Here is a 57,671-nt window from a genome sequence, read left to right on the forward strand (position 1 = left end):
CACTTGTATAGTTACTAATGCATCTATAATTGATGAAGAGGGAAAAGAAAAAGGACAGCTATTTTTCAAAAAAAAGCCAAGTTTTGGACTTATAAAGAATATTGTAAAGAATAATTTCATAGGCTGTACAATGGCTTTTGTTAATAATAAAATTCCTATACTTCCTTTTCCTAAAAACTTACCTATGCATGATTGGTTTATAGGGTTACGACATATTATAAAAGGAAAAGTTAAATATATAAACGAGCCTTTAATATACTACAGAAGGCATTCTCAAAATGTCACTAAAGAAAAAAGCTCAAATATTATAAATATTATCAAATGGAGATTTAATATCATTATTTCATTATTATTTTTCAAAAAATGAAACTTTCAGCATCCATAGTTCTATATAACACAAAAACAGAAGACCTTAAAAGGGTTATAAATAGCTATTTTTCTTACAAAGGAGAAAAACAACTTTTCTTAATAGATAATTCTCCTACTGATAGGCTTAAAGAAATAGTAAAAGTGTATCCTAATAATAATATCTATTACATTTTTAATAATGAAAATATGGGATATGGCAAGGCTCATAATATTGCTATAAAAAAAAGTATAGAGCAGAATTTACCTTATCATATTATTTTAAATCCTGATATTATTATTGAGAAAGATGTATTAGAAAAGCTTGCTAATTATATGGAACTACATCCAGAAGTAGGAAATATAATGCCTAAGATTATTTATCCTGATGGGGAGCTACAATATTTGTGTAAACTTCTTCCCTCTCCTATTGATCTTATATTTAGACGTTTTATCCCTATTAAAAAATGGAAAGATGCTATAAACAGAAAGTATGAACTACACTCTTTCGGGTATGATAAAATAATGAATATTCCTAATCTTTCTGGCTGTTTTATGTTTTTACGTACTGAAGCACTTAAAAAAGTAGGGCTCTTTGATGAAAATATTTTTATGTATTTAGAAGATATTGATTTAAACAGAAGGATTTTTTCAAAATATAAAACAATCTATTATCCTGATGCTACTGTTATCCATGAACATCAGAAAGAATCCTATAAAAATAAAAAACTCTTAAAAGTCCATATACAATCTGCTATTTATTATTTTAATAAATATGGTTGGTTTTTTGATAAAGAGAGAACTAACATTAATAGAAATGTTTTAAGAGAACTAGAAAAACTAAAATAAATTTCGTACCTTTGCACAAACAAATCACTAATGGCAAAAAAAGCACTCATTACAGGAATTACAGGACAGGATGGTGCCTATCTCGCTGAATACCTACTAAAAAAAGGTTATGAAGTACATGGTATGAAGCGCCGTTCATCCCTATTTAACACAGATCGCATTGACCATCTGTATCAAGATCCGCATTTGGAAAACCGCAATCTTATCTTGCACTATGGCGACCTTACCGATAGTATGAATATTACGCGCCTTATCCAAGAGGTACAACCTGATGAAATTTACAACTTAGCCGCTATGAGCCACGTTCATGTGAGCTTCCAGACCCCTGAGTATGTAGGTAATGCCGATGGTTTGGGTACCTTGCGTATATTAGAAGCAGTACGCTTACTAGGGCTCACTGAGAAAACACGTATCTATCAGGCTTCAACCTCCGAGTTATATGGATTGGTTCAAGAAGTACCTCAGAGTGAAAAAACTCCTTTCTATCCTCGTTCACCCTATGCAGTAGCTAAACTTTATGCTTATTGGATTACGGTAAATTATCGCGAGGCTTATAAAATGCACGCTTCTAATGGTATCCTATTCAACCACGAATCGCCTATCCGTGGGGAAACTTTCGTAACACGTAAGGTAACCCGCGCCCTAAGCCGTGTGGCCTTGGGGATGCAGGAACGTTTCTATATGGGAAATTTAAGCTCTCAGCGTGACTGGGGGCATGCCAAGGATTACATCAAGGCCATGTACCTTATCTTACAACAAGACACTCCTTCAGACTATGTAATTGCTACAGGTATCACTACCGCTATCCGCGATTTTATTGCTTTGGCAGGAAAGGAAATAGGCCTTACCATAGAGTTCAAAGGAGAGGGCACTGAGGAAAAAGGATACATCACCGCGGTAGACAAAGCAACATTCTCTGAAAAAGTAGGTGAAAAATACCTTCCTCATATAGAAGAAAAAATAGCCAAAAACGAAGCTGTAGTATTGGTGGATCCTCAGTATTTCCGCCCTACTGAAGTGGATTTGCTTATAGGTAATCCTACTAAATCACAAACAGTTTTAGGTTGGAAGCCTGAGTATGATCTCAAAGCATTAGTAGAAGATATGATGCGTTCCGATATTAAGCTCTTCAAACGAGATGCTTATCTCAAAGAAGGAGGTTTTACAATTATGAATTATTTCGAATAAATAATAACTACATGGAACTCACACAAAAGCTCAAGCAAATTTTTATAAGTGATTTGGAAAAATACTCCCCCTATATGGAGAGGGATTTGACAAAATTGCTTATGAATATCTCTATCCCTTATCTTAATAATAAGGGGGTGGAGGATGTTGTTGCCTTTTGTTTTGAGTATGACCATGAGGATCTGATAACTTCCTTTTGGGCACTAGGGGAAAAGGATGAAATTATCTCTGAGATACTCCAGCTTCCTACAGAAAGGGATGAAAAGCACTTCCCCTCAGATAAGTTTGTTGTAGAGGAGGAAGACCTAGAAGACCTTCTGTACGAAACAGAGTTGGAGGAAAACGAGATTGAGGATCTACTTATCGAATACAGACAGGAAAAGCAGGCTATCTTTACCAACTGGTTTATAGCACGTTGGAAAAATGTTACAGAACAGCTTAATATTACTATTGATGCCTATTTTTCAAAACTCAACGCTTTCTATAAGACAGACCTCAACACCTTAGAACCTATCAGCTGGGAGGAAATTCAAGAAAAATATGCAAATCCAGACAATGAAATATAATAACTTATCATTGATGAAAACATTTACTCACATCATTTGTTTAGGTTGGCTTGCACTTTGTGGTTCTTTTTCAGTAAATGCACAAACAAAAGGGCATTTTTCTGATAAAAGACTACAAGCTGACACCTCTAAAGCTGGTTGTGATGGACCTTATATCTTTTATGAAAAAGAAAAAGCTATCATAAAGCAAGTTATTGAGAAGAATGGGCAACCTACAAATATAAGTGAAGAACTAGCATACCCCATTGCTGGCAAAAAACTTAAATGTTATGTGAATGACAAAGAGTCTTTTACTTTCAAGGTTCAGGAACTATTACAAAACCAGCCTTCTGTATATGCAATGCCTGAGAAACTTATTGCTATTTCAGATATAGAAGGATGCTTTAAGGAATTTAAAGACTTTCTGATTGCCAATAAGGTAATGGACAAACACTACAAATGGACTTTCGGTAAAGGTCATTTGGTTACTGTTGGTGATTTCTTTGACCGTGGTTTGCAAGTAACCCAAACGCTTTGGCTCATTTATTCCTTAGAAGAACAAGCTAAGAAAGCAGGAGGAAAGGTGCATTTTATCCTTGGAAACCATGATCTTATGAATATGAATAATGACTTCCGATATGTTCGTAAGAAGTACCTTGAGAATGCAAAACTTATCGGACAAGAATATTTTGATTTCTACAAACCTAATACCGAATTGGGGCGATGGTTAGCTACTAAAAATATTTTAGAGAAAATAGGAGACTATATCTTTGTTCATGCAGGTATTTCCAAAGAGGTGAGTGATCTGAATATGGGGGTTGAGGGTATCAATATGTATGCTAGAGGGTACTATTTCCATAACAGAGAGGCGGCATTGGGAGCTGATCCCGTAGGAAAAACAATCTATATGTTTGGTAAAAGTCCCATGTGGTATCGTGGTTACGGAAAGGAAACCACTGATAAAGCAGAATTTGCAGCTATTGCCCAAAATATGAAGGCTAAGAAATTTGTTATCGGACATACAGTTCATGAATCCGTCACTTATCTTATGGATAGGCAAGTTATTGACCTTGATGTACTCCATGCCAAAGGAATTACCCAGTGGCTGCTTATAGAAAATGGACAGGAATATATGATAGATATTCATGGACAGAAGTCAGCTATCAAGGATCAAGCCAAAGAAGTTGATGATTAATTGTTTAATAATCTATTACTCTGAACTATAAAGATCAATTTGGAATACTATTTTGGTTATTCTAAGTTGATTTTTTCAATAATATTACATTACTATGAACAAAAATGCAAAAATTTATGTAGCTGGACACCGAGGCTTAGTAGGGTCAGCTATATGGAAAAACCTTAAAAGCAAGGGCTATACCAACCTTATTGGATGTACTCATACTGAATTGGACTTGCGCAATACCGAAGCTGTTAAAGCTTTCTTTAAAAAAGAAAAACCCGAATATGTATTCCTAGCAGCTGCTAAAGTGGGGGGTATCATGGCCAATAATACCTACCGCGCAGATTTCATTTATGAGAATCTCATGATTCAGAATAATGTGATCCATGCCGCCTATGAAAATGGAGTAAAGAAGCTCCTTTTCTTGGGTAGTACTTGCATCTACCCAAAGGAAGCTCCTCAGCCTATGCCTGAAGATTGCCTACTTACCTCACCTCTAGAATATACAAATGAGCCTTATGCCATTGCAAAGATTGCAGGTATCAAGATGTGTGAGAGCTATAACTTACAGTATGGTACTAATTTTATCTCAGTAATGCCTACCAATCTCTATGGACCTAATGATAATTTTGATTTAGAGCGCTCTCACGTACTTCCTGCTATGATTCGAAAGATACATTTAGCCAAGGCACTCCTCGAAGATGATTGGCTGAGTATTAAAGAAGACCTCAACAAACGTCCTATCGAGGGATATATCACAGGAGAGAACAAACAGGAGGATATTATCAATATACTTGCCAAATATGGAGTATCAAAAGATAAAGTAGTACTCTGGGGTACTGGTACGCCACTTAGGGAATTCCTATGGAGTGAGGACATGGCCGATGCTTGTGTATTTATTATGGAACGTATCAACTTTAAGGATACCTATATTGCTGATAACAAGGAAGTACGTAACACTCATATTAATATAGGAACAGGCATTGATCTAAGTATCAAAGCCCTTTCCGAACTGATTCGTGAAACTATTGGTTACAATGGAACAATAGAATTCGACAGCTCCAAACCCGATGGCACCATGAAAAAGCTCACCGACCCTACCAAGCTACACAATTTGGGTTGGAAACATACCGTTTCCTTAGAAAAGGGCGTTAAGATGATGTACGAACATTACCTCAAATGAAATTCCAATTAGTATCCGATTTTAAACCTATGGGCGACCAGCCTACTGCTATTGCCTCTTTGGTCAATGGTATCAATGATCAAGAGAAATACCAAACACTCTTAGGGGTTACCGGCTCTGGGAAGACCTTTACCATTGCCAATGTGGTGGAGCAGGTACAGGTACCTACCTTGGTCTTGGCGCATAACAAAACGCTTGCCGCTCAGCTTTATAGTGAGTTTAAGGCTTTCTTCCCGAACAATGCTGTGGAGTACTTCGTATCCTATTATGACTACTACCAGCCTGAAGCGTATATCCCTGTTACTGGGGTGTATATAGAGAAGGATTTGTCTATCAATGAGGATATTGAGCGAATGCGTCTCAGTACTACCTCTGCCCTACTCTCTGGCCGCCGTGATGTGCTCGTGGTGGCTTCTGTGTCCTGCCTGTATGGTATCGGAAACCCCTTGGAGTTTCAGAAGAATGTCATTTCTATAGAAGAGGGGCAAACGCTCACCCGTACCAAGTTTATGCATCAACTCGTACAAAGCCTATACGCACGCACTACGGCTGACTTCCTTCATGGGAATTTCAGAGTAAAGGGGGATGTTATCGATGTCTTCCCTGGATATAGCGAAACACCTATTCGGGTACATTTCTTCGGGAATGAAATCGAACTAATAGAATCCTTTGATCGTGAGACGAATAAGACCATAGAACGCTTGGAGAAGCTCAATATTTACCCAGCCAATATGTTCGTCACCTCTCCTGATGTGTTGCAGGCCGCTATTCGTGATATCCAAGATGACTTGGTCAAGCAAATAGAGTTCTTTCAATCGGTAGGGAAAACCTTGGAAGCAAAGCGTTTGGAAGAACGTACTAATTTTGACTTAGAGATGATACGTGAGCTCGGCTACTGCTCTGGGATAGAAAACTATTCGCGCTACTTGGACAGGCGACCCGCTGGAAGTCGCCCCTTCTGCCTGATAGATTATTTCCCTAAGGACTTTCTTATGGTGATAGATGAGAGCCACGCTACCGTTCCCCAAGTACGCGCTATGTATGGGGGCGACAGGAGCAGAAAAGAGAACTTGGTAGAGTATGGTTTCCGACTTCCTGCAGCGATGGACAACCGTCCGCTTAAGTTTGAAGAGTTCGAAGCACTACAAAATCAGGTGATCTATGTGAGTGCTACCCCCGCAGACTACGAATTGCAGAAGTGCGGAGGCGTATATGTGGAACAGGTCATTCGCCCTACTGGTTTGCTCGACCCTAAGATAGAGGTACGCCCTAGCAAAAACCAAATAGATGACCTCTTGGAAGAGATACAAAAGTGTGTAGAAGAAGACCAACGTGTACTGGTAACCACCCTTACCAAGCGTATGGCGGAGGAGCTAACCAAGTACCTAACAAAGATGGAGGTACGTTGCCGCTATGTGCATAGTGACGTGGATACGCTGGAGCGTATTGAGATTATGCAAGACCTTAGAAAAGGGCTTTTTGATGTACTTATAGGAGTGAACCTACTCAGGGAAGGATTAGACCTCCCAGAAGTATCCTTGGTAGCTATCTTGGATGCTGATAAGGAGGGCTTTTTGCGCTCGGCTCGTTCTATGACACAAACGGTAGGACGCGCTGCCCGTAATATAGACGGACGTGCGATTATGTATGCTGACAAAATCACCGACAGTATGCGCGTAACCATTGACGAAACTGCCTACCGAAGGGAAAAGCAGATGAACTATAACCTCACCTACGGCATCACTCCTCAGCCTCTCCATAAAAAGATAGAGAATCCACTCAGCAAAAGCCCTATTACGGAATTTCATTACGAGAATACCCCGAAAAAGAAAGAACACTCCCCTACCAAACCTATGAGCAGAGGAGAACTCGAGAAAGAAATACAACAAACTCGCAAACTGATGGAAGCCGCTTCCAAAGAATTGGACTTCATTCAAGCAGCACACTATCGAGACCTACTCAAGGAGCTTCAGGAAAAGCTTCAAGAAAGCTCCTTATAGGCATTGTGTATCAGCAAATAATCAGCAAGCACCAAGGCAGACATCGCCTCTACGATGGGTACCGCACGAGGTACTACACAGGGGTCGTGTCTGCCTTTTCCTTGGAACTGCACCACCTCCCCTGCCCTATTGATCGTCTCTTGCTCCTGCATAAGGGTTGCCACTGGCTTGAAGGCTACACGGAAATAAATATCCATTCCATTGGAAATGCCCCCTTGTATGCCCCCTGAGTAGTTGGTACGAGTCGTGCCATCAGGTAGGAATATATCATTATTTTGGCTACCTCTTTTTCTAGTAGAGGCGAATCCCCCTCCGTACTCAAATCCCTTTACGGCATTAATAGAGAGCATTGCTTTTCCTAACTCAGCGTGCAGGCGATCGAAAACGGGTTCGCCCAGTCCCACAGGTACACCTTGTATGACACAAGAAACAATCCCTCCTACGGTATCTCCGTCCTTGCGTACCTCTTTTATATAGGCTTCCATTTGCGCTGCTAATACGGGATCTGGACAGCGCACAGGATTCTTTTCTATTTGGGAAAAATCAAGCTGACTATAATCCTCTTCAGGTAATGATAACTCTCCTACGGCTGATACATAGGCCGTAATTTTTATGCCTTTCAGAAACTGCTTGGCAATGGCTCCCGCTACTACGCGAACGGCTGTTTCCCGTGCAGAACTACGTCCGCCCCCACGATGGTCGCGCAAGCCATATTTCTGCTCATATACATAATCCGCATGAGAGGGACGATATAGCTCCCTCAAGTGGTCATAGTCCTGAGAATGTTGTTGGGTATTCGCTATGATAAACCCAATAGGTACTCCTGTGGTTTTTCCCTCAAAGATACCCGAAAGAAACTGCACCTTATCAGCTTCCTTTCGTTGGGTTACGATAGCCGATTGCCCAGGCCGACGCCTATCAAGCTCTCTTTGTATTTCTTCGAAGTCCAATGCGATTCCCGCAGGGCAACCATCAATCACGCCACCTATAGCCTCTCCGTGCGATTCACCAAAAGTAGTGAGCCTAAAAAGATGCCCAAATGTATTTCCTGCCATAATACTGTTTTTATTCAGATAGTTTTTTGTCCATGTAGGCAATGTACAAAGATACGTCTTTCCTACAAAATAGTCAATAGAAAAACACTATTTTCTTTACAAAATAAGGTTCAGTTAAAAAAGAGCCTTATCAATATGCTTTGCAATAAATTGCTTTTCTTCCTCAATCATAGGATCCAACTTTTCAATAGGATAAGCTTCTGAGCCGCCTCTAATTTTCATATATTTAAGTATATTATATTGGAGGTAATGATGATGAATCTCTGCCTTAATATCATTGCGTTTTATTGCATTTTCTATTTCTTCCGTATGTAATAGAGATCCATTTAGCACCCTATCCAATATTCTCTTAGATTTACGTTGTTGAGCTTCATCTCCTCTTTCAAATACTAGAGTCATTTTGTCCATAAGGGCTTTAGCTTTTTGAAATTCTTTCCTCTCTTGATATATGAAGTATTCCAATATCAGAACATCTCTCACTTTTTCCCAGATAAGCATATCCCCTGTAAACTCTATTTTATCAATTATACTAGAGGTTTGTAAAGCTAATTCTGCATTTCCCAATACTTCTAATAATATTGCCAATGTTTTTATACTCTGTATGGTATCTACATTCTCTAAATTAGCATTCGTCTTTCTTATAAATTCAATATTTTTTGTAAATACGTCCTGAGGATAAGATTGTAATATCCTATTTAAAATATCTTCTAGTTGTGTGTCCATTCTTTTATCATTTAATTTCTTATTAGTAAGCTTATTTTTTATTTTCAAAATAGGGCTTTAAGTATGCAAAAGTATGATTACACATTGTACACACCACATTTACAGTTACAATTATGCAAACAATTCAGAAAAATCTAACTGAGAGGCATCATCTGTGTTAGGGAGGGTTGCTACTTTTTCCAATTGCAAAAGAAAAGCGTATCCCTCTCGGAATTTTTCTTCCTTTTCTACTTCTTTTTTCCTCAGACCTATTATATTTACTTTGTATTTCCCATTAGCAATAGGATACTTAGCTGCCTTATAAGCTATCTGTTTTTCTCCCTCATAGGTGAGATAATAATAGGTTTCTATGGCAGTACATCCCTCCAAGTCCTTGTAATTCCACGCTTCCAATTGCTCAAAGCTAACTACCCAAAGCGCCCCATCCTTTATTTCCAAACAAAATGTCTCTTTAGTAGGAATAAAATCCCATTCCTCAAGAGTTTGCCTATTATCACCTATTGTAAAGAAAACTTGGTAATAGTACGAATGAATATGAGAGATAGGAATAAAAGCCCCTTTTGCTGCAAATTCATAAAAGAGAGGAGGGTTCTTATCGAAATAAGAGAGCATTTTTTTAGAACGAATCTTATGCTCCTTGCATTGTTCGTGGAATAGTTGCGCCGAAATAATAGCTATACCATATCCGCTGGAGCTTATGGGCTTATCTGTCTGTATCATTGGCTTTATTATTCTTATATTAAAAAGTTAAGAGCTACTTTGTATTTGCTAAAATATAATCTCCTATACTACCAAACACTTTTAAACCCTCTTTCTACAAATTTTTTCTTTAGCTCCCTTGTCATCAGCTTCTTTTTATCAGGAGTTTTACAATCTGAAAGTTCGAGATTGACCAAGTTCGGGAGCTCTAAAATCGCCTCTGCGTTAGTTACATTCTTACCATACATTAGCGTAATTTCCTTTATCTGAGGAACCTCCAAGAAGGCACTACAATCCGTATCACAATAGGTTGAGTTGATCCAAATAGTTTGTAACCTTTTTAATATGCCAATACCCTTAAAAGTAAAAGAATCTTTTGTACACCATAGATTTAGGCTTTCTAAAGTATTACTAAAAGGAGCTAAAGATTCAAAAAGAGGTACTTTTACAGGACCCAATTTTAAATGCTTTATAGTAGAAAATGTCTGTAACTGCTTCAAGAAATAACCTTTATCATCATTGTGAAACTCTACAAATTCTAAATTAGGAAATTGCTCTGGTGAGAGCTGAATATACTCTTCTATAGATTTGGCACTTGATAGGTGAAGTATCCTTAAAAAAAGTAGATTTTCTAACTTCAAATCCTTTAGGAGTTTCTCTTTTTGAAAAATCTTTTTATTTCTTTTAAAAAAGTCATTAAACGCACTTTCATTTATAATCTTCAAACTTCTCAAAGACTTTGGAAATGGCAACAATTGAACCTTTTCCATATAAATAGCAGGAAGCGATAGTGTATGCAGGGAGGTCATTCTTCCTAACTCCCTTTGTAATGCCTCAAAACTACGCCCTTCAGAATAACTTACTTTTAAATAATGTATTTTGCTCAGCACCTCAAGAGGAATCGGCTTATCTATATCTATGAGTTGATAATAATTTTTATGCCCCTCTTCATAGTACTCTTGCTGTGTTTCTAAGCAATAAACATTCTCTATGTCAAAATCACTCGGAATTGACTTATACTTTTTTGTAATTTTACTTATTATAAGCATATCTATGTAATTCTCTTGTTTGTATTATACTAAGTTCTCTTTATATAAAAAAGGAAATTCTTTACTAACTTTATCCCTCTATCGGTATGATAGTAACTTCATAAAGCTGCTCAAAAAGCCGTTCTACATAGCTGGCTTCAGCCTTGCGTACCTCTATAAGGAGCGTACAGTTCAGTTCTAAGGTCTGGGAAAGAACAGTCAGGTTTCTATCCTTGATGATTTTCATCACCTTATTCATATCCTTATAATCAAAGACAATCTGGTAAGTAAGGTCAATGGTGCGTTCCTCTATCTCAGCTTCTTGTAGGGTGAGCTGAGCGGTAGTTTTGTAGGCAGTAATAAGTCCACTCACCCCCAACTTGATCCCACCAAAGTAGCGCACTACAATCAGTAGAACATTAGTTACCTCAAAGGATTGTATCTGCCTGTAAATAGGCAGCCCTGCCGTGCCGCTGGGTTCGCCATCGTCATTCGCTCTATAGGTAAATTGCTCTTTGCCCAACTGATAGGCATAGCACCAATGCCGCGCAGAAAAGTGTTCTTTCTTAACCGCCTCCAAGTGCATTTTTACTTCCTCTTCGGTAGTAATAGGGTACAAATAACCTATAAACTTACTGCTTTTATCCTTATAGATAATATCGGTAACGGGTTGAGTGATGGTTTTATAGGTGTCTGTCATGGGAAGTGAAGAATGATTAGTGAGAATAAAGTGCAAAGATATAAAAAACAACCCCTATATTACTATAGGGGCTCCTTTAGATGTTTTCACAACGGAATAATCCTTATTGTGAGTTGCTTTCAAATATGGGACAAAGGTACAATATTTTCTCTAAATAACAAATTAAAATATGGATTTTTTTATTAATTTTGTAGCATATTTAAATACCATAAAAGATGAAAAAGAGAAAACATATTTTAGGATTAGACTTGGGTACCACTTCTATTGGTTTTTCCCATATTATAGAAGATGAAGACCGAGAAAAATCAACTATTGAGGATATTGGAGTCCGTATTATTCCTCTAAGTGCAGATGAGTTATCTAATTTTGAAAGAGGAAAAACTATTAGTACTAATGCCGATAGAACACTCAAACATGGAGCAAGAATAAACCTTGACCGCTATCAACTAAGGAGAAGGTATCTTATTGAATTATCACTTCAAGCAGGTCTTATTAATTCTTCTACGATCTTAGCTGAAGATGGGAAAAACACCACCCACTCTACTTGGCAATTGAGAGCTAAAGCTGCTGTTGAACGCATCGAAAAAGATGAATTAGCAAGAGTTTTCCTTGCTATTAATAAAAAGCGAGGTTATAAAAGCAGTAGAAAAGTTAAAAATAAAGAAGACGGACAGATAATAGATGGAATGGATATTGCCAAACGTCTATATGATGAAGACTTAACACCTGGTCAATTGGCATTACAGTTGTTCAAGGAAGGGAAGAAACAGCTTCCCGACTTCTATCATTCAGACTTACAAAAGGAATTTGAACGTATTTGGAATTTTCAAAAGGAATTCTTTCCTGATATCTTAACAGAAGATCTTTACAAGGCTTTGCAAGGAAAGAACAAAAAGGATTCCTCAAGTATTTTTTATAACTATTATCATTTTAATACTGCTGAAAATAGAGGTACTAAGGAAAAAACTCGCTTGCAAGCAGATCGCTGGAGAGCAGATGCGCTTTCCAAGAAGCTCTCAAAAGAGGAAGTTGCCTATGTATTAGCCGAAATCAATAACAATTTGAACAATGCAAATAACTATCTAGGGAATATTTCAGATAGAAGTAAGGAACTCTATTTCAATAAGCAAACAATAGGACAATTTTTATATGCAAAACTGAAAGAAAATAAACATTATAGCCTTAAAAACCAAGTATTTTACCGACAAGACTATTTAGACGAATTTGAACGTATTTGGGAAACACAAGCTCGTTTCCACAAAGAACTTACAGAGGATTTGAAAAAACAGATCCGAGATACTATAATTTTCTATCAACGCAGACTTAAATCACAAAAGGGATTGATCTCTCTTTGTGAATTTGAAAATAAAGAGATTACTATTGAAAAAGAAGGAAAAACTGTCACTAAGCAGATTGGAGTTCGCGTCATTCCCAAATCATCTCCCCTATTTCAAGAATTCAAAATTTGGCAAATCCTCAATAATGTTGTTTGTAAAAAGAAAGGAACTCGAAAAAAGAAAGCTGTTACACCTGCTCCTTTGCTTTTTGAATTATTCGGCACACCCTCTGAAACATTCTTTAGCTTAGATATGGAGTGTAAGCAACTTCTTTTTGAGGAACTTAACCTAAAAGGCAACCTAAAAGCAGATAAAGTAATCCGTTTATTAGGTTATATTCCTCAAGAATGGGAAATCAATTACAATCAGTTAGAAGGAAATAGAACTCAAAAATCACTTTATGAGGCTTATTTGAAGATTATTGAGATAGAGGGGTATGATATAAAGACCTTTTTGAGAATAAAATCAGATAAAGAGGATTGGTATTTAGAAGAATCTCCTCTTTCTGCAAAGGAAATAAGAGAAAATATACAACATATTTTTGAAACATTAGGTATCAGTACAGCAATACTATATTTTGATGCTACTCTACCTATTAAAGACTTTGAAAAACAGGCTTCTTATCAACTTTGGCATTTACTCTATTCTTATGAAAGTGATAATTCTCCCTCTGGTAATGAAACACTTTACAAATTATTACAAGATAAATTCGGTTTCAAAAGAGAACATGCTGTGTTTCTTTCAAACATATCATTTCAAGATGATTATGGTAGTCTCTCGGCGAAAGCCATTCGTAAAATATATCCTTATATAAAGGAGAACCAATATAGTACTGCTTGTGAATTAGCAGGATATAGGCACTCCAAACTTTCTTTAACAAAAGAAGAACTGAATAATAGGCCACTAAAAGACCTAATTTCTCCACTAAAGAAGAATAGTTTAAGAAATCCTGTTGTAGAAAAAGGTCTCAACCAAATGATTAATGTCGTAAATGCATTAATAGAAAAAAATAGTGAGAAGGATGCTGAAGGAAACATCATTAAGTACTTCCATTTTGATGAAATTCGTATAGAATTAGCCCGTGAACTAAAGAAAAATGCACAAGAACGAGCTGAAATGACCCTAAATATAAAGAATGCTACCATAGAACAAGAAAAGGTTAAGAGTATACTTATCTCAGATTTTGGCATCAAAAATCCTACTAAAAATGATATCACTCGTTATCGATTATATCAAGAGTTAGCTCATAATGGCTATAAGGATCTATATACCAATACCTATATTCCTAAAGAACTATTGTTTAGTAAGAATATTGATATTGAACATATCATTCCTAAAGCAAGAGTGTTTGATGATAGTTTCTCAAATAAGACATTAGCTTACAGAGATTTCAATCTCAAAAAAGGAGAAAATACAGCTTTTGATTTTATAGATTCTTCTTTAGGTGAAGAAGAACTTAACCAATATATTGCAAGAGTAGAAAATGCCTTTAAAACTAAAAACATTTCAGCTACCAAGTATAGAAATTTACTAAAAAAAGCAACCGAAATTAACGACGGCTTTATCAACAGAGACTTGAGAGAAACTCAATATATAGCCAAAAAGGCGAAGGAGCTACTTTTCCAAATAACTAGAAGTGTTGTTAGCACATCAGGAAGTATTACTGATAGGTTACGTGAAGATTGGGGGCTAATAGATATCATGAAAGAACTAAACATGCCTAAATACAGGGATTTAGGACTTACTGAAATAATAGAGCGTAGAGATGGTAGAAAAGTAGAAGTGATAAAAGAGTGGACAAAGCGTAATGACCATCGTCATCATGCTATGGATGCGCTTACTGTTGCCTTTACCAAACCCTCTTATATACAATATCTCAATCATCTGAATGCTCGAAAAGATGAAAACAATAAACTATATGCTGATATTTTAGGTATAGAAAGAAAAGAAACTACTAAAATACACGATGAAAATGGTAATGAAAAAAGGGTTTTCATAGAACCAATACCAGGTTTTAGACAAATAGCTAAAAAACATTTAGAAGAAATACTCATTTCTCATAAAACAAAGAATAAAGTAGTTACCAAAAGTATAAATAAGATAGTTGGTACAAATAAAAAACAAGAAACACTTACACCACGAGGGCAACTACATAAAGAAACTATATATGGCAAATATCATTATTATAGTAATAAAGAAGAAAAGATAGGCTCAAAATTTGATAAAGAAACTATTTCAAAAGTATCTAATCCTATTTATCGATATGCGTTACAAAAAAGATTAGAAGCAAATGAAAATAATCCTAAAAAGGCATTTACAGGAAAGAATGCTCTTTCTAAGAATCCTATCTATTTGGATGATGCTAAAACTAAAATTTTACCTGAGAAAGTAAATCTTACTTATTTAGAAGAAGACTATAGCATTCGCAAAAACATTTCTCCTGATAATTTCAAAGATTTGATATCTATTGAAAAAATAGTAGATGAAGGTATAAAGCGTATCCTTAAAGAAAGACTTAAAACCTATAACAATGACCCTAAAAAAGCCTTTGCTGATTTAGATAAGAATCCTATTTGGCTCAACAAAGAGAAAGGAATTTCAATCAAGCGAGTTACTATCAGTGGTGTAAAGAATGCTCAAGCCTTACATAGTAAGAAAGATCACCTAGGAAAACCTATCTTAGACAAAGAAGGGCAAGAGATCCCTGTAGATTTTGTAAGTACAGGTAATAACCACCATGTTGCCATTTATCGTGATCAAAAAGGAAATTTGCAAGAACAAATCGTCTCCTTCTTTGAAGCTGTTGTGCGTGCTCAGCAAGGACTTCCTATCATAGATAAAACTTACAAACAAGAAGAAGGTTGGCAATTCTTATTCACCATGAAACAGAATGAGATGTTTGTATTCCCTAACGAAATAACTGGATTTAACCCTTCTGAAATAGACCTATTAGACCCAAAAAATAAGAAATTAATAAGTCCAAACTTGTTTAGAGTACAAAAAATATCTATTAAGGATTATTTCTTCAGACATCATTTGGAAACAAATGTGGAGACTAATAATATTTTGAAAGATATCACTTGGAAGCGAGGAGGATTATCTCTTTTAAAAGGTATTATAAAAGTTCGTATTAATCATTTAGGAAATATAGTAAGTATTGGAGAATACTAAATATTGAACATTAAACAATTGAATCATATAAGCTATGTTATACCGTTCTATTTATATAGGTAACCCAGCTTATTTGAAGCTGAAAGACAAACAATTAAAGGTTACTGACCCTGAAAGTAAAGAAGAAAAAGGTAGTATTCCTATAGAAGATATAGGACTACTGATGCTTGACCATTACCAAATCACTCTCTCCCACCAGCTGATACAGGAACTGATGAAAAACAATGTAATCCTTATCAGCTGTGATGAGCGGCACCTCCCCTTGGCAAGGAGAATGCCGAGGTACATATCAAGTGTGTCAAGCAATGGTTACCTCCTTACAGGAAAGTAGCCATACTGACTATTACTGACAAGTAATTTGGAGGAATAGAGATCTTCTATTGTCAGACGAAGAAAGATCCACCTAAAGATTGTATTCAGCTCACTCTTTTTTAAATTTTAGAAAGCGAAAAACCTTCCTTTTTATTCCTAAGATAGAATAAAAGAGAAGGTTTTTTCTTTTTGAACTTTTGCGATAACCAACAGACAATCAATTTCTTTTAAAGATTGAGATTGTTTGAGATCACAAAGTTACGAATTTGAAAGCAACTCACAATTAAAGTCTCCTCCGTGAAGAGTGGTAATGTGTTGTTTGAGATCACAAAGTCACGAATTTGAAAGCAACTCACAACAGCTTTTGGTTTTTAAGGTACAAGTACGGAGTTGTTTGAGATCACAAAGTTACTACAAAAAAGTGAAATGCGGAAAGATATAGTGATAGAATTGAGTTACAAGGGTTTCAGTTGTGCTTCCGATTATTCGTGAAGCCATCGCAATCACCCCTAAAGCCAAATCAGGACGCCGCTACGTTACTTGTCCGTAACCATGCCCGAAAAGGCGACAAACGGACACGGATAACGAAACAAGGCGTTAAGGATTAGTGAGTTATTGACAACCCACGCAACAAATCCGGTTACGGAAAAAGATTGCGCCGTTCCTCCCCGTTTTGCGTACCGGCGACGGACTCTTCACCGACTAATTTTGAACCTAAAAAAATTAAGGACGATGAAGAGTACATTTTCAGTAATCTACTACCTCAAACGTCAGGTAGTGAAAAAGGACGGGACAGTACCCGTCATGGGACGCATCACGGTGGACGGCAGCCAGACGCAGTTCAGTTGCAAACTGACCGTCGATCCCAAGCTGTGGGACACCAAAGGGGGACGTGTCACGGGCAGAAGCACGGCGGCACTCGAAACGAACCGCATGCTCGACAAGATGCGTGTGCGCATCAACAGACATTATCAGGAAATCATGGAGCGTGACAATTTCGTCACGGCGGAGAAGGTCAAGAACGCCTTTCTCGGACTGGAACACCGCTACCACACGCTGATGCAGGTGTTCCGCCAGCACAACGAGGACTACGAGAAACAGGTGGAGGCTGGCATGAAAGCCAAAGGCACGCTCCTGAAGTACAAGACCGTTTACAAGCACCTGCAAGAATTCCTCACCATCCGCTACCGCGTGAAGGACATCGCGCTGAAAGAGCTTACGCCCGCTTTCATCTCCGACTTCGAGATGTTCCTACGCACGGACAAGCACTGCTGCACCAATACCGTGTGGCTGTATGTCTGCCCCTTGCGGACGATGGTGTTCATCGCCATCAACAACGAGTGGCTCACACGCGACCCGTTCCGGGAGTATGAAATCAAGAAGGAGGAAACGACACGCAGTTTCCTGACGAAAGAGGAAATCCGGCTGCTGATGGAGGGCAGGCTGAAAAACGCCAAGCAGGAGCTTTACCGCGACCTCTACCTGTTCTGCGCCTTCACGGGCTTGTCGTTCGCCGACATGCGCAACCTGACGGAAGAGAACATCCATACCTACTTCGACGAACACGAGTGGATAAACATCAACCGCCAGAAGACGGGCGTGGTGTCCAATATCCGCCTGCTCGACATCGCAAAGCGCATCATCGACAAATACCGGGGTCTGTGCGGGAACGGCAGGATTTTCCCCGTTCCCCACTACAACACGTGCCTTGCCGGAATCCGTTCCGTCGCCAAGCGTTGCGGTATCACCAAGCATATCACGTGGCATCAGAGCCGCCACACGGCAGCCACGACGGTGTTCCTCTCCAACGGCGTACCCATCGAAACGGTGAGTTCCATGCTGGGACACAAGAGCATAAAGACGACGCAGATATACGCGAAAATCACCAAAGAGAAGCTCAACCAAGACATGGAGAACCTTGCCGCAAGGTTGAACGGCATCGAGGAATTTTCATGTTGCACCATCTAAAAACAGAGAAGCCATGACACGAGGAACCATCATCATAGAGGACAACACGGTCAGCGTAACCGGTAACGAGATATGGATGACCGCCACAGAAATCGCCGGACTGTTCCACACGGGCGTCCCGGCTGTGAACGCCGCCATCAGAGCCGTCCGCAAGCCGGACGTGCTGAACGACTACGAGGTGTGCCGCTACATGCGGCTTGAAAACGGGCTGCACGCGGATGTTTACTCGCTTGAAATCATCATCCCCGTTGCCTTCCGGCTGAACACCTACCATGCACACGTGTTCCGCACGTGGCTGGTAGAGAAAGCACTCTCGAAGGAAAAGCGGCAGGCATACGTGATGTTCATACAGAACGGAAAAGCCGGGTATTGCTGAAAACGCAGAAGACATATAATAATAAGAATAAAAAGGAAACGGACAGCCCCGTGAAGGAGTTGCCCGTTTCCTTTTTTTTCATGCAGCCGCCTTATTCCATCGGCTTGCGGTAGTTCGCCTCCAGCAGCTCACGCAACCCCGATTCGGGGTAAAGCACCTTCCCTCCCAAAAGGATAAAGGGCAGCACCCTGTTGTTGCGGTACTCCTGCAAGGTGCGGCGGCTGACACGGAGCAGTTCCGCCACCTCCCTGTCCGTCAGGTAACGTTCCCCGTCCAACGGCGGGCGGTAACTTTCCAGAAAGGCGGAGAGCCATTTCGAGCCTTTGCGCATGTTCTGCACGACGGAGGCAAGCGGCTCGTCCTCCATTGTAAACACTTCATTGTTCTCGTTCATCATCATTTCGGATTCAGTGGGTTGTGAATAATAAAAATCAAATCATTTCCCGCAGGGATAGAGCGTGCCGACAAGCGGAATGAGCTTTTTGACCTCCTCCGGCTTGTAATAGAACCTGCGGTTAATCTGCGAGTAGCCGATAAGCCGCCTGTCACGCAAGGTCTGCAACGTGCGCGGGCTGATCCTCAACTGCCCGCAGACCTCCTCGCCCGTGAGCCACCTTTCCATCCGCCCGCCGTCGCTCCTGCGCCTCAGGGCGGCTACCTTCTCCGCGAGGGCGTTGAAGGACGCCACCATCATCTCGAAGGTCTTTTTCTCGATAGATACTATTTCCATAAGCAAAACATTTCAGAGTTTGCCGCAAAGGTAACGAAGCCGCCTTGAACACGTGCCGTTTCCCACTAAAAGGCAGCTTGTTGCGTCGTCTGTCCGGGTTACGGAGCCATTATCCGTAAAAATCTTACGTGAGCCACGTAGTGAGCTGTTAAAGCCCCTTTGGTTTATTGCCGAATTTTGTCGCAGAAACATAGCGCAAGCCGAGCGCAGCACGTCAAGCTCGCTTGAACGGTATGCCGAGGCGCAGCCTATGTTCATGCAAATAAACCAAAAGAAAGGACTGAATATGAAAGTGATAACGATGGAAAGTTCCGCCTTCACCGCATTGACGGAACAGATAGCCGAGATAGCGGCACACGTGCGTGCCGTTTCCGGCGGTAGGAAGGAAGAATCCCCCGACAGGCTGCTCACCACCCGCGAGGCGGCGCACCTGCTGAACGTGAGTTGCCGCACCCTCCAGCGCATGCGCAGCGAACAGCGCATCGCCTATGTCGTGCTGCGCGGCAAGTGCCGCTACCGGCAGTCTGAAATAGACCGCCTGCTCGAAGACAGCACCGTCACGGGCGAAGCCGCGACACCGGAACAGCTGAAACGCAACCACACGCTGCGCACGGGCGGCAGACCCAAAGGAAGGAGGACGTAGGACATGGAACTGCTTACCCGCAACAATTTCGAGAACTGGATGCAGAAGGTGATGGAACGGCTCGACCGTCAGGACGAGATGCTGCTCTCCATGCAGCCGTCCGGCAAAGCCCCGAACCCGATGAACGGGATCAGGCTTTTCGACAACCAAGACCTGTGCATGCTGCTCCAAATCAGCAAGCGCACCCTGCAACGCTACCGCAGCATCGGCGCGCTGCCTTACAAGACGCTCGGCAAAAAGACCTATTACAGCGAGGCGGACGTGCTGACGTTCCTCTCCGAACATGTAAAGGACTTCCGCAAGGAAGATATAGCCTTCTACAAGGCCCGTATCCATAATTTCTTTCAAAAATAACCATTAAAACATTTTTCAGATGGCAAAGAAAAAAGACGAAAAGGACGTGCTGGTTGTCCGTGACGAGAAGACGGGCGAAATCAGCGTGGTAGCCGGGCTGAACGCCGACGGCTCCCCCAAGCGCATCCCCGCGAAAGCGGAGAACGCGCAGAGTTTCCTGCAATTCGACCGGCACGGCGACGTGCTGGACAACTTCTTCAAGAACTTCTTCCGGCAGTGCAAGGAACCCAGCCGCTTCGGTTTCTACCGTGTCGCGGCGGACCAAGCCGACAAGCTGCTGGAGGTTATCAAGGACTTGCTGAAAGACCCCGACGGCAACAAGGAACTGCTTGCGCCCCACAAGGTGGACACCTCCGGCTACGAAAAGAAAGTACAGGAGGAGCAGTCCGCCGAAAAGCAGGAACAACCGGAACAGAAACAAGATGACGAACCTAAAAAACAGGAAGAGATGGAACAGAAAAACGAACAGAATCAGGAAAGCCCGCAGCAGACGCAGGGCAACCGGGGCTACCAGCCCATCGACGAGAGCAAGATCAACTGGCAGGAGTTGGAGGAGAAATGGGGCGTGAAGCGCGACGACCTTGAAAAGTCGGGCGACCTTAACAGAATGCTCAACTACGGCAAGTCCGACTTGGTGAGGGTGTCGCCCAATTTCGGCGGAGAGGCTTTCGAGCTGGACGCCCGCCTCTCCTTCAAGAAGGACGGCGAGGGCAATGTCAGCCTTGTGCCGCACTTCATCCGCAAGGAGCAGAAGCTCGACGAGTACAAGGAACACAAGTTCTCCGACGACGACCGGAAGAACCTGCGCGAAACAGGCAACCTCGGCAGGGTCGTGGACCTCGTGGACAGGGAAACGGGCGAGATCATCCCCTCGTTCGTCAGTATTGACCGCAAGACGAACGAAATCACGGATGTCCCGACGAACAAGGTGCGCATACCGGAACGCATCGGCAAGACGGAAATCACCAAGCAGGAGCAGGACATGCTGCGTGCCGGGCTGCCCGTGCGCGACAAGCTCATCGAGCGCAAGGACGGCAGGAAGTTCGTCACCACCCTGCAAGTGAACGTGGAGCAGCGCGGCGTGGAGTTCGTGCCGGGAACCGGCAGGTCGCCCCGTACCGCCCGGACGCAGGAAACGAAGAACACCCCCGCACAGGGACAGGCGCAGGGTACGGAGAATGCCGGAGGCACGAACAAGGAGCAACGCCGCAACACGTGGACGAACGCCGACGGCAGCATCCGCCCCATCAGCAAATGGAGCGGCGTGGACTTCACCGAACAGCAGAAAGCCGACTACGTGGCTGGCAAAGCCGTGAAATTAGAGAACGTGACCGACAAGCAGGGCTTCCACGCCACGATGTACATCAAGTTCAACCCGGAGAAGGGACGCCCGTACCGCTACGACACCAACCCCGACAACGCGCAGAAGGTCGCCCCTTCCAACGAGAGCCGCACGCAGGTGGCGGTGAACAGCGAGGGCAAGACCAACGAGGCTACCAAGAACCTGAAAGAGCCGTTGCGGAAGGGACAGACCGCCCCGAAGGACACCGCACAGCAACAGCAGCAGAAAAGAAACAACAAGGGCATGAAGATGTAATCCCGTGTCCGCCACTAAATCCGAAGTAACATTTGTAAAATTCAAAACGACAGAAGAATATGAAGACAATCATTGCAGAAAAGCCGTCTGTGGCACGTGAGATCGCCCGTATCGTGGGCGCGACAAAGAGAGAGGAAGGATATTTCGAGGGAGGCGGCTACGCCGTGACTTGGGCGTTCGGACACCTTGTGCAGCTTGCCATGCCCGACGGCTACGGCATACGCGGTTTCGTCCGTGACAATCTGCCCGTCATTCCCGACACCTTCACGCTCGTCCCCCGTCAGGTAAAGACGGAGAAGGGCTACAAGCCCGACAGCGGCGTGGTGGCGCAGATCAAGACCGTTGCCCGGCTATTCAAGGAAAGCGAACAGATCATCGTGGCGACCGATGCAGGGCGCGAGGGTGAGCTTATCTTCCGCTACCTCTACCATTATACCGGATGCACCACCCCGTTCGTCCGCCTCTGGATAAGCTCGCTTACCGACAAGGCTATCCGCGAGGGACTGCGCAACCTCGAAGCGGGCGGCAAATACGACAACCTCTATCTTGCCGCCAAAGCGCGGAGCGAATCAGACTGGCTCGTGGGCATCAACGGCACGCAGGCACTCTCCATCGCCGCCGGACACGGCACGTACTCCATCGGGCGGGTGCAGACACCCACGTTGGCGATGGTGTGCGCACGCTATTGGGAGAACCGCCGCTTCACGCCCGAAGCCTTCTGGCAGCTCCATATCGCAACGGACGGCTGCGATGAAGGAACGGTGAAGTTTTCCTCTTCCGAAAAGTGGAAAGAGAAAGAGCCTGCGACGGAACTATATAATAAGGTGAAGTCGGCAGGCACAGCCACCGTCACGAAAGCCGAACGCAAGGAGAAGACGGAGGAAACACCGCTGCTGTACGACCTGACGACGCTCCAGAAGGAAGCCAACGCCAAGCACGGCTTCACGGCGGAACAGACGCTTGAAATCGCGCAGAAGCTTTACGAGAAGAAGCTCATCACCTATCCGCGAACCGGAAGCCGCTACATACCCGAAGACGTGTTCGCCGAAATCCCCAAGCTGCTCGCCTTCATCGGGGCTTTGCCCGAATGGAAAGGCAAGGTGCAGCCGAAATGCGTCCCGACACGCAGAAGCGTGGACGGCGGCAAGGTGACGGACCACCACGCCCTGCTCGTCACGGGCGAGAAGCCACTATTCCTCTCCAAAGAGGACAGCACCGTCTATCAGATGGTTGCCGGACGCATGATCGAGGCTTTCTCCGAAAAATGCGTCAAGGACACCGCCACCGTCACGGCGGAGTGTGCCGGAGTGGAGTTCACGGTGAAAGGCAGCGTCATCAGGCAAGCCGGATGGCGTGCCGTCTATAGCGTGGAGGACAAGGAAGAAACCTCCATCCCCGATTGGCGGGAAGGCGACACGCTGACGCTGAAAGGCTGCTCCATCACGGAGGGAAAGACCAAACCCAAGCCGCTGCATACAGAAGCGACACTGTTGTCGGCAATGGAAACGGCGGGCAAGGACATAGAGGACGATGCACTCCGTCAGGCGTTGAAGGACTGCGGCATCGGCACGCCCGCCACCCGTGCGGCGATTATCGAAACGCTCTTCAAGCGCGGCTACATGGAACGCTGCAAGAAATCGCTTGTGCCGACTGAAAAAGGGCTTGCCCTCTATTCGGTCGTGAAGACGATGCGCATCGCCGACGTAACCATGACGGGCGAATGGGAGAAGAATCTGGCACGCATCGAGCGCGGGGAAATGCCCGCCGAAACCTTCCGCAGGGAGATAGAGGCGTACACACGCGAAATCACCTCCGAACTGCTCTCGTGCGACAAACTGTTCGCCCGCAGGGATTCCGGCTGCAAGTGTCCCAAGTGCGGGACGGGCAGCATGCAGTTCTACGGCAAGGTGGTACGCTGCGACAACGCGGAGTGCGGGCTGCCCGTGTTCCGCCTGAAAGCGAACCGCACCCTTTCCGATGACGAGATCAAAGACCTGCTCACCGACGGGCATACGAAGCTGCTCAAAGGCTTCAAGAGCAAGCAGGGCAAGAGCTTCGACGCCATAGTCGCCTTTGACGGGGACTATAACACGACTTTCGTGTTCCCCGAAAGGAACACGAGCAGGAAATTTTCAGGACGGAAGAAATAGTATTAACTTTTGAGAAAGTAGGCTGCACCTCAACAATAGAAATAAACGGGTTTATTTCGTATTGTCTTCGATTTGCACTACCTTTGCCACTTGTTCAGAGTAATGAATTGTTCTTCGATACCGGATTACACTCATACTTTGGATTTAGTGGTGGCACTCGGAGGGATACCGAGTGCCTTTTCTTTCTCCTTTTCAGACGACTATCCCCGTCATTATCAATCCACTAAATTCCAAAGTAATGAACAACAAGAAGAAAAACGAGGGTCAGACCGACTTTTCCTATTACGGTCTGTACCTGCTGGACTACCTCCGCACGAACAGGTTTGAACAGGCTTCCGACGATGCCTTCATCCGGGAGCGTGCCGACCGTGCCGCCGAAACGTATGAGCGTGCGCGGCTCGAAGGCTATCCGCCCGAAGGGGCGCAGGAGTTGGCGATGGACACGCTCCTGCGGGGGCTTCGCTATTCCAAGTACGCCATCCTCCGCGAAGTCGTGGAAAACGAGTTTGCCGACGAAGTGCCGGGAAAGAAACGCGAAGCCTTCATCCGAAAGTTGCTGCCGCCGGTCGGCAACGTATTCTCCGCCTATGACCTTTCGGACGACAATTTCGCCCTGTCGCCCGAATACGACCTGCTCTACACGGAGCTGACGGGAGCCGCCGTCCTTTATATCGGGGAATATGGCGTTTAACCGCAAACAACGGCTGCGGGACAACATCGAGGCGATACGGACGGCATTCATCCTTGACAGGGAACGGAGGACGGCAACCGCCGAGGAACAAGCCATACTTCGGAAGTATTGCGGTTTCGGCGGGTTGAAGTGCATACTGAATCCTGCAAAGGAACTGACGGATGCCGTGCATTGGGCGAAATCGGACCTCGAACTGTTTACCCCTACGGTAGAACTGCACAGGCTGGTGCGTGAAAACAGCAAGGACGATACGGAGTACAAGCGGTACGTGGATGCCATGAAGCAGTCCGTGCTGACCGCTTTCTACACCCCGCCGGAGATAACCGGCACGATTGCGGAGGCTCTGCATGAACACGGCATACGTCCCGACCGTGTGCTGGAGCCGTCGGCGGGCGTGGGCGCATTCGTGGATGCCGTGCTGGAAAACAAGCCGGACGCGGACATCATGGCTTTCGAGAAAGACCTGATGACGGGCAAGATATTGGGACACCTGCATCCCGACCAAAAGGTAAGGGTGCAGGGATTCGAGAAGATAGAGAAGCCCTTCACGGACTATTTCGACCTTGCCATCTCGAACATCCCGTTCGGCGACGTGGCTGTGTTCGACCCGGAATTTACAGGAAGCCAAGACCCGGCAAGGCGTTCCGCACCGAAGGCAATACACAACTACTTCTTCCTGAAAAGCCTTGACGCGGTGCGTGAGGGCGGCATCGTGGCGTTCATCACCTCTCAAGGGGTACTGGACGCACCGTCCAACGCGCCCATACGCGAGTATATGATGCGTAATGCCAATCTGGTGGGAGTCGCACGCCTGCCGAACAACCTCTTCACGGACAACGCGGGTACGGAAGTGGGCAGCGACCTGATTATCCTGCAAAAGAACAGCGGCAAGAAACGGGAGCTGTACGATTATGAAGAGTTGTTCGTGCAGACGGAAAAGACACCGATAGGCAGTTTCCAGAACGGGTATGTCGGCAGCATCGGCATGATTCCCCACTCGGATCTGATAAGCGGCACAGACCCTTACGGGAAACCAGCCTATAAAGTCATGCACCGGGACGGCATCGGGCAAATGGCGGAGGATTTGCGGGAACATATGGATATTGAGCTGTATAAGTTGGACAAAAAGCTGTATGAAATGCACAGCCTGCATCCGGCACAGGGGAAAAGCACGGTAACAGAAACCATTTCCACACCGGTTGTCACTCCTGAGATACAGCCACGTCATGAAATGGCAGCGAAGCCCGAAGCGGCAACACCGCAGCCGGAGGAAGAAAAGTCGGAGATAGAGCCGCGCCGCCCCGATTATTCGGAGGGCGTGCAGCTCTCCCTGCTCGACCTCTGGGGCATGACCGAGGAAGTACGCAAGCAGGAAGCCCCCGCCAAGAAGAAAAAGACGGCGAAAAAGGAAAGCCCGGCAAGGCGTATGCCTCCCAAACCGCAGGCGCAGGTTACGCCGAAGGTTACGACTGCACCGCCACAGCCGTCTGTTGCACCACTGACGGAGAAGAGGGACAGCCATGAAACAAAGCCGGTGAGTTTCGCAGCCAAAGGCGATCTGGATGATATTTACGCCTCTTTGGATTGGGACACCAATCCGCCCATCAACGGTTTCTATGAAATGATGATGGACCTCACGCCGGAGCGACGCAAGGAACTTCGCAGGCTGGCGGCACAGCATCAGGAGAAGCAACGGGTGGACGGGACGGCGGTGAAAGCCGCTCCCGCCATTGACATGCCGGAAAAGGAAGCGACAAAACGCCCCGAAGCACAGACGGAAGTCGCAACCGTTCCCGTTACGGACAATAACGCAAGTGAGACAACAACTTCCCTTTTCCCTGAATTTGAAACGGAAAAGCCGAAGGAGGAACCTCTCGACCTTTCTCCCCGTCCGTTCAACGGTATGCTGGAGCCGCACTACCGTGACGGCTCTATGGTACTGGATGCTTCACGCAATCTCGGTTATTTGAAGGGCCTCACGCCTTACGGCGCGACATTCCAACCGCTTGACCTGACCGGCTACCAGAAGGAGAAAGCGATGTTGTATGTGTCACTCCGTGACGCATACGAGCGGCTTTACCGCTACGAGGCGGAGTATCACGATGAAGGGTCTGCGCAACGCGGAGCGTTGAACACCTGCTACGATGAGTTTGTCATGCGCTACGGCAACCTCAATGCCAAGCATAACGTGAAACTGTTGATGATGGATGTCGCCGGACGCGACATCCTTTCGCTGGAACGGGCGGAGGACGGCAGGTTCGTCAAGGCGGACATTTTCGAGCGTCCCGTTTCCTTCTCTGTGGAGAGCCATGCCAACGTAAGCTCTCCCGAAGAGGCACTCTCCGCGTCGCTCAACAAGTTCGGCACGGTCAATCTCGACTATATGCGGGAGATAACCGACAGCACGGAGGAGGGATTGCTTGACGCCCTCAAAGGACGCATCTTCTACAACCCGCTCGTAACCGGTTACGAGATAAAGGACAGGTTCATCGCCGGGAATGTGATAGAAAAGGCGGAGCGCATCGAGGCATGGATGGGCGACAACCCCGAAAACGGACGTATGCCGGAAGTGAAGCAGGCGTTGGAGGCTCTGAAAGAAGCCGAGCCGCCGCGCATCGCCTTTGAGGACCTCGACTTCAATTTCGGGGAACGCTGGATTCCGACGGGCGTGTATGCCGCCTATATGAGCCATCTTTTCGACACGGACGTGAAAATCGCCTACTCCGCAAGCATGGATGAGTTTTCGGTGGCGTGCGGCTGCCGCACCATGAAAATCACGGACGAGTTTTTAGTGAAGGGCTATTACCGGAACTATGACGGCATGCACCTGTTGAAACACGCCCTGCACAACACCTGCCCGGACATGATGAAATCCATCGGTAAGGACGAGCATGGCAATGACATCAAGGTGCGTGACAGCGAGGGCATACAGCTCGCCAACGCCAAGATTGATGAAATCCGCAACGGGTTCTCGGAATGGCTGGAAGAGCAGTCGCCGCAGTTCAAGGAACGGCTGACGACGATGTACAACCGCAAGTTCAACTGTTTCGTGCGCCCAAAGTATGACGGCTCTCACCAGACATTTCCCGACCTCAACCTCAAAGGGCTGGCAAGCCGGGGTATCAAGAGCGTCTATCCGTCACAGATGGATTGCGTCTGGATGCTCAAACAGAATGGCGGTGGCATTTGTGACCACGAGGTGGGAACCGGTAAAACGCTGATAATGTGTATTGCAGCGCATGAGATGAAGCGCCTGAACTTGGCGCACAAACCGATGATTATCGGGCTGAAAGCCAATGTCGCGGAGATTGCCGCCACCTATCAGGCGGCATATCCCAACGCGCGGATTCTCTATGCCTCGGAGAAGGACTTCTCGACCGCCAACCGCGTGCGTTTCTTCAACAACATCAAGAACAACGACTACGATTGCGTCATCATGTCGCACGACCAGTTCGGCAAGATTCCGCAGTCGCCGGAGTTGCAGCAGCGCATCCTGCAAGCGGAGCTTGACACGGTGGAGGAAAATCTCGAAGTCCTGCGGCAACAGGGCAAGAACGTGTCGAGGGCGATGCTGAAAGGGCTGGAAAAGCGCAAGCACAACCTTGAAGCGAAGTTGGAGAAGGTGGAACATGCCATCCAATCGCGCACGGATGATGTGGTGGACTTCAAGCAGATGGGCATCGACCATATCTTCATTGACGAGAGCCATCAATTCAAGAACCTGACTTTCAACACGCGGCACGACCGTGTGGCGGGATTGGGAAACTCGGAAGGAAGCCAGAAAGCCCTGAACATGCTCTTTGCCATACGTACCATACAGGAACGCACGGGCAAGGACTTGGGGGCTACGTTCCTGTCCGGTACGACCATCAGCAACTCGCTGACGGAGCTGTACCTGCTCTTCAAGTACCTTCGCCCTAAGGAACTGGAACGGCAGGATATTCGTTGCTTTGACGCTTGGGCGGCTATCTTTGCCAAGAAGACGACCGACTTCGAGTTCAACGTGACGAACAACGTGGTGCAGAAGGAGCGTTTCCGCTACTTCATCAAAGTGCCGGAGCTTGCCGCCTTCTACAACGAGATAACCGACTACCGCACGGCGGAGGACGTGGGCGTGGACCGTCCGCACAAGAACGAGATACTGCACCACATACCGCCGACGCCGGAGCAGGAGGACTTCATCCAAAAGCTGATGCAGTTCGCCAAGACGGGTGACGCCACGCTGCTGGGCAGACCACCCCTGTCGGAAACGGAGGAGAAGGCGAAGATGCTTATCGCCACCGACTACGCCCGCAAGATGGCTCTCGATATGCGCATGATAGACCCGCATTACGAAGACCACCCCGACAACAAGGCTTCGCACTGCGCCAAGACGATTGCGGAGTATTACCACAGGTATGACGCGCAGAAAGGCACGCAGTTCGTGTTCTCGGATCTGGGAACGTACCAGCCGGGCGACGGGTGGAACGTGTACAGCGAGATAAAGCGGAAACTGACGGAGGACTACGGCATCCCGGCAGGCGAGGTGCGCTTCATTCAGGAGTGCAAGACCGACAAGGCACGCAAGGGGGTGATAGACGCCATGAACGCCGGAACGGTGCGCGTGCTGTTCGGCTCCACCTCCATGCTCGGAACGGGTGTGAACGCGCAGAAACGGTGTGTCGCAATCCATCATTTGGATACGCCGTGGCGTCCGTCCGACCTACAACAGCGTGACGGACGGGGAGTCAGGGCAGGCAACGAGATTGCCAAGCATTTTGCCGGGAACAACGTGGATGTCATCATCTACGCTGTGGAAAAGTCGCTGGACAGCTACAAGTTCAACCTGCTGCACTGCAAGCAGACATTCATCTCGCAGCTCAAAAGCGGGGCGATGGGCGCGCGTACCATCGACGAGGGGGCTATGGACGAGAAATCGGGCATGAACTTCTCGGAGTACATGGCGTTGCTCTCCGGCAATACCGACCTTTTGGACAAGGCGAAACTGGAAAAGCGTATCGCCTCGCTCGAAGGGGAACGCAAGTCGTTCAACAAGGGCAAGCGCGATTCGGAGTTCAAGCTGGAAGCCAAGACGGGGGAACTGCGCAACAATACGGCGGTAATCGAAGCCATGACGGAAGATTGGAACCGCTTTCTTTCCGTTGTCAAGACCGATAAGGAGGGCAATCGCCAGAATGCTGTCAAGGTGGACGGTGTGGATTCTACCGATGAAAAGGTTATCGGAAAGCGTTTGCAGGAAATCGCCAAGAACGCCACGACGGGCGGTTTGTACAAGCCTGTCGGGGAACTTTACGGTTTTCCGATAAAGGTGGTCAGCGAGAGAATACTCAAAGAGGGGCTGGAGTTTACCGACAACCGTTTCGTGGTGGAGGGAAACTACAAGTACACTTACAATAACGGGCATCTGGCGATGGCTGATCCGGTAGCCGCCGCACGTAATTTCCTGAACGCATTGGAGAGGATTCCGTCCATCATCGACCAGTATAAGGGAAAGAACGAGGTGCTGGAAAAGGAAGTCCCACAGTTGCAGGAGATAGCAAGTAAGGTATGGAAAAAGGAGGACGAACTGAAACAGTTGAAGTCCGAACTTGCCGCGCTTGACCGCAAAATACAGTTAGAGCTTGCGCCGCCTACACCCGATGTCGCCGAAAAGGAGAACGACGGACAGGAGGTCAAGCCTGTTTCGGAAGGTGTACGGAGCATATCGCCACAACAAACCGATGATGCACCACCGATACGCAGCCCGATGGATAAACGAAGTCCGTCTGGCAATTTCATTGCCAATCATATCATTATCGGGCGTCCGGGTTTTCAGTTTAAGGATGAAAACCGATCGAAAGGGATAAAAATTTAAAATTATGAATTTTATATAAAATATTAATAGGGGCTATCCAAAAGGTCTAAAAGTAAATCTTATCCCCTCTGCAAGTATCTGTAGAAGAGTGATTGTAAGGATTTCTTTCTTTTTGGGCAGCCTCTATTAAATTTATTTATTCTTTCTTGATTTATGTTTATAAACATTATACCAAAAAATATTCCAACTAACCTTGTTTATGTTTTGTCAGCCACCATTTGCACAACCATATTTGACTCCCAAAGAGAGTGAATTCGATAAGATAACTTGCTGCATACCCACAATAAGGGGCTAAATAGAATACGAATGGGAAATAGATAACAGTACCGACAACAGATTGCGTTATGTAGTTGGTTAAACTCATTTTACCATAAAGCTGTAATGTGGAAACCGCTTTTTTGACACGTTCCTTATGACACAATAATATGAACGAGAATATTTCTACAGAATCATCAGTAAAACAGAAAAAAATACTAATTTTGTTTTTGATGATCATTTCAAAAGGAATTAGAAAAATATCTAATTCTAACTTATAGAGGAAAAAGCAACAATTAAATATTAAAGAATAAAAGATACGAAAAATATGACGCCAAAAGAGATACTACAAGAATGGATTGACTGCTTCAACGCCGCCGATGCAGTCGCTTTGGCAAACTTATACGCTCAGGATGCCATAAACCATCAAGTCGCAAACACCCCGGTTATAGGAAAAACAGCTATCCATAAAATGTTTGTAAATGAATTTGCAACCTCAAAAATGGTTTGTATTGTTGAGCATATATTCGAGGATGGAGAATGGGCTATCATGGAATGGAAAGATCCGCTCGGGTTGCGAGGATGCGGATTCTTCCATGTGCAAAACGATAAAATCGTTTTCCAAAGAGGTTATTGGGATAAGCTCAGCTTTCTCAAACAGCACGGTTTAACCGTAGAGAATAGTGATAAAAATCCAAACACATAACACCGTCCGATATGGGAATCATCATTCATTCTTTAGAGTCCGTTTCTTTCAAAGATTTGTATGCGGCATTCTCATCCGCATTCAAAGATTATGATTTCTCTTTGAATGCGGATGAATTGCGACGCATGCTCGACCGACGAGGATACAATCCACAACTATCTTTCGGAGCATTTTTCGAAGGACGGCTGATTTCTTTTGTGTTTAACGGAACAGGCATGTACAACAACATCTTGACGGCTTATGACACAGGGACGGGAACCGTACCTTCATTCCGGGGATTACACCTAACCCAAAAAATATTCACTTTCAGCCTCGAATTGATATATCAACAAGGAGTTCGGCAATATGTACTGGAAGTTTTGCAACACAATCACAAAGCAATAAAAATATATCGCAAATTAGGCTTTGAAACACAGAGAAATTTCAACTACTACTCTGCCAAACTGAGCGATATTGTTCCTGTATTGCAAGTAAACCATACTGCATGTCGCATACTCCCATCGGATTTAAAAAACTGCCTTAACCAAACGGCCTGGTTCGATTTTCATCCTTCATGGCAAAATGACAGGGCTTCACTGGAACGCGGAATCGACAATTTGGACATATTGGGAGCTTATGAAAGAGAAGAACTTGTCGGATTTGTTATCTTTGAACCGGCATCAGGCGATATTTCATCCCTCGCAGTTGCAAAAGATTACCGGCGTAAAGGAATAGGCAAGTCCTTGCTTAAAAGTGCTGTCAGTCATTTTCAAAGCGATGTACTCAAATTTACTAATGTTGATTGCGATTGTGAATCAGTCACTGGTTTCTTGTCATCATTAGGACTTACCCCAAAAGGACAACAGTTTGAAATGGTCAGAAAAATTTAACCTACATTTATATGAATAGCCCTCATCATCAAATAACAAATTAATAATACCAAATAAAAATACGTATAGATTAAAAAAGTTCTTTGTGCTTTTGTCAGGGAACTTTTTTTTCGTAAATTTGCGTTCAATTATGCGGCAGTAATAATATACATATTAATACGAGTTAAGAATCCTGTAGTTTTCCACATGCTACGAGGAGGTATTAAAAGGTGCGTTTCGGCAATGCATCTATTGTAGTATATTATTGCTTAATCAAATGAACAATGAACATTATAAATTTAGGAATTCTTGCTCACATTGATGCAGGAAAAACTTCCGTAACCGAAAATCTGCTATTTGCCTGCGGAGCAACGGAAAAGCGCGGCAGTGTTGATAAAGGTGACACCATAACAGACTCTATGGATATAGAAAAACGTAGAGGAATTACTATTCGGGCTTCTACGACATCTATTGTTTGGAATGGTGTGAAATGCAATATCATTGACACTCCGGGACACATGGATTTTATTGCAGAGGTGGAGCGGACATTCAAAATGCTTGATGGAGCAGTCCTCATATTATCGGCAAAGGAAGGCATACAAGCACAAACAAAGTTGCTGTTCAAGACTTTGCAAAAACTGCAAATCCCGACAATTATATTTATCAATAAGATTGATCGTGCCGGCGTAAATCTTGAGCGTTTATATCTGGACATAAAAACAAATCTGTCGCAAGACGTCTTGTTTATGCAAACGGTTGTCGATGGAGTAGTTTACCCGATTTGCACCTCAACAGATATAAGGGCAGAACACAAAGAATTTGTATGCAACCATGACGACGATATATTAGAACTATATTTGGCGGATAAAGAAATCTTACCGGCAGATTATTGGAATGCGATAATCGCTCTTGTGGCAAAAGCCAAAGCCTATCCGGTCTTGCATGGATCAGCAATGTGCAATATTGGCATCAATGAGTTGTTAGACGCCATCATTTCTTTTATATTTCCTCCGGCATCAGTCCCAAATAGACTTTCAGCTTATCTTTATAAAATAGAACATGACCCCAAAGGGCATAAAAGAAGTTTTCTAAAAATTATTGACGGAAGTCTGAGACTTCGAGACGTTGTAAGAATCAACGATTCGGAAAAATTCATCAAGATTAAAAATCTAAAAACCATTTATCAGGGCAAAGAGATAAATGTTGATGAAGTGGTTGCTAATGATATCGCAATTATAGAAGATATAGAAGAATTAAGAATCGGAGATTATTTAGGTGTTAAACCTTGTCTGATTCAAGGATTATCTCATCAGCATCCCGCCCTCAAATCTTCTGTCCGACCAGACAAGCCCGAAGAGAGAAGCAAGTTGATATCCGCTCTAAATGTATTGTTTATTGAAGACCCGTCTCTGTCCTTTTCCATAAATTCATATAGTGATGAATTGGAAATCTCGTTATATGGTTTAACCCAAAAAGAAATCATACAAACATTGCTGGAAGAACGATTCTCCGTAAAGACCCATTTTGATGAAATCAAGACTATCTACAAAGAACGACCTAAAAAGAAGGTGAATAAGATTATCCATATCGAAGTCCCTCCCAACCCTTACTGGGCCTCAATAGGACTGACTCTGGAACCTTTACCGATAGGGTCAGGGGTGCAAATCGAAAGTGAAATCTCCTTTGGTTATCTGAACCATTCTTTTCAAAATGCCGTTTTTGAAGGAATCCGTATGTCTTGCCAATCGGGATTGCATGGATGGGAAGTGACGGATTTGAAAGTAACCTTTACTTATGCCCTTTATTATAGTCCGATAAGTACCCCTGCCGATTTTAGACAATTGTCTCCTTATGTCTTCAGGTTGGCTTTGCAACAATCAGGAGTGGATATTCTCGAACCGATGCTCTATTTTGAGTTACAGATACCACAAGTAGCAAGTTCCAAAGCTATTACAGATCTGCAAAAAATGATGTCTGAGATTAAAGGTATCAGTTGTAATAAAGAGTGGTGTCTTATTGAAGGGAAAGTTCCATTAAATACAAGTAAAGACTATGCTTCAGAAGTAAGTTCATACACTAAAGGCTTAGGCACTTTTATGGTTAAGCCGTGTGGGTATCAAATAACAAAAGGCGGTTATTCTGATAATACCCGTATGGAAGAAAAGGATAAACTTTTATTCATGTTTGAAAAATCAGTATCATCAAAATAATGGAACGATCCAGGAATTTCTATAAGACAATACGGTTGGGGTATATACTTATCTCCGTTCTTATCGGATGTATAGCATATAATAGCTTCTATGAATGGCAGGAGATAGAAGCATTAGAACTTGACAATAAAAAAATAGACGAGTTCCGAAAAGAGATAAACAATATCAATATTCAAATGATAAAATTTTCTCTATTTGGTGAAACAATACTGGAATGGAACGATAAAGATATCGAACATTACCATGCACAGCGTATGGCAATGGATAGTATGCTCTGCCGTTTCAAAGCTACCTATCCGGCAGAGCGTATAGACAGCGTACGCCATCTTCTCGAAGATAAGGAACGGCAGATGTGCCAAATCGTTCAAATACTTGAACAACAACAAGCCATCAACGATAAGATAACCAGTCAAGTACCTGTAATCGTGCAGAAGAGTGTGCAGGAACAGCCCAAGAAGTCCAAGCGCAAAGGTTTCTTGGGCATCTTCGGCAAAAAGGAAGAAGCGAAACCAACTGTGACTACCACGATGCACCGTTCCTTTAACCGGAATATGAGAACCGAACAACAGGCGCAAAGCCGCCGCTTATCGGTTCATGCCGATAGCCTTGCCGCACGAAATGCGGAACTTAACAGGCAACTGCAAGGACTGGTTGTTCAAATAGACGGGAAAGTACAAACTGACCTACAAAAGCGGGAAGCCGAGATAACAGCCATGCGGGAACGGTCGTTCATTCAGATTGGGGGCTTGACAGGGTTCGTTATACTGCTACTGGTCATATCATATATCATCATACACCGAAATGCCAACCGCATCAAGCGATATAAACAGGAAACCGCAGATTTAATCGAGCGACTGCAACAAATGGCAAAGCGAAACGAGGCACTGATAACCTCCCGCAAGAAAGCCGTACATACCATTACCCATGAATTACGCACACCGCTGACTGCAATAACGGGCTATGCCGGACTGATACAAAAAAACTTCAATGCGGATAAAACCGGGATGTATATCCGAAATATTCAGCAATCCTCCGACCGTATGCGTGAAATGCTTAATACTCTTCTGAGTTTCTTCCGGCTGGACGACGGCAAGGAACAACCTAATTTCTCCACGTGTAGGATTTCATCAATAGCGCATACGCTCGAATCAGAGTTTATGCCAATTGCCATAAACAAGGGACTTGCTCTTACTGTGACGAATCACACGGATGCTGTTGTACTGACCGATAAGGAACGCATTCTACAAATTGGAAATAACCTGCTGTCAAACGCCATCAAGTTCACTGAGAACGGTGCCGTTTCTCTGACAATGGGGTATGATAACGGTATGCTGAAACTTATCGTCAAAGATACGGGTTCGGGTATGACCGAAGAGGAACAGCAACGTGTGTTCGGTGCGTTTGAACGTTTGTCAAACGCTGCCGCAAAGGACGGCTTCGGATTAGGTCTTTCCATTGTTCAGCGCATTGTGACAATGCTCGGCGGCACAATCCAGCTGAAGAGCGAGAAAGGCAAGGGCAGCCGTTTCACGGTGGAGATACCCATGCAGTCAGCCGAGGAATTGCCGGAACGGATAAATAAAACACAGATTCATCATAACCGAACACTCCATGATATTGTTGCCATCGACAATGACAAGGTACTTCTCCTAATGCTGAAAGAAATGTATGCACAAGAAGGGATACATTGCGATACCTGTACCAATGCGGCGGAACTGATGGAAATGATACGCCGGAAAGAATACAGTCTGCTTCTGACCGATTTGAATATGCCGGATATAAACGGCTTCGAGCTGTTGGAACTGCTACGCACCTCCAATGTGGGCAATTCAAGGATCATTCCGATTATTGTAACAACCGCTTCGGGCAGTTGCAACAGAGAGGAACTTTTAGAACGTGGATTTTCTGATTGCCTTCTCAAGCCGTTTTCCATATCGGAGCTGATGGAAGTTTCCGACAAGTGCGCCATGAAAGGTAAACAAAATGAAAAGCCTGATTTCTCCTCCCTACTGTCTTACGGCAATGAATCCGTCATGTTGGATAAACTGATAGCGGAAACCGAAAAGGAAATGCAGTCGGTCAGGGATGGGGAACAACGGAAAGACTTTCAAGAACTGGACGCCCTGACACACCACCTACGTAGTTCGTGGGAGATACTGCGTGCCGACCAACCATTAAGGGAACTTTATAAACAGCTTCATGGGAGTGCCGTTCCCGATTATGAAGCATTGAACAACGCCGTGACTGCCGTATTGGATAAGGGTTCGGAGATAATCCGGCTGGCAAAAGAAGAAAGGAGAAAATACGAAAATGGATAAAACAAAAATCATCGTGGTGGAGGACAACATCGTATATTGCGAGTTTGTCTGCAACCTGCTGGCACGGGAGAAATTCCGTACCGTGCAGGCTTTCCACCTCTCGACAGCGAAGAAACTTCTGCAACAAGCCGCTGACAATGATATAGTAGTTTCTGATTTGCGTTTGCCTGACGGTGACGGCATCGACCTATTGCGCTGGATGCGCAAAGAAGGCATGACGCAGCCGTTCATCATCATGACCGACTATGCCGAAGTACATACGGCGGTTGAAAGCATGAAACTCGGTTCGCTGGACTACATACCCAAGCAACTCGTGGAGGACAAACTCGTGCCTTTGCTCCGCACCATACTGAAAGAGCGGAATATCGGGCGAAGCCGCATGCCCGTATTTGCCCGTGACGGTTCAGCCTTTCAGAAAATCATGCACCGGATAAGGCTGGTAGCTCCTACCGACATGAGCGTACTGATATTCGGGGAGAACGGTACTGGCAAAGAGCATATTGCCCATCTACTGCACGATAAAAGCAAGCGTTCAGGCAAGCCTTTCGTGGCGGTGGACTGCGGCTCACTCACCAAAGAACTTGCGCCATCGGCGTTCTTCGGACACGTTAAAGGAGCGTTCACTGGTGCTGAAAACACAAAGAAAGGCTATTTCCACGAGGCGGAAGGCGGCACATTGTTTTTGGATGAAGTGGGTAATCTCGCACCGGAAACCCAACAGATGTTACTCCGTGCCATACAGGAACGGCGGTTCCGTCCCGTTGGCGACAAGTCCGACCGCAGTTTCAACGTCCGCATCATCGCCGCCACCAACGAGGATCTGGAAAAGGCGGTCAATGAAAAGCGTTTCCGACAGGATTTGTTATACCGCCTACATGACTTCGAGATAACCGTTCTGCCCTTACGTGACTGTCAGGAGGACATCATGCCGCTGGCGGAGTTCTTCCGTGAGATTGCCAATAAGGAATTGGAATGCAATGTTAGTGGCTTCAGTTCCGAAGCGCGGAAAGTGTTACTGATCCATTCATGGCCGGGTAACGTGCGCGAACTTCGGCAGAAAATCATGGGTGCGGTGTTGCAGGCTCAGACGGGACTTGTCACGAAAGAGCATCTGGAACTTGGAATAACCGAAACAACCTCTGTTGTCGGCTTCTCCCTACGCAACGAAGAGGAAGATAAAGAGCGGATTATACGTGCTTTGAAGCAGGCTGGCGGGAACCGGAAGGTTGCTGCCGAATTGCTTGGAATAGGCAGGACAACACTCTATAATAAACTGGAAGAATATGGATTGAAGTATAAATTTGAGCAACCATAGCCCGCAATTCGCTGAAAATGGCTATCTTTGCATGACATATTAGAAGGTAACGGCGACTGGCAGAGCCTTTTGCCGCCTATATATAACATAAGACCGCAAGGCGTTTCGAGCGAAAATCTGGTAAATTGACACTACGGAGACGATTGCGTGATGCTTATGCTATGCCTACGCATAGCGTGCATTCACGTACTCTCCGTAAAAGGCTTTACCAGAGCCGTCGCTTGAAAGTAGTGTGATTTGCACGCTACTTTTTTGCCCTTGCCCAACGAAAGGAAACGATAATGGGTAAAGTACAGATTCTTGCCGTCCTCACGATAGACGGTTGTCAAAGCTCCGAGTTATATTGCAAAGCGTATAAGGAACTGCGCCTTGAAGATTGCGGCATCAATGAGATAAGGGAAAACGCCCTTTATCATATCACACCGGATTATTCCATCTCCATGCTTGACGAATGGCGGAAATCCACAACAGACATCTGCTATCTGGCGGAAGTCACTCCTGAAAAAGCGGACTACATCAACGGGCTGCTGCGTATGCGTGTGGTGGATGAAATCATACTTTACACGATTCCTTTCATTGCCGGAACGGGAAAGCGTTTCTTCCAATCCGCCTTGCCGCAGGAACAATGGACGCTGACCTCACAGAAGGTGTACCGCAACGGAGTGGTCCGCCATATCTATAAAGCGTGCGTTTGATGTCCATAAAATGGACGAATGTTCAGTAAATGAACACTTTAAGCTGAATACAATTCCTTTCAGATAAATAAATCGCGAAATTATCACTCTGAAATCCAGCACCTTGCAGAGAGCGTGCCGGATTTTTTATTTTATGGACACGCTTTTTGCCAATCATATTCATGTGCGCATACCGAAAAAACAGAGTGTAAAATTTCAAAATTGACAGGACATGAATTATTTCTTATTGACGGAAACAGAGTTCTTCCGCCGTATAAACGAAGCCGGGGACTGCAATATGGAAACGGCATACACGGCTTTCGCCACGCAAGTGATCGAACTATGCAACGGCAATGTGGACACCACCCGCACCATCATCGCGCTGGCTTACATTGAAATCGAGTTGCAGCACCATCCCGTGCGCAATCTTCCCGAAGAAAAGAGGGAGGTTGCAGCCTACATCAGCAAGGCACTCTCTTTCGTTAGGAAGATGCAGAAGTTCCTTGCCGCTCCCCAAGTGTCACCACTAATCCCCATCCGTACATCCTCCGACAACACAACCGAAAATCCCGCCTCACCCCTGCAATGGACGGGCAACGCCATCGACCTCGTGGAACTTATCTACGGCATCAACGAGATGGGCTGCATCAATAACGGCAACATGCCGCTCAAACAGCTCGCCCCGCTCCTCTACAAGATTTTCGGTGTCGAATCAAAGGACTGCTACCGCTTCTATATCGACATCAAACGACGGAAGAACGAAAGCCGCACCTACTTCCTTGACAGGATGCAGGAGAAACTGAACGAGAAGATGCTCCGCGACGAGGAAATGGAACGTTTGAGAAAATAATCCTGTACCAATGATGAATCAGGGGGTGACGTTATGCCACTCTCTGATTTTTTGTAGGTTTTGTACCTGCCGTGCAGATACATTTCGTTATCTATTCGCCCGAAAACCAGCGAAAAGCACTATCTTTGTACCCACCTTACAGAATTGTATATGAGCATAGACAACCTCGACATAGTAAAACGGCTGATAGCCGAAAAAGAATGCGGACGGGTGGAGTTCAAGGAAACCACCGGACAGTTGGAGCGTGGCATGGAAACGCTTTGCGCTTTCCTTAACGGAGAAGGCGGCACGGTATTGTTCGGTGTTACCGACAAGGAAAAAATCATCGGACAAGACGTGAGCGACAAGACCAAGAGGGATATAGCGGACGCGATCAACCGGTTGGAGCCTGTGGCAATGGTACAAATATCTTATGCACCGCTGCCGGACAGTGAGAAGAAAGTAATTGTTTTTCGTGTTGAAGATTCAAGGCTCAACCGTCCGTTCTGCTATAAAGGAAGACCATATATGCGGGTGGAAAGTGCGACCACAACGATGCCACAATCAAAGTATAATGAACTTCTTTTGCAGCATGAAAAAGTCTGGCATAGCTGGGAAACCTACCCGAATACCGATTTGAAGATTACGGATTTGGATGAAGAGGAAATCCACAAGACGGTACGTTTAGGAATAGAGTACGGACGTTTACCCGAATCGACAGGTGACGAAGTTCCTATCATACTTGAAAAACTGAATCTTCTTGAAGGCGGTGTACTTAAAAATGCAGCCGCCGTATTGTTCGCCAAAAAGAAACTGGTACATTATCCGCAGAACTTGCTGCGACTTGCCCGATTCAGAGGTACAGACAAAACCGTATTTATAGACAACAAACGGGTACACGGGAACTTGTTCCATCTGCTTGACGAGGCAATGGCTTTTGTGTTCAGACATCTTTCATTATCCGGAACAACGGACGCATTGGAGCGTGAGGAACATTTGGAAATACCGCATAAGGCTATACGAGAAGCTGTAATCAACTCCCTATGTCACAGGAGTTACCGTGATATTGGAGGTTCGGTAGCCATAGCCATCTATGATGACCGTGTTGAAATAGAGAATCCCGGTTCGTTTCCGTCCGAATGGGATATGAATAAAATCAAATCCGAACATGGTTCAAAGCCCCATAATCCTTTAATTGCAGACACGCTTTATGTGCGAAAAGTATTGGAGAGCTGGGGACGCGGCATAAATCTCATAATAGAAGAATGTCAAAAGGTTAATTTGCCGGAGCCTGAATATCAAATAACAACCAATGAAGTGAAACTTGTCTTCAGATATAAGGTGGCAGGACAAGAAACAGGACAAGAAACAGGACAAGTAGCAGGACAAGTAGCAGGACAAGTAATGTCGCTTGTATCAGCTTTGGGAAATGATATTTTGCCGTTGAAAGAAATCATGGAGCGTTTATCTTTGAGGGGACGTGATAATTTCCTTACCAGTTACCTAAATCCTGCATTGAGAGAGGGACTTGTCGAACAAACCCATCCGGAAAATCCCAAGCACCGCAACCAAAAATACAGGCTTACTGAAGCTGGAAAAATCATTTTGTCAAAAGGCAACAGGAAGGATGGCTAAGAAGAAACATAAGAAAGATTCAGATGCAGACTTGCCTGTAATCATGGATTACGGCATCGGTTGCATATCCATTTATGACCCGGTTGATATGATGCCATACAATGACCCGCCTGTCACCGAGCAAACCCGTTTCAAGAAACTCCGCAAGGAAATGAAAGCGGAGTTCAAATGGTTGGCGTCTTCTATAACAATAGAGTATTGGAAAGAAAACCGGCAGATACCTTTCGGTGAGGAAATGTCGAAACTCAGAATCCGACTGTTGAGAATCTTCGCCGAAGAATACAGCATACTACTAAAAGATGATACAGAACTGAAAAACTATCTGCTCATGCTTGTCATTACCACCATCAACAAGCATCTCCAATCTGAAAATAAAAATCCGTAACCGGTCGTCGGCTACGGATTTTCCATATATAAACGGATATACTATTTCTGCTGCAACAGATGTTTCAGATTTTCGTCACCCGCGATGCGTTCCAGCTCGTCGGCGACAATCTGTTTCACCTCCTCCTTGATACGCCTGTAATTCGCCTGCACTGTTTCCTTCATGCAGTCTTTGCCATCCTCGTCCGTGAAGTCAGTAATTACGGGTATCGGCTTGTAGGCTTTCTCCTCGCGCTTGACCTTCTCGGCATCCACGACAATCTCACAGTGGAAAATCTTCTGTTCTATACGTTCGTTGAAGTTGTCGGACACCGAACCGACAAACATTCCCTGCGTCAAGCCGGAAATCTTGCTCGGCGGGATAAGCGCGTCCATCTGCGTGTTGATGGAGGTGGAAACATCCTGCCTGTTGATGGAAATGGACTGCCGTTTCTGCAACACCTTTCCGAACCGTTCCGAGAGCGTCTTGGCGGTTTCGCCCACCACCTGACCGGAGAAAATATTGCCGACGGTGTTCATCACCACTTTCGCCTCCTTGTCCCCGTAGTCACGCACCAACTGGCTGAAATCCTGAAATCCCAGACATACGGCAACCTTGTTGCTTCGTGCGGTGGCGATAAGGTTGTCCAGCCCCTTGAAATATATCGTCGGAAGCTCGTCGATGATAACTGACGACTTCAACATCCCTTTCTTGTTGATGAGCTTCACGATACGGGAATTATACAGACCGAGAGCCGCCCCGTAAATGTTCTGACGGTCCGGATTGTTGCCCACGCAGAGTATTTTCGGCTCTTTGGGATTGTTGATGTCCAGCGTGAACTCACTGTCCGACATCACCCAATAGAGCTGCGGGGAAATCATGCGTGACAGCGGGATTTTCGCCGATGCAATCTGCCCCATCAACTGCTCGGCAGCCCCTCCGAGCCACGCGTCCATGAACGGTGAGAGATAGTTCTCCAATTCCGGGTAAGATGTCAGTATCGGGAAGATATCCTCGTAACGGCGGTTCAGGAACTCGATGGCATGGGGGAACGTGCAATACTTGCCATTTTGGAAAATTTTAAGATACCAGATGATAGCCGCGAAGAGGATGATGGGCGATTCCACAAAGAAGTCGCCCTGCTTCTGCACCCAACTCTTGTTTAAGTTGAGCATGATGGTGTACGCGCTTTCGTAAGCGTCCGTAATATCCTCCATGAAGTCCGGGTGAATGGGATTGCAACGGTGCGAGCGTCGCGGGTCATCGAAGTTTATCACGTAGAACTTCGGCTTCACCTTGTATCCCTCCGGGTGGTTGAGCAGATGATTATAGGCTATCGTGGACAAGTCGCTGAATTTGAAGTCGTAAACATACATCGAGAAGCCCTTCTCAATCTGCTGCTTGATAAAATTGTTTACCACCGCGTATGACTTTCCGCTGCCCGGCGTACCCAATACGATGGAAGCCCTGAAGGGATTCACTACGTTAATCCAGCCGTTGTTCCAACGTTTCCTGTAATAAAAGCGGGTGGGCAGATTGACCGAATACTCGCTTTCGATGAGCCGTGTTTCCTGCATGAAGCTCTCGTTCTCGTTGTTGAACACGTCATCCATGAGGTTGTGTTTCAACAGGCGGCTCATCCACAGACCGCCCATCAGCAGGCATACATAGCCCGTGCCTACGGTCAGCACGTAAAGCCCCGTCACCGCTTCAACCGGTAGCGGCAACGCCAGTATCCACCAGTTGAGGAAGAACAGTACGAACCCTGCGGCAAGAGCCGTCCAGATCCGTCCCCAAGTAATTTTCTCTCCCTTGACGCCCTTCGTTCCCAGACAGGACAGGGCAAGGAGGAGGACGGCAAACAGTTTCGTGTAGAGGATGGAACGGAACAGCCCCGCCGTGCGGTTGAAATTCATCAGGATTCTGTCCACCACGCCGATGTCCACGCTCCAGAGCCGTATGGCTTCATAGCAGAACCAGTACACGTTCATGACCACTAAAATAATACTCACGGCACGCAGAAAATCCATGATTTTCGCCAATGCCCTCAAATCGTCTTCTTGTTGTGACATAGATTGAAAAATTTTGATGTTGATACCTCGATTACATTCCCAAACCCTTGCGCCTTTTCTTTTTCTTCTTGCGCTGCATCGCCCGGATAAAGGCTTCCTCCTCGGCATCCACAGCCGGACCTTCGGGAGTGAGCAGACCGATACCTCCCGCCGTGTTCTCGTGGTCGGATGCTGTCTGTTCGCGCATATCCTCTACTGTTTCCACCGGAACGGAAAGCGGAATCGGTGGCTGTCCGGCATAAGGCAGCGTGAAGTGTTCCTGCAAAGCGTTGGCGGAAAGTTCCTTGCCCATGCGCGAGCCGTTCAGCACGCAGCCCGTGCGATGGTCGATAAACGTGGCTCCGTAGATGCGCCCTTCCTCCGTGTAGCGCAGCACGGTGTCGATACCCTTCTCCCTGAGCCGCGAAACGAACTTCTCCTTGTCATACGTGCCTTCAAGCACGGAAAGGACGGTGCGTTTTGTCATGTCGGCGAGTTTCCGGTCCTTAATCTCCTGCTTGGAACGGGCAAACTTCTTCTGCACGGCTTCATAGCCTGCGGACTTCCCGAAAAGCGAGGACTTGAACGGGTTGCCCGTCTTGTTCCCGGCATCATCGGTGACGGAATAGACCAGCCCGTGATACTCACGCCCGCACACGTTTCCCCGCGCTTCCTCCACCGTCATATTATATAAGGAAAGGAGGGCGCGATATTCGCCCATCGTCTGGAAACGGTACTGTCCACTCAGAGCCTTGACGGTATTCCCGACCTGCCTTTTCACGTCGCCCGCCGAAGCGTCCACCTTTCGCAGAGGGTTCTCTATCCGTTGATTCTTACGTTCCGCCGGGTGCAGCCCGTACTTTTGTTCCAGTTCCCGCCGGATGCGGTCGCTGCGGCGGAAAAGGAAATCCTGATTGAGCCGCCTGCCTTTCTCGTCCACATTGATTGTCACGATGTGCAGGTGGTGGCGGTCTATGTCCTCGTGCTTTACAATAAGATACGGCTGGTCCCCGTAGCCGAGTTTTTCCAGATACTCGCGTGCGATGTCCTGCAATTCCGTATCGGTCAGCACATCGTCGGGATGCGGGTTGAGCGAGATATGGAGTACCGGTTTCTCCACCCTCGTATGCTCCGGCATACAGGCGAGAAAACCCTCCATCGCCTTGCGTATGTCCACCGTCCCCGTGCCGTCATTGTAGATGCGGTTGGTGGTGAGCAGACGCCCTTTCGCCTCGTTGATCTTTTCCCCGTTGTAGGCAAGTGCGCCGTACAGCGACTTTCCTACACTGATTTTTGCGACCATTTCGCCTCCATTTCCCTTGAAAGTTCCACAATCTGACGGCTCAGTTTCACGAGTTCGACGGTCTGTTGCTCCAGCTTGTAGAGCAACGCCATTGCCTTTTTCTCGGAAAAATGCAGCCTGAGTTCCTTCACGACTTGGTTGTAGTTCGTGCCTACCGCGCGGAACTGCGCATGGAAATCGGACAGTCTGGTGTAGTAATCCACCAGCGTCCTGTCCACTTTCAGCACCCTGAACGGCTGCCCGAAGAAGTGCGCCTTGATGAAAACCGACTTGGCGTAAACGCCCGACTTCTCGAACATGGCGAGGAAACGGTTGTGTTCCTCCTCGTTGAAACGGACGGTGTAGCGGAATACCGCCGGATCAAGTTTGGGATTTCTCCCGGTCTTGTTTCTTTTCTCTTTCATATAAACTTTGGATTTAGCGGATGGACGGCATAAGCCGCCGCTTGGGGTCACAGACACCGCAGGTTTGAAAAGCTTCCCGACTTCGGAGAGGAAGCCCGCCCCCTGCAAGGGCAAGTGCTTTTCGTGGCTGCTCAAAACGTTTTGAGCGGCTGAAAAGACATCTTGCTATGTTCAGGCGAACATAAAAATCCGTCGGGGCCGGATTGGGGGAATGCCTTTCAAACTCCGGGCTGCGCCACCTGCGGCGAACCCTGCCGTTCGGGTGCAAAGTTACGCCCTTAAAGCGGTATCGGACAGAGGCTTGACCCGGACAATCAGTGCCAACCGGCGCAACATGCCGCCACTTGTCGGGGAAGTGATACAGGTTCAAAAATATCCTTGTTTATTTGCAGCATGATTCAAGAAACGAACGATTTGAAGATATGAAAAATGAGGCTTTCAAATATCCGGCAAACCGCTTCGGCGGCTATTTGCCTGACCGGATACCCGAACCTTCGGATACCCGGTTTTACAATGACGCGGTGATTCACGGATTCAATGACTTCATGACGCAATGTCGTCATTCATCAGTTATCCGAATCCCTGCCCCACCGTTGAAGCGGATACGTGACGAACCGGACAGTCAGAGATTCGCGGACGCGGATATACATGTCACCGATTCCGTATCGGAGCAGGAAAACAATTCATCAACCATTAAAACCAACAGAACCATGAGTAATGAAACATTCGTTGCATTCGCAACACAGAAAGGGGGTATCGGCAAATCCACCGTCACGGCACTTGCCGCCAACTACCTCCACAACGTGAAAGGACACAATGTCGCAGTCATAGACTGCGACACCCCGCAGCACAGCATACACGGGTTGCGTGAACGTGAAACGGGACTTATCGGCGGGAGCCTCTATTTCAAGGCACTCGCGTGTGACCACTTCCGCAAGATAAGGAAGAACGCCTACCCGGTCATCGCAAGCGACGCCCTTAACGCCCTCGATGATGCCGAAAGGATGCTTGCCGAAGAAGAGGTGAAACCCGACATCGTGTTTTTCGACATGCCGGGAACCCTGAAAAGCAACGGCGTGGTCAAGACCCTCTCGCAGATGGACTACATCTTCGCGCCCATGAGTGCCGACCGTTTTGTCGTGGAAAGCACCCTGCAATTCGCTGTGATGTTCCGTGACAACCTCATGACGACGGGACAGGCGAAAACAAAAGGGCTGTACCTGTTCTGGACGATGGTGGACGGCAGGGAGAAGAACGGGCTTTACGACCTGTATGAGGATGTGATCGCCGAGATGGGGCTGCCGGTGCTGTCCACCCGCCTGCCCGACAGCAAGAAGTTCCGGCGCGACCTCTCGGAAGAGCGCAAGAGCGTGTTCCGCTCGACCATCTTCCCGATGGATGCGTCCCTGCTGAAAGGGAGCGGCATCCGTGAGTTCTCGGAAGAGATAAGCCGTATCATCAGACCTCAATAATCATGGGCAGCAGGAAAGTGAACACCGAAGGCATTGACGAGGAACTGTTGATAGCCTCCATCGGCAGACGCAGGCAGGACGGGACCCTGTACCACGCGCAGGAGCCGCCCGCGCCTGCTCCCGAAGAAAAAAGCGTCCCTGAAACGGAACCGCCGCCCGCGCAATACACGGCAAAGGAAAAACCGCAGAGGGACACTGTCCGCCGCAAACGGCAGGAGGACGACTATTCCGGGCTGTTCCTCCGCCGCAACGAGATAAAGACGCGCCAGTGCGTCTATATCAGCCGCGATGTCCACAGCAAGATTCTCAAAATCGTGAACGACATCGCCGGGCGTGAAATCTCGGTAGGCGGCTACGTGGACACCGTGCTGCGCCAACATCTGGAACAGCACAAGGAGAAAATAAACGAACTGTACAAGAAACAACGTGAAGACTTGATTTGAATATGGAAAAGAACCAGAAAAACAGAAGTCCGCAGCATGACGGCGGCGGTATGCTTGCCCAAGTGCAGGCGAGTGTGGAAATCCTATCCCCCGTGCCGTTAGGCGGCAAATGCGGTGAAAAGGACTATGAACGGCTGTTCATCCGTGAAGCCGAAGTGAAGGCACGCGAGGGAAAGATGGCGTATGTGCGTCCGGAGTACCACGACCGCATCATGCGCATCACCCGTGTGATCGGGCATGACAAATTGTCGCTGTCCGCCTACATCGACCATGTGCTTACGCACCACTTCAACCAGTGCGAGGAGGCGATAAAGAGCCTTTACGCCCAGAATTACGACGCAGTATTTTAACCCTCAAAAAGAGAACGTGCATGAGTGAAACAATAAGCATGACTGATATTCTGCTGACCGTATCGGTCGGCTGCAACCTGTGGTTCCTGTTCCTGCTCCTTTATGACAGGATCATGGAAACCAGACTTGTCCGCTTCCTAAGAAGCATAGCCGGAGTGTGGCGGTCGTTGGGCGGCACGGCGGCAAAGCCCGAAACGGTAAGGGACACACCGCCCGCAGACACCCCGGACATCATCGGCAAGAGCCGTTTCAGGATGGCATCGCCCCGGACAACCGCTGCCATACCGACGCAAGAAGCCGCCACTTCGGAAAAAGGCATTGAGCTGACGGAGGAAGAGACTACTTTTGACGACGGAAACACGGAAACCGTGTCCCGTCCCGCACAAGTCCCGGAGGATAAACTCGACGAAACCTTCACGAGCCTCACGCCTTCGGAACTGGAGTTCGGGGAGGACGAGCCGGAGGAAGAAACGCCCGACGCGCCGAGGGCATCGGGAAGCAGTTTCGACGAGATAGACGATGCGGTCAGAACCGCCAAGAACCCGGAAGCGACAACGACGGAACGGGAGCGGGCGGCAAAGGTCTTCACCGACATGGAAGGGACGGAGCTGTACGAGAAGCTGATGACCGGCTCGTCTGAAATGAGCATCCGCATCAAGGGACTTATCGAAATCCGGCTGAAGAAGAATAAACCGAAAAAGGATTTTGTCGTCCCGGACAGTATTGAGAACTTCGACATCCGCAACTATGTATAACGACTAAAAAAGAATGAGAATGAAAACGTAAGACGGCATCACCCACGCGCACGGCGGTACAAGGTACAGCCAATTCGCAACGGACACACCCAAGTCCGTAGAAACAAACGGGCAACCCACTAAACCAAAGTAAAGTAATCGAGTATCAACCGCCCGACAAAGGACCATCCACCCTTTGGACGGCACAAAACAAGAACAGTTTATGAACAAGAACAACAGACAGAAACTTATCCTCTCTGCGGCACTTCTGGTTGCCGCAACCGCCTCCGCCTTCGCGCAGGGAAACGGCATCGCGGGCATCAACGAAGCCACCTCTATGGTGAGTTCGTACTTCGACCCCGGCACGAAACTCATCTACGCCATCGGCGCGGTAGTCGGGCTTATCGGGGGCGTGAAAGTGTATGGGAAATTCTCGTCCGGCGATCCCGACACATCCAAGACTGCCGCCTCGTGGTTCGGGGCGTGCATCTTCCTGATTGTCGCCGCCACCATCCTGCGCTCATTCTTCCTTTAATAAACAATGTATGGCTGAATACCCGATAAACAAGGGTATCGGCCGTCCGGTAGAGTTCAAGGGTTTGAAGGCTCAGTACCTCTTCATCTTCTGCGGAGGTCTGCTGGCTCTCTTCGTCCTGTTCGTCATCCTCTACATGGTCGGCATCGACCAGTGGGTATGTATCGGCTTCGGCGTGGCATCGTCTTCCATCCTCGTATGGCAGACCTTCGCGCTGAACGCCCGGTACGGCGAACACGGACTGATGAAATTAGGGGCAACAAGGAGCCATCCCCGATACCTTATCAACCGGCGGCGGATCACCCGATTATTCAAACGGAAACGAAAGGAAGAAACGACATGAGGAATACATCCAAAATGACAACACTGGAAAACAAGTTCCCGCTATTGGCGGTGGAGCAAGGTTGCATCATCTCCAAAGACGCCGACATCACGGTGGCTTTCGAGGTGGAACTGCCGGAGCTTTATACCGTGACGGGTGCGGAGTACGAGGCTATACACGGCTGCTGGTGCAAGGCGATCAAGGTGCTGCCGGACTTCTCCGTCGTCCACAAGCAGGACTGGTTCATCAAGGAGAAGTACACGCCGGAACTTCACAAGGACGACATGAGTTTTTTGAGCCGCTCTTTCGAGCGGCACTTCAACGAGCGACCGTACCTGAAGCACACGTGCTACCTCTACCTGACCAAGACGACGAAGGAGCGTAACCGGATGCAGAGCAATTTCAGCACGCTGTGCCGGGGGCATATCATCCCGAAGGAACTGGACAAGGAAACAGCCGCGAAGTTCATGGAGGCTGCGGAACAGTTCGAGCGCATCATCAACGACAGCGGCTTTGTCAGGCTGCGCCGCCTCTCCACCGACGAGATCGTGGGGACAGACGGCAAAGCCGGACTGATAGAGCGTTACTTCTCGCTCATGCCCGAAGGCGACGCCACGTTACAGGACATAGACCTCTCGGCACGGGAGATGCGCATCGGCGACAATCGCCTGTGCCTGCACACCCTGTCCGACGCGGAAGACCTTCCCGGCACGGTGGCTACCGACACACGGTATGAGAAACTCTCCACCGACCGCTCGGACTGCCGCCTCTCCTTCGCCTCCCCGGTGGGGCTGCTGCTCTCCTGCAACCACATTTACAACCAGTACGTGATTATCGACAACAGCGAGGAGAACCTTCAAAAATTCGAGAAGTCCGCAAGGAATATGCAGTCGTTATCCCGATACAGCCGGAGCAACAGCATCAACCGCGAGTGGATAGACCGCTACCTGAACGAGGCGCACTCCTACGGGCTGACCTCGGTGCGGGCGCACTTCAACGTCATGGCGTGGAGCGACGACGCGGAAGAGCTGAAGCACATAAAGAACGACGTGGGCAGCCAGCTGGCAAGCATGGAGTGCGTGCCGCGCCACAACACCATCGACTGCCCGACACTTTATTGGGCGGCTATGCCCGGCAACGCGGCGGACTTTCCGGCGGAAGAGAGTTTCCACACCTTCATCGAACAGGCGGTGTGCCTCTTCACGGAGGAAACCAACTACCGCAGCTCGCTCTCGCCCTTCGGCATCAAGATGGTGGACAGGCTCACGGGAAAACCGCTGCACCTCGACATCAGTGACCTGCCGATGAAGCGGGGCATCACCACGAACCGTAACAAGTTCGTATTAGGTCCTTCGGGCAGTGGCAAGTCGTTCTTCATGAACCACCTCGTGCGGCAATACTACGAGCAGGGCGCGCATGTGGTATTGGTGGACACGGGAAACTCCTATCAAGGGCTATGCGAGATGATACGGCGCAAGACGGGCGGCACGGACGGCGTGTATTTTACCTACACGGAGGAGAAGCCCATCAGCTTCAACCCGTTCTATACCGACGACTACGTGTTCGACGTGGAGAAAAAGGACAGCATAAAGACGCTGCTGCTGACGCTCTGGAAGTCGGAGGACGACAAGGTGACGAAAACCGAAAGCGGGGAATTGGGCAGTGCCGTGAGTGCCTACATCGAGCGCATCAGGGCTGACCGGAGCATCGTCCCCTCGTTCAACACCTTCTACGAGTACATGCGCGACGACTACCGCAGGGAACTGGCGGAACGCGACATCAAGGTGGAGAAGGAGGACTTCAACATCGACAACATGCTCACCACCATGCGGCAGTATTACCGGGGCGGACGCTACGACTTCCTGCTCAACTCGGCGGAGAACATCGACCTGCTGGGCAAACGGTTCATCGTCTTCGAGATCGATTCCATCAAGGACAACCGCGAACTGTTCCCGGTAGTGACCATCATCATCATGGAAGCCTTCATCAACAAGATGCGGCGTCTGAAAGGTGTGAGAAAGCAGCTTATCGTGGAAGAGGCTTGGAAGGCTCTCTCGTCGGCGAACATGGCTGATTACCTGCGCTATATGTACAAGACGGTGCGCAAATACTTCGGTGAGGCAATCGTGGTGACGCAGGAGGTGGACGACATCATTTCCTCGCCCGTCGTCAAGGAGAGCATCATCAACAACTCGGACTGTAAAATCCTGCTTGACCAGCGCAAGTACATGAACAAGTTCGACCAGATTCAGGCGTTGCTCGGACTGACGGAGAAGGAGAAGTCGCAGATACTCTCCATCAACATGGCGAACAACCCCTCACGGCTCTACAAGGAGGTGTGGATAGGCTTGGGCGGCACGCAGTCGGCGGTCTATGCCACCGAGGTGAGCGCGGAAGAGTATCTGGCGTACACCACCGAGGAAACGGAAAAGGTGGAGGTGTACCGTCTGGCGGAGCAATTGGGCGGCGACATCGAAGCCGCCATCCGACAGCTTGCCGAAAGACGGAGAAACAAGCAGTAAGTAATCAATAATCGGTAAAACAGATTTATCAACGAAAAAAGAAAAGCGTATGAGCATATCAAGAATGAAGATGCTGCAAGTCAGCAAGTGTCTGATCGGATTGGCGGTCATGGTGCTGCAATCCTGCGACGTGGCGGAGAACCGCCGCGACCTGCTGTGCGGGAATTGGGAAAGCGTGGAGGGCAAGCCCGACGTGCTTATCTACAAGGAGGGCGAAGCCTACAAGGTGACGGTATTCAAACGGAGCGGCATCCGCCGCAGGCTGAAACCGGAAACCTACCTCTTGCAGGAGGAGAACGGCAACCTGTTCATGAACACCGGCTTCCGCATCGACGTGGCGTATAACGAAGCCACCGACGTGCTGACCTTCTCACCGAACGGGGACTACGTGCGTGTGAAGCCGCAGCCGGAAACTCCGGCAGGAAAATAAGAACCGCTAAAATCCAAAGAAACATGAGAACAAGAATAACATTCGTCATCTGCCTGTGCCTGCTTCTCGCGGGCAGGGCTTCCGCCCAATGGGTCGTGAGCGATCCGGGCAATCTGGCGCAGGGCATCATCAATGCCTCGAAGAACATCATCCACACCTCGAAGACCGCCACGAACATGGTGAATAACTTTCAGGAAACGGTGAAAATCTACGAGCAGGGCAAGAAGTATTACGACGCCCTCAAATCCGTGAACAATCTGGTCAAGGACGCCCGCAAGGTGCAGCAGACCATACTGATGGTAGGCGACATCACGGACATCTACGTGACCAGCTTCCAGAAGATGCTGCGCGACGACAACTTCACGGTGGAGGAACTCGGAGCCATCGCCTTCGGGTACACGAAGCTGCTGGAGGAATCCAATGACGTGCTTACGGAGTTGAAGAACGTGGTGAACATCACCACGCTCTCCATGACGGACAAGGAGCGCATGGACGTGGTGGAACGCTGCCACTCCAAGATGAAGCGTTACCGCAACCTCGTGAGCTACTACACCAACAAGAATATCAGCGTGAGCTACCTGCGTGCGAAGAAGAAAAACGACCTTGACCGCATCATGGGGCTGTACGGGAGCATGAACGAAAGATACTGGTAGCCTATGGAGTTCGACAACCTTCACCAGATTCTCCGCTCGCTCTACGAGCAGATGATGCCGCTGTGCGCCGACATGGCGGGCGTGGCGAAAGGCATCGCCGGGCTGGGCGCGCTCTTCTATGTCGCCTACCGGGTATGGCAGTCGTTGGCGAGAGCCGAACCGATAGACGTCTTCCCGATGCTCCGTCCCTTTGCCGTCGGTCTGTGCATCATGTTCTTCCCTACGGTGGTGCTTGGCACGATAAACAGCGTCCTCTCGCCCGTCGTGCAGGGTACGGCGAAACTGCTCGAAACGCAGACTTTGGACATGAACAAGTACCGGGAGCAGAAGGACAGGCTGGAATACGAGGCGATGGTGCGCAACCCCGAAACCGCCTACCTCGTGTCCAACGAGGAGTTTGACAAGCAACTGGAGGAATTGGGCTGGTCGCCCTCCGACATGGTGACGATGGCGGGGATGTATATCGACCGGGGGATGTACAAGATGAAGAAGGGCATCCGCGACTTCTTCCGCGAGATACTGGAACTGATGTTCCAAGCCGCCGCCCTCGTGATAGACACCATCCGCACCTTCTTCCTCGTGGTGCTGGCGATACTCGGTCCGATAGCCTTCGCCATATCGGTGTGGGACGGCTTCCAAAGCACGCTCACGCAGTGGATATGCCGCTACATTCAGGTCTATCTGTGGCTGCCCGTGTCGGACATATTCAGCACCATACTCGCCAAGATTCAGGTGTTGATGCTCCAGAGCGACATCGAGCGCATGCAGACCGACCCCAACTTCTCGCTGGATTCCAGCGACGGGGTGTATATCGTGTTCATGATAATCGGCATCATCGGCTACTTCACCATTCCGACGGTGGCGGGCTGGATCATCCAAGCCGGGGGCATGGGCGGCTACGGGCGCAACGTGAACCAGATGGCGGGACGCGCCGGAGGCATGGCGGGAAGCGTGGCGGGTGCTACCGCAGGCAACATGGTCGGACGTGCCGGGAAACTGCTGAAATAATCAATGTGGAATTATAAACGGAAAAAGTAAAATGGAATTCAAGTCACTCAAAAACATCGAATCATCGTTCAGGCAGATACGCCTGTTCGGTATCGTCTTCCTCTCGCTGTGCGCAGTGATAACGGTATGGAGCGTGTGGAGTTCCTACCGCTTCGCGGAGCGGCAGCGGGAAAAGATCTATGTGCTGGACAACGGCAAGTCGCTGATGCTGGCACTCTCGCAGGACCTCTCGCAGAACCGTCCGGCGGAAGCGAGGGAGCATGTGCGCCGCTTCCACGAGCTGTTCTTCACGCTCTCGCCCGAAAAGAGCGCGATAGAACACAACGTGAAGCGTGCGTTGCTGCTGGCAGACAAGAGCGTGTACAACTACTATTCGGACTTCGCCGAGAAGGGGTACTACAACCGCATCATCGCCGGTAACATCAACCAAGTGCTGAAGGTGGACAGCGTGGTGTGCGACTTCAACGGCTATCCCTACCGCACCGTGACCTACGCCACGCAGAAAATCATCCGGCAGAGCAACGTCACAGAGCGCAGCCTCGTGACCACGTGCCGCCTCTTGAACTCGTCCCGTTCGGACGACAACCCCAACGGGTTCACCATCGAGGGATTCACCATCATCGAGAACAAAGATTTACAAACCATCAAAAGGTAAACGGACATGAAGAAAATCAAGAAATCACTGTGGAGTGCGTACTGGAAACTCCACGACAAAAAGAAAATGCTGGTGGAACGGCTCAAAGGGTATCTGGACGGCTTGCCGCCGAAGACACGCAGGCGCATCGTGCTGGCGATGCTCATCGCATTCGCCGCACTTGCCCTCTACACCTTCGGTAAAGCCGTCTATGACATCGGCAGGAATGACGGCAGCCGGATGGAGATAGACCATGCCGGACAGGTGGAACTGTCCGTGAAGCCGGATAACAATCACAATGTAATACCTTATTTATATGGAACAGACGAAGAATGAACCCAAGAACGAAAACAAGGCGGCTCCCGGCAACGACAAGCCGAAAAAGGAGCGCAAGCCGCTGACCGAAGCCCAACGGCTGAAACGCCAGAAAATGATAGTGCTTCCCGCTATGGTGCTGGTATTCATCGGGGCTATGTGGCTGATATTCGCCCCGTCCTCCGGCAAGGAGCAGGAGCCGGGAACAAGCGGCTACAACATCGAGATGCCCGATGCGGACAAGGAGAACCGCCGGATTATCGGTGACAAGGCGAAAGCCTACGAGCAGGGGGCAATGGAGGAACGGCAGGAGAACCGCAGCCGCGCCATGCAGCAGTTGGGCGACCTGTTCGACCGCGAAACGGTGGAAGCGGATGGGGACAGCGACTTCGACCTTGCCAATCCCGGCGGAACGGAAGAGGCGGTGAAGCCAGCACCGAAGACCATCCAGTCCTCGGCAGCCGCCTACCGTGACCTCAATGCCACGCTCGGCAACTTCTACGAGCAGCCGAAGAACGACAATGCGGAGATGGACGAGCTGCTGGAACGCATCGCCACCCTCGAATCCGAACTGGAAAGCGGAAAAGAGAGAAGCTCCACGATGGACGAGCAGGTGGCACTCATGGAAAAATCCTACGAACTGGCGGCGAAGTACATGGGCGGTCAGAACGGCACGCAGGCGGCAGCGGGACAGACCGCAGAGCCGTCCCCCGTGCAGAAAACCGGAAAGAACACGGCAAAACCCGTCAGGCAAGTGACGCATCAGGTGGTGTCCTCGCTCGGACAGCCCATGAGCAATGCCGAATTTGTCGCTTCCTTCTCGCAGGAACGCAACCGCAGTTTCAACACGGCGGTGGGCGTTACAACCGTACCGGACAGGAACACCATACCGGCATGCGTCTATGGGGCGCAGAGCGTGACGGACGGGCAGGCGGTCAGGTTGCGGCTGTTGGAGCCGATGGCGGTAGCAGACCGGATCATCCCCCGTAATGCGGTGGTGGTCGGCGCAGCCAAGATTCAGGGTGAACGGCTCGGCATCGAAATCACCTCGCTGGAACACGACGGTACGGTTATCCCGGTGGAGTTGGAGGTCTATGACACGGACGGGCAGCCCGGCATATTCATCCCCAACTCGATGGAGATGAACGCCGTCAGGGAGGTTGCCGCCAACATGGGCGGTTCGCTCGGCAGTAGCATCAACATCTCCACCAATGCCGGGGCGCAGCTCGCCTCCGACTTGGGCAAGGGGCTGATACAAGGCACGAGCCAGTACATTGCCAAGAAGATGCGCACCGTCAAAGTGCATCTGAAAGCCGGGTACAGGGTCATGCTCTATCAGGAGAAGAACTGATGTATAATCATAAGAAATCCAATCAATAACAACAACCCACTAAATTCAAAGTAAAATGAGAAAAGTAATCATGATGTTTGCCCTCGCTATGGGCATCGCAACTGCCAACGCGCAGGAAAACGTAACCGTTGAAACGACCAACGGAAGTGAAGAACTGACCTTGACAAAAGAGGTCTATCCGCAGAAGGAGGCGGACGGCGACCTGTATCACGGTCTGACGAGAAAGCTGGGCTTTGACCGCATGGTTCCCCCGCACGGCTTGGAAGTGACCTACGACAAGACCGTGCATGTCATCTTCCCGGCGGAGGTGCGCTATGTCGATTTAGGCTCGCCCGACCTGATTGCGGGCAAAGCCGACGGAGCGGAGAACGTCATCCGTGTGAAGGCTACCGTGAGGAATTTCCCGAACGAAACCAACATGTCCGTCATCACGGAGGACGGGAGTTTCTACACCTTCAACGTGAAATACGCCGCCGAACCGCTGCTGCTCAACGTGGAGATGTGCGACTTCATCCATGACGGCGAGGCGGTGAACCGTCCGAACAACGCGCAGGAAATCTACCTGAAAGAATTAGGCAGCGAAAGTCCGATGCTGGTGCGCCTTATCATGAAGTCCATCCACAAGCAGAACAAACGTGAGGTGAAGCATATCGGCTGCAAGCGTTTCGGCATCCAGTACCTTCTGAAAGGCATCTACACGCACAACGGGCTTCTGTATTTCCACACGGAAATCAAGAACCAGAGCAACGTGCCTTTCGATGTGGACTACATCACATGGAAAATCGTGGACAAGAAGGTGGCGAAGCGTACCGCCGTGCAGGAGCGTATCATCCTGCCGCTCCGCGCGCAGAACTACGCCACGCTCGTGCCGGGCAAAAAAAGCGAACGCACGGTCTTCACGATGGCGAAGTTCACCATACCCGACGGCAAGTGCCTCGTGGTGGAGCTGAACGAGAAGAACGGCGGCCGTCACCAGTCCTTCGTGATCGAGAACGAGGACTTGGTGCGCGCCAATACCATCAACGAACTTCAAGTGCGCTGACCATGAGAAAGTACATCGCAATAATCATCGCGTCGCTTGCCCTGTTCACGGGGCAGGCGCACGCCCAGCGATGCCTGCCGAAGATGCAGGGCATCGAGGTCAGGGCGAATCTGGCGGACGGCTTCAAACCCGGCGGCAACGACGGCGGGTACAGTTTCGGGGCGGCTCTCTCCACCTACACGAAGAAGGGGAACAAATGGGTGTTCGGAGGTGAGTATCTCCTGAAAAACAACCCGTACAAGGACACCGCCATACCTGTGGCGCAGTTCA

General features: G+C 47.6%; 50 protein-coding genes and 2 pseudogenes (1 of these 52 running past the window's edge). 41 read left to right on the plus strand and 11 right to left on the minus strand.

Annotation, left to right across the window (positions count from 1 at the left end):
- From Q0625_RS12700 to uvrB, 7 genes and pseudogenes are all read left to right on the plus strand, one after another.
- A pseudogene (locus tag Q0625_RS12700) lies at window positions 1-367 on the plus strand (glycosyltransferase family 2 protein); the annotation flags it as partial.
- On the plus strand, window positions 364-1,194 hold the full coding sequence (locus Q0625_RS12705; RefSeq protein ID WP_298827993.1) for a glycosyltransferase family 2 protein: 831 nt from the start codon (window positions 364-366) through the stop codon (window positions 1,192-1,194). The pseudogene Q0625_RS12700 and the gene Q0625_RS12705, both read left to right, overlap by 4 nt.
- A gap of 30 nt (window positions 1,195-1,224) precedes the next feature.
- Entirely contained in the window at window positions 1,225-2,382 is a 1,158-nt protein-coding gene (gmd, locus tag Q0625_RS12710; protein WP_298827996.1) for a GDP-mannose 4,6-dehydratase, read from the plus strand.
- 11 nt (window positions 2,383-2,393) lie between these two features.
- Window positions 2,394-2,948 (plus strand): hypothetical protein, encoded by a 555-nt coding sequence (locus Q0625_RS12715; protein ID WP_298827999.1) that lies wholly within the window; start codon window positions 2,394-2,396, stop codon window positions 2,946-2,948.
- Between the two features lie 13 nt (window positions 2,949-2,961).
- On the plus strand, window positions 2,962-4,122 hold the full coding sequence (locus Q0625_RS12720; protein ID WP_298828002.1) for a metallophosphoesterase: 1,161 nt from the start codon (window positions 2,962-2,964) through the stop codon (window positions 4,120-4,122).
- Between the two features lie 94 nt (window positions 4,123-4,216).
- Window positions 4,217-5,290, plus strand: a complete 1,074-nt coding sequence (locus tag Q0625_RS12725; protein ID WP_298828005.1) for a GDP-L-fucose synthase — start codon at window positions 4,217-4,219, stop codon at window positions 5,288-5,290.
- Entirely contained in the window at window positions 5,287-7,290 is a 2,004-nt protein-coding gene (uvrB, locus tag Q0625_RS12730; protein WP_298828008.1) for an excinuclease ABC subunit UvrB, read from the plus strand. The genes Q0625_RS12725 and uvrB overlap by 4 nt, the downstream gene beginning before the upstream one ends.
- Here uvrB and aroC read toward each other — a convergent pair.
- The 5 genes from aroC to Q0625_RS12755 form a co-directional block, all read right to left on the minus strand.
- Window positions 7,272-8,345 carry a chorismate synthase gene (gene aroC / locus Q0625_RS12735; protein ID WP_298828010.1) on the minus strand — a complete coding sequence of 358 codons (1,074 nt, stop codon included), beginning with the start codon at window positions 8,343-8,345 and terminating at the stop codon, window positions 7,272-7,274. The two genes, uvrB and aroC, sit on opposite strands and share 19 nt — an antisense overlap.
- A 114-nt stretch (window positions 8,346-8,459) precedes the next feature.
- Window positions 8,460-9,068 carry a DUF6707 family protein gene (locus Q0625_RS12740; RefSeq protein ID WP_298828012.1) on the minus strand — a complete coding sequence of 203 codons (609 nt, stop codon included), beginning with the start codon at window positions 9,066-9,068 and terminating at the stop codon, window positions 8,460-8,462.
- Between the two features lie 111 nt (window positions 9,069-9,179).
- The gene (locus tag Q0625_RS12745) at window positions 9,180-9,788 is read right to left on the minus strand and encodes a hypothetical protein (RefSeq protein WP_298828015.1); all 609 of its coding nucleotides are present in this window, start codon (window positions 9,786-9,788) and stop codon (window positions 9,180-9,182) included.
- A 68-nt stretch (window positions 9,789-9,856) separates the two neighbouring features.
- On the minus strand, window positions 9,857-10,816 hold the full coding sequence (locus tag Q0625_RS12750; protein WP_298828018.1) for a hypothetical protein: 960 nt from the start codon (window positions 10,814-10,816) through the stop codon (window positions 9,857-9,859).
- A 70-nt stretch (window positions 10,817-10,886) separates the two neighbouring features.
- Window positions 10,887-11,495 carry a YigZ family protein gene (locus Q0625_RS12755; protein ID WP_298828022.1) on the minus strand — a complete coding sequence of 203 codons (609 nt, stop codon included), beginning with the start codon at window positions 11,493-11,495 and terminating at the stop codon, window positions 10,887-10,889.
- Window positions 11,496-11,710: 215 nt separating this feature from the next.
- On the opposite strand from Q0625_RS12755, the gene cas9 reads away from it, so the two are divergent.
- From cas9 to Q0625_RS12775, 4 genes and pseudogenes are all read left to right on the plus strand, one after another.
- Window positions 11,711-16,003 (plus strand): type II CRISPR RNA-guided endonuclease Cas9, encoded by a 4,293-nt coding sequence (gene cas9 / locus Q0625_RS12760; RefSeq protein WP_298828024.1) that lies wholly within the window; start codon window positions 11,711-11,713, stop codon window positions 16,001-16,003.
- Window positions 16,004-16,037: 34 nt separating this feature from the next.
- A pseudogene (locus Q0625_RS12765) lies at window positions 16,038-16,268 on the plus strand (CRISPR-associated endonuclease Cas1); the annotation flags it as partial.
- 779 nt (window positions 16,269-17,047) lie between these two features.
- Complete coding sequence (locus tag Q0625_RS12770) at window positions 17,048-18,283, plus strand: site-specific integrase (protein ID WP_007366539.1); 1,236 nt, start codon at window positions 17,048-17,050, stop codon at window positions 18,281-18,283.
- 13 nt (window positions 18,284-18,296) lie between these two features.
- Window positions 18,297-18,659 (plus strand): hypothetical protein, encoded by a 363-nt coding sequence (locus Q0625_RS12775; RefSeq protein WP_007366538.1) that lies wholly within the window; start codon window positions 18,297-18,299, stop codon window positions 18,657-18,659.
- Window positions 18,660-18,750: 91 nt separating this feature from the next.
- Here the strand turns inward: Q0625_RS12775 and Q0625_RS12780 are convergent, their stop codons facing one another.
- Window positions 18,751-19,056 (minus strand): helix-turn-helix domain-containing protein, encoded by a 306-nt coding sequence (locus tag Q0625_RS12780; RefSeq protein ID WP_014224629.1) that lies wholly within the window; start codon window positions 19,054-19,056, stop codon window positions 18,751-18,753.
- Between the two features lie 39 nt (window positions 19,057-19,095).
- Window positions 19,096-19,395: a helix-turn-helix domain-containing protein gene (locus Q0625_RS12785; RefSeq protein ID WP_021311504.1), complete on the minus strand. Its 300-nt coding sequence runs from the start codon at window positions 19,393-19,395 to the stop codon at window positions 19,096-19,098.
- A 280-nt stretch (window positions 19,396-19,675) separates the two neighbouring features.
- Here Q0625_RS12785 and Q0625_RS12790 point away from each other — a divergent pair, with 280 nt between their 5' ends.
- The 6 genes from Q0625_RS12790 to Q0625_RS12815 all read left to right on the plus strand — a co-directional run bounded on the left by Q0625_RS12790 (window position 19,676) and on the right by Q0625_RS12815 (window position 30,678).
- Entirely contained in the window at window positions 19,676-20,032 is a 357-nt protein-coding gene (locus Q0625_RS12790) for a helix-turn-helix domain-containing protein (RefSeq protein WP_028899572.1), read from the plus strand.
- Between the two features lie 3 nt (window positions 20,033-20,035).
- Window positions 20,036-20,386: a helix-turn-helix domain-containing protein gene (locus Q0625_RS12795; protein WP_007366534.1), complete on the plus strand. Its 351-nt coding sequence runs from the start codon at window positions 20,036-20,038 to the stop codon at window positions 20,384-20,386.
- Between the two features lie 19 nt (window positions 20,387-20,405).
- Window positions 20,406-21,983: a DUF3945 domain-containing protein gene (locus Q0625_RS12800; protein WP_007366533.1), complete on the plus strand. Its 1,578-nt coding sequence runs from the start codon at window positions 20,406-20,408 to the stop codon at window positions 21,981-21,983.
- Between the two features lie 59 nt (window positions 21,984-22,042).
- Window positions 22,043-24,133 carry a type IA DNA topoisomerase gene (locus Q0625_RS12805; protein WP_007366532.1) on the plus strand — a complete coding sequence of 697 codons (2,091 nt, stop codon included), beginning with the start codon at window positions 22,043-22,045 and terminating at the stop codon, window positions 24,131-24,133.
- Window positions 24,134-24,371: 238 nt separating this feature from the next.
- The gene (locus tag Q0625_RS12810; protein ID WP_007366531.1) at window positions 24,372-24,824 is read left to right on the plus strand and encodes a DUF1896 domain-containing protein; all 453 of its coding nucleotides are present in this window, start codon (window positions 24,372-24,374) and stop codon (window positions 24,822-24,824) included.
- Entirely contained in the window at window positions 24,814-30,678 is a 5,865-nt protein-coding gene (locus Q0625_RS12815; RefSeq protein WP_007366530.1) for an N-6 DNA methylase, read from the plus strand. Before Q0625_RS12810 ends, Q0625_RS12815 begins: the two co-directional genes overlap by 11 nt.
- A gap of 187 nt (window positions 30,679-30,865) precedes the next feature.
- On the opposite strand, the gene Q0625_RS14965 is transcribed toward Q0625_RS12815, so the two are convergent.
- Complete coding sequence (locus tag Q0625_RS14965) at window positions 30,866-31,174, minus strand: DUF418 domain-containing protein (protein WP_007366529.1); 309 nt, start codon at window positions 31,172-31,174, stop codon at window positions 30,866-30,868.
- A gap of 87 nt (window positions 31,175-31,261) precedes the next feature.
- Here Q0625_RS14965 and Q0625_RS12820 point away from each other — a divergent pair, with 87 nt between their 5' ends.
- From Q0625_RS12820 to Q0625_RS12860, 9 genes are all read left to right on the plus strand, one after another.
- Window positions 31,262-31,639 carry a nuclear transport factor 2 family protein gene (locus Q0625_RS12820; protein WP_007366528.1) on the plus strand — a complete coding sequence of 126 codons (378 nt, stop codon included), beginning with the start codon at window positions 31,262-31,264 and terminating at the stop codon, window positions 31,637-31,639.
- An 11-nt stretch (window positions 31,640-31,650) separates the two neighbouring features.
- Entirely contained in the window at window positions 31,651-32,508 is an 858-nt protein-coding gene (locus Q0625_RS12825) for a GNAT family N-acetyltransferase (RefSeq protein WP_007366527.1), read from the plus strand.
- A gap of 263 nt (window positions 32,509-32,771) precedes the next feature.
- Window positions 32,772-34,697 (plus strand): tetracycline resistance ribosomal protection protein, encoded by a 1,926-nt coding sequence (tet, locus tag Q0625_RS12830; protein ID WP_298828047.1) that lies wholly within the window; start codon window positions 32,772-32,774, stop codon window positions 34,695-34,697.
- Window positions 34,697-37,015: an ATP-binding protein gene (locus tag Q0625_RS12835; RefSeq protein WP_007366525.1), complete on the plus strand. Its 2,319-nt coding sequence runs from the start codon at window positions 34,697-34,699 to the stop codon at window positions 37,013-37,015. Before tet ends, Q0625_RS12835 begins: the two co-directional genes overlap by 1 nt.
- The gene (locus Q0625_RS12840) at window positions 37,008-38,330 is read left to right on the plus strand and encodes a sigma-54 dependent transcriptional regulator (RefSeq protein WP_007366524.1); all 1,323 of its coding nucleotides are present in this window, start codon (window positions 37,008-37,010) and stop codon (window positions 38,328-38,330) included. Before Q0625_RS12835 ends, Q0625_RS12840 begins: the two co-directional genes overlap by 8 nt.
- A gap of 281 nt (window positions 38,331-38,611) precedes the next feature.
- Entirely contained in the window at window positions 38,612-39,025 is a 414-nt protein-coding gene (locus tag Q0625_RS12845; RefSeq protein ID WP_007366523.1) for a dihydrofolate reductase family protein, read from the plus strand.
- Window positions 39,026-39,236: 211 nt separating this feature from the next.
- Window positions 39,237-39,854 (plus strand): RteC domain-containing protein, encoded by a 618-nt coding sequence (locus tag Q0625_RS12850; RefSeq protein WP_007366522.1) that lies wholly within the window; start codon window positions 39,237-39,239, stop codon window positions 39,852-39,854.
- 150 nt (window positions 39,855-40,004) lie between these two features.
- On the plus strand, window positions 40,005-41,468 hold the full coding sequence (locus Q0625_RS12855) for a Fic family protein (RefSeq protein ID WP_007366521.1): 1,464 nt from the start codon (window positions 40,005-40,007) through the stop codon (window positions 41,466-41,468).
- 88 nt (window positions 41,469-41,556) lie between these two features.
- Entirely contained in the window at window positions 41,557-41,853 is a 297-nt protein-coding gene (locus Q0625_RS12860) for a hypothetical protein (RefSeq protein WP_298828052.1), read from the plus strand.
- 41 nt (window positions 41,854-41,894) lie between these two features.
- Here the strand turns inward: Q0625_RS12860 and mobC are convergent, their stop codons facing one another.
- From mobC to mobA, 3 genes are read right to left on the minus strand one after another with little or no spacing between them, the layout of a single operon-like run.
- Window positions 41,895-43,904, minus strand: a complete 2,010-nt coding sequence (gene mobC / locus Q0625_RS12865; protein WP_007366519.1) for a conjugal transfer protein MobC — start codon at window positions 43,902-43,904, stop codon at window positions 41,895-41,897.
- Window positions 43,905-43,935: 31 nt separating this feature from the next.
- On the minus strand, window positions 43,936-45,186 hold the full coding sequence (gene mobB, locus Q0625_RS12870; protein ID WP_007366518.1) for a conjugal transfer protein MobB: 1,251 nt from the start codon (window positions 45,184-45,186) through the stop codon (window positions 43,936-43,938).
- Complete coding sequence (gene mobA / locus Q0625_RS12875; protein ID WP_005944180.1) at window positions 45,165-45,590, minus strand: conjugal transfer protein MobA; 426 nt, start codon at window positions 45,588-45,590, stop codon at window positions 45,165-45,167. The genes mobB and mobA overlap by 22 nt, the downstream gene beginning before the upstream one ends.
- Window positions 45,591-46,300: 710 nt before the next feature.
- Here mobA and Q0625_RS12880 point away from each other — a divergent pair.
- The 15 genes from Q0625_RS12880 to Q0625_RS12950 form a co-directional block, all read left to right on the plus strand.
- On the plus strand, window positions 46,301-47,062 hold the full coding sequence (locus tag Q0625_RS12880) for a ParA family protein (RefSeq protein WP_028899186.1): 762 nt from the start codon (window positions 46,301-46,303) through the stop codon (window positions 47,060-47,062).
- A gap of 2 nt (window positions 47,063-47,064) precedes the next feature.
- Window positions 47,065-47,505: a DUF3408 domain-containing protein gene (locus Q0625_RS12885; RefSeq protein ID WP_007366516.1), complete on the plus strand. Its 441-nt coding sequence runs from the start codon at window positions 47,065-47,067 to the stop codon at window positions 47,503-47,505.
- A gap of 2 nt (window positions 47,506-47,507) precedes the next feature.
- Entirely contained in the window at window positions 47,508-47,855 is a 348-nt protein-coding gene (locus tag Q0625_RS12890; protein WP_028899187.1) for a DUF3408 domain-containing protein, read from the plus strand.
- 20 nt (window positions 47,856-47,875) lie between these two features.
- Window positions 47,876-48,610, plus strand: coding sequence for a hypothetical protein (locus Q0625_RS12895; protein WP_007366514.1), 735 nt, complete (start codon window positions 47,876-47,878; stop codon window positions 48,608-48,610).
- 202 nt (window positions 48,611-48,812) lie between these two features.
- Window positions 48,813-49,124, plus strand: a complete 312-nt coding sequence (locus tag Q0625_RS12900; RefSeq protein ID WP_009016663.1) for a DUF4134 domain-containing protein — start codon at window positions 48,813-48,815, stop codon at window positions 49,122-49,124.
- Between the two features lie 10 nt (window positions 49,125-49,134).
- Window positions 49,135-49,467, plus strand: coding sequence for a DUF4133 domain-containing protein (locus Q0625_RS12905; RefSeq protein WP_007366512.1), 333 nt, complete (start codon window positions 49,135-49,137; stop codon window positions 49,465-49,467).
- A complete protein-coding gene (locus tag Q0625_RS12910; RefSeq protein WP_005850488.1) occupies window positions 49,464-51,968 on the plus strand; it encodes a TraG family conjugative transposon ATPase in 2,505 nt (834 codons plus the stop codon). Before Q0625_RS12905 ends, Q0625_RS12910 begins: the two co-directional genes overlap by 4 nt.
- 49 nt (window positions 51,969-52,017) lie before the next feature.
- Entirely contained in the window at window positions 52,018-52,398 is a 381-nt protein-coding gene (locus Q0625_RS12915; protein WP_007366509.1) for a DUF3876 domain-containing protein, read from the plus strand.
- A gap of 23 nt (window positions 52,399-52,421) precedes the next feature.
- Window positions 52,422-53,051 carry a DUF4141 domain-containing protein gene (locus Q0625_RS12920; protein WP_007366508.1) on the plus strand — a complete coding sequence of 210 codons (630 nt, stop codon included), beginning with the start codon at window positions 52,422-52,424 and terminating at the stop codon, window positions 53,049-53,051.
- A gap of 3 nt (window positions 53,052-53,054) precedes the next feature.
- A complete protein-coding gene (traJ, locus tag Q0625_RS12925; RefSeq protein ID WP_007366507.1) occupies window positions 53,055-54,059 on the plus strand; it encodes a conjugative transposon protein TraJ in 1,005 nt (334 codons plus the stop codon).
- Between the two features lie 31 nt (window positions 54,060-54,090).
- Entirely contained in the window at window positions 54,091-54,714 is a 624-nt protein-coding gene (gene traK, locus Q0625_RS12930) for a conjugative transposon protein TraK (RefSeq protein WP_007366506.1), read from the plus strand.
- A gap of 6 nt (window positions 54,715-54,720) precedes the next feature.
- Complete coding sequence (locus Q0625_RS12935; protein ID WP_007366505.1) at window positions 54,721-55,029, plus strand: TraL conjugative transposon family protein; 309 nt, start codon at window positions 54,721-54,723, stop codon at window positions 55,027-55,029.
- Window positions 55,010-56,359, plus strand: coding sequence for a conjugative transposon protein TraM (gene traM / locus Q0625_RS12940; RefSeq protein ID WP_007366504.1), 1,350 nt, complete (start codon window positions 55,010-55,012; stop codon window positions 56,357-56,359). The genes Q0625_RS12935 and traM overlap by 20 nt, the downstream gene beginning before the upstream one ends.
- A gap of 55 nt (window positions 56,360-56,414) precedes the next feature.
- Window positions 56,415-57,401, plus strand: coding sequence for a conjugative transposon protein TraN (gene traN, locus Q0625_RS12945; RefSeq protein WP_007366503.1), 987 nt, complete (start codon window positions 56,415-56,417; stop codon window positions 57,399-57,401).
- A gap of 2 nt (window positions 57,402-57,403) precedes the next feature.
- On the plus strand, window positions 57,404-57,671 hold the start of the coding sequence (locus tag Q0625_RS12950) for a conjugal transfer protein TraO (RefSeq protein ID WP_007366502.1). 308 nt of this gene lie beyond the right edge of the window; only the first 268 of its 576 coding nucleotides appear in the window; the start codon lies at window positions 57,404-57,406; its stop codon lies off the right edge, out of view.

The organism is uncultured Capnocytophaga sp. (genome assembly GCF_938029845.1).
Classification (GTDB): Bacteria; Bacteroidota; Bacteroidia; order Flavobacteriales; family Flavobacteriaceae; genus Capnocytophaga.

What these genes read in the sequence shown, in the direction of transcription:
- Q0625_RS12725 (WP_298828005.1), top strand. Translation starts at nt 4,217, where the DNA reads ATGAACAAAAATGCAAAAATTTATGTAGCTGGACACCGAGGCTTAGTA.
- Q0625_RS12895 (WP_007366514.1), top strand. Translation starts at nt 47,876, where the DNA reads ATGAGTGAAACAATAAGCATGACTGATATTCTGCTGACCGTATCGGTC.
- Q0625_RS12780 (WP_014224629.1), bottom strand. Translation starts at nt 19,056, where the DNA reads ATGATGAACGAGAACAATGAAGTGTTTACAATGGAGGACGAGCCGCTT.
- Q0625_RS12715 (WP_298827999.1), top strand. Translation starts at nt 2,394, where the DNA reads ATGGAACTCACACAAAAGCTCAAGCAAATTTTTATAAGTGATTTGGAA.
- Q0625_RS12900 (WP_009016663.1), top strand. Translation starts at nt 48,813, where the DNA reads ATGAACAAGAACAACAGACAGAAACTTATCCTCTCTGCGGCACTTCTG.
- aroC (WP_298828010.1), bottom strand. Translation starts at nt 8,345, where the DNA reads ATGGCAGGAAATACATTTGGGCATCTTTTTAGGCTCACTACTTTTGGT.
- tet (WP_298828047.1), top strand. Translation starts at nt 32,772, where the DNA reads ATGAACATTATAAATTTAGGAATTCTTGCTCACATTGATGCAGGAAAA.
- Q0625_RS12885 (WP_007366516.1), top strand. Translation starts at nt 47,065, where the DNA reads ATGGGCAGCAGGAAAGTGAACACCGAAGGCATTGACGAGGAACTGTTG.
- Q0625_RS14965 (WP_007366529.1), bottom strand. Translation starts at nt 31,174, where the DNA reads ATGATCATCAAAAACAAAATTAGTATTTTTTTCTGTTTTACTGATGAT.
- Q0625_RS12880 (WP_028899186.1), top strand. Translation starts at nt 46,301, where the DNA reads ATGAGTAATGAAACATTCGTTGCATTCGCAACACAGAAAGGGGGTATC.
- Q0625_RS12840 (WP_007366524.1), top strand. Translation starts at nt 37,008, where the DNA reads ATGGATAAAACAAAAATCATCGTGGTGGAGGACAACATCGTATATTGC.
- Q0625_RS12860 (WP_298828052.1), top strand. Translation starts at nt 41,557, where the DNA reads ATGATGCCATACAATGACCCGCCTGTCACCGAGCAAACCCGTTTCAAG.
- Q0625_RS12910 (WP_005850488.1), top strand. Translation starts at nt 49,464, where the DNA reads ATGAGGAATACATCCAAAATGACAACACTGGAAAACAAGTTCCCGCTA.
- mobC (WP_007366519.1), bottom strand. Translation starts at nt 43,904, where the DNA reads ATGTCACAACAAGAAGACGATTTGAGGGCATTGGCGAAAATCATGGAT.
- Q0625_RS12800 (WP_007366533.1), top strand. Translation starts at nt 20,406, where the DNA reads ATGGCAAAGAAAAAAGACGAAAAGGACGTGCTGGTTGTCCGTGACGAG.
- Q0625_RS12935 (WP_007366505.1), top strand. Translation starts at nt 54,721, where the DNA reads ATGAAGAAAATCAAGAAATCACTGTGGAGTGCGTACTGGAAACTCCAC.
- Q0625_RS12915 (WP_007366509.1), top strand. Translation starts at nt 52,018, where the DNA reads ATGAGCATATCAAGAATGAAGATGCTGCAAGTCAGCAAGTGTCTGATC.
- cas9 (WP_298828024.1), top strand. Translation starts at nt 11,711, where the DNA reads ATGAAAAAGAGAAAACATATTTTAGGATTAGACTTGGGTACCACTTCT.
- Q0625_RS12890 (WP_028899187.1), top strand. Translation starts at nt 47,508, where the DNA reads ATGGAAAAGAACCAGAAAAACAGAAGTCCGCAGCATGACGGCGGCGGT.
- Q0625_RS12835 (WP_007366525.1), top strand. Translation starts at nt 34,697, where the DNA reads ATGGAACGATCCAGGAATTTCTATAAGACAATACGGTTGGGGTATATA.
- traN (WP_007366503.1), top strand. Translation starts at nt 56,415, where the DNA reads ATGAGAAAAGTAATCATGATGTTTGCCCTCGCTATGGGCATCGCAACT.
- Q0625_RS12740 (WP_298828012.1), bottom strand. Translation starts at nt 9,068, where the DNA reads ATGGACACACAACTAGAAGATATTTTAAATAGGATATTACAATCTTAT.
- Q0625_RS12745 (WP_298828015.1), bottom strand. Translation starts at nt 9,788, where the DNA reads ATGATACAGACAGATAAGCCCATAAGCTCCAGCGGATATGGTATAGCT.
- Q0625_RS12820 (WP_007366528.1), top strand. Translation starts at nt 31,262, where the DNA reads ATGACGCCAAAAGAGATACTACAAGAATGGATTGACTGCTTCAACGCC.
- Q0625_RS12855 (WP_007366521.1), top strand. Translation starts at nt 40,005, where the DNA reads ATGAGCATAGACAACCTCGACATAGTAAAACGGCTGATAGCCGAAAAA.
- gmd (WP_298827996.1), top strand. Translation starts at nt 1,225, where the DNA reads ATGGCAAAAAAAGCACTCATTACAGGAATTACAGGACAGGATGGTGCC.
- Q0625_RS12705 (WP_298827993.1), top strand. Translation starts at nt 364, where the DNA reads ATGAAACTTTCAGCATCCATAGTTCTATATAACACAAAAACAGAAGAC.
- uvrB (WP_298828008.1), top strand. Translation starts at nt 5,287, where the DNA reads ATGAAATTCCAATTAGTATCCGATTTTAAACCTATGGGCGACCAGCCT.
- Q0625_RS12720 (WP_298828002.1), top strand. Translation starts at nt 2,962, where the DNA reads ATGAAAACATTTACTCACATCATTTGTTTAGGTTGGCTTGCACTTTGT.
- traJ (WP_007366507.1), top strand. Translation starts at nt 53,055, where the DNA reads ATGGAGTTCGACAACCTTCACCAGATTCTCCGCTCGCTCTACGAGCAG.
- Q0625_RS12845 (WP_007366523.1), top strand. Translation starts at nt 38,612, where the DNA reads ATGGGTAAAGTACAGATTCTTGCCGTCCTCACGATAGACGGTTGTCAA.
- Q0625_RS12755 (WP_298828022.1), bottom strand. Translation starts at nt 11,495, where the DNA reads ATGACAGACACCTATAAAACCATCACTCAACCCGTTACCGATATTATC.
- Q0625_RS12905 (WP_007366512.1), top strand. Translation starts at nt 49,135, where the DNA reads ATGGCTGAATACCCGATAAACAAGGGTATCGGCCGTCCGGTAGAGTTC.
- Q0625_RS12770 (WP_007366539.1), top strand. Translation starts at nt 17,048, where the DNA reads ATGAAGAGTACATTTTCAGTAATCTACTACCTCAAACGTCAGGTAGTG.
- Q0625_RS12790 (WP_028899572.1), top strand. Translation starts at nt 19,676, where the DNA reads ATGAAAGTGATAACGATGGAAAGTTCCGCCTTCACCGCATTGACGGAA.
- traK (WP_007366506.1), top strand. Translation starts at nt 54,091, where the DNA reads ATGGAATTCAAGTCACTCAAAAACATCGAATCATCGTTCAGGCAGATA.
- Q0625_RS12795 (WP_007366534.1), top strand. Translation starts at nt 20,036, where the DNA reads ATGGAACTGCTTACCCGCAACAATTTCGAGAACTGGATGCAGAAGGTG.
- mobA (WP_005944180.1), bottom strand. Translation starts at nt 45,590, where the DNA reads ATGAAAGAGAAAAGAAACAAGACCGGGAGAAATCCCAAACTTGATCCG.
- Q0625_RS12815 (WP_007366530.1), top strand. Translation starts at nt 24,814, where the DNA reads ATGGCGTTTAACCGCAAACAACGGCTGCGGGACAACATCGAGGCGATA.
- Q0625_RS12750 (WP_298828018.1), bottom strand. Translation starts at nt 10,816, where the DNA reads ATGCTTATAATAAGTAAAATTACAAAAAAGTATAAGTCAATTCCGAGT.
- mobB (WP_007366518.1), bottom strand. Translation starts at nt 45,186, where the DNA reads ATGGTCGCAAAAATCAGTGTAGGAAAGTCGCTGTACGGCGCACTTGCC.
- Q0625_RS12775 (WP_007366538.1), top strand. Translation starts at nt 18,297, where the DNA reads ATGACACGAGGAACCATCATCATAGAGGACAACACGGTCAGCGTAACC.
- Q0625_RS12805 (WP_007366532.1), top strand. Translation starts at nt 22,043, where the DNA reads ATGAAGACAATCATTGCAGAAAAGCCGTCTGTGGCACGTGAGATCGCC.
- Q0625_RS12810 (WP_007366531.1), top strand. Translation starts at nt 24,372, where the DNA reads ATGAACAACAAGAAGAAAAACGAGGGTCAGACCGACTTTTCCTATTAC.
- traM (WP_007366504.1), top strand. Translation starts at nt 55,010, where the DNA reads ATGGAACAGACGAAGAATGAACCCAAGAACGAAAACAAGGCGGCTCCC.
- Q0625_RS12920 (WP_007366508.1), top strand. Translation starts at nt 52,422, where the DNA reads ATGAGAACAAGAATAACATTCGTCATCTGCCTGTGCCTGCTTCTCGCG.
- Q0625_RS12825 (WP_007366527.1), top strand. Translation starts at nt 31,651, where the DNA reads ATGGGAATCATCATTCATTCTTTAGAGTCCGTTTCTTTCAAAGATTTG.
- Q0625_RS12850 (WP_007366522.1), top strand. Translation starts at nt 39,237, where the DNA reads ATGAATTATTTCTTATTGACGGAAACAGAGTTCTTCCGCCGTATAAAC.